The organism is Ruegeria sp. YTSC230 (assembly GCF_059609665.1).
In genome coordinates this window covers 56622-111915 of sequence record NZ_JBXWMC010000007.1, presented here as the reverse complement: position 1 = coordinate 111915, position 55294 = coordinate 56622, and the positions used below count along the sequence as shown (strand labels likewise).

Annotated in this window: 56 protein-coding genes, 1 tRNA gene and 1 pseudogene (1 of these 58 running past the window's edge); 38 read left to right on the top strand and 20 right to left on the bottom strand. The window is 56.4% G+C overall.

Translation table 11 applies throughout. The features are described 5' to 3' along the window. On the bottom strand, positions 1-835 hold the 5' portion of the coding sequence (locus AC2FD9_RS15065; protein WP_496698840.1) for an MORN repeat-containing protein. It extends 623 nt beyond the left edge of the window; the window shows 835 of its 1458 coding nt (coding positions 1-835); its start codon is at positions 833-835; its stop codon lies beyond the left edge, outside the window. A 147-nt stretch (positions 836-982) separates the two neighbouring features. Between AC2FD9_RS15065 and AC2FD9_RS15060 the strand changes: the two genes are divergently transcribed. The 3 genes from AC2FD9_RS15060 (at position 983) to AC2FD9_RS15050 (ending at position 4691) form a co-directional block, all read left to right on the top strand. Beyond that, on the top strand, positions 983-2641 hold the full coding sequence (locus AC2FD9_RS15060) for an NAD+ synthase (protein ID WP_282152424.1): 1659 nt from the start codon (positions 983-985) through the stop codon (positions 2639-2641). A 282-nt stretch (positions 2642-2923) separates the two neighbouring features. Further along, the gene (locus tag AC2FD9_RS15055) at positions 2924-3208 is read left to right on the top strand and encodes a hypothetical protein (protein ID WP_496756351.1); all 285 of its coding nucleotides are present in this window, start codon (positions 2924-2926) and stop codon (positions 3206-3208) included. Between the two features lie 154 nt (positions 3209-3362). Continuing rightward, complete coding sequence (locus tag AC2FD9_RS15050; protein WP_496837617.1) at positions 3363-4691, top strand: NAD(P)/FAD-dependent oxidoreductase; 1329 nt, start codon at positions 3363-3365, stop codon at positions 4689-4691. Positions 4692-4695: 4 nt separating this feature from the next. On the opposite strand, the gene AC2FD9_RS15045 is transcribed toward AC2FD9_RS15050, so the two are convergent. Continuing rightward, positions 4696-5628, bottom strand: a complete 933-nt coding sequence (locus tag AC2FD9_RS15045; protein WP_496837615.1) for an MBL fold metallo-hydrolase — start codon at positions 5626-5628, stop codon at positions 4696-4698. 117 nt (positions 5629-5745) lie between these two features. Here AC2FD9_RS15045 and AC2FD9_RS15040 point away from each other — a divergent pair, with 117 nt between their 5' ends. Continuing rightward, on the top strand, positions 5746-6180 hold the full coding sequence (locus AC2FD9_RS15040) for a DUF1801 domain-containing protein (protein WP_496837613.1): 435 nt from the start codon (positions 5746-5748) through the stop codon (positions 6178-6180). A 60-nt stretch (positions 6181-6240) separates the two neighbouring features. Next, complete coding sequence (gene gltX / locus AC2FD9_RS15035; RefSeq protein ID WP_496698850.1) at positions 6241-7566, top strand: glutamate--tRNA ligase; 1326 nt, start codon at positions 6241-6243, stop codon at positions 7564-7566. A 52-nt stretch (positions 7567-7618) separates the two neighbouring features. On the opposite strand, the gene AC2FD9_RS15030 is transcribed toward gltX, so the two are convergent. Continuing rightward, positions 7619-8188, bottom strand: coding sequence for a gamma-glutamylcyclotransferase family protein (locus tag AC2FD9_RS15030; protein WP_109312847.1), 570 nt, complete (start codon positions 8186-8188; stop codon positions 7619-7621). A gap of 95 nt (positions 8189-8283) precedes the next feature. Between AC2FD9_RS15030 and AC2FD9_RS15025 the strand changes: the two genes are divergently transcribed. Beyond that, positions 8284-8736 (top strand): RrF2 family transcriptional regulator, encoded by a 453-nt coding sequence (locus AC2FD9_RS15025; RefSeq protein WP_109312998.1) that lies wholly within the window; start codon positions 8284-8286, stop codon positions 8734-8736. Here AC2FD9_RS15025 and AC2FD9_RS15020 read toward each other — a convergent pair. Both AC2FD9_RS15020 and AC2FD9_RS15015 read right to left on the bottom strand, forming a co-directional pair. Further along, positions 8733-11261 (bottom strand): ABC transporter permease, encoded by a 2529-nt coding sequence (locus tag AC2FD9_RS15020; protein WP_496837610.1) that lies wholly within the window; start codon positions 11259-11261, stop codon positions 8733-8735. The two genes, AC2FD9_RS15025 and AC2FD9_RS15020, sit on opposite strands and share 4 nt — an antisense overlap. Further along, complete coding sequence (locus AC2FD9_RS15015; RefSeq protein WP_496837608.1) at positions 11258-11953, bottom strand: ABC transporter ATP-binding protein; 696 nt, start codon at positions 11951-11953, stop codon at positions 11258-11260. Before AC2FD9_RS15015 ends, AC2FD9_RS15020 begins: the two co-directional genes overlap by 4 nt. 51 nt (positions 11954-12004) lie before the next feature. On the opposite strand from AC2FD9_RS15015, the gene AC2FD9_RS15010 reads away from it, so the two are divergent. Together AC2FD9_RS15010 and AC2FD9_RS15005 are read left to right on the top strand one after the other, a co-directional pair. Then, on the top strand, positions 12005-12646 hold the full coding sequence (locus AC2FD9_RS15010) for an arylesterase (protein ID WP_496837606.1): 642 nt from the start codon (positions 12005-12007) through the stop codon (positions 12644-12646). 4 nt (positions 12647-12650) lie between these two features. Further along, entirely contained in the window at positions 12651-13265 is a 615-nt protein-coding gene (locus AC2FD9_RS15005; RefSeq protein ID WP_282169759.1) for an SOS response-associated peptidase, read from the top strand. A gap of 5 nt (positions 13266-13270) precedes the next feature. Here AC2FD9_RS15005 and AC2FD9_RS15000 read toward each other — a convergent pair whose 3' ends face one another. Continuing rightward, positions 13271-13831: a L,D-transpeptidase gene (locus tag AC2FD9_RS15000; protein ID WP_058278724.1), complete on the bottom strand. Its 561-nt coding sequence runs from the start codon at positions 13829-13831 to the stop codon at positions 13271-13273. 178 nt (positions 13832-14009) lie between these two features. After that, positions 14010-14216 carry a cold-shock protein gene (locus AC2FD9_RS14995; RefSeq protein WP_058273677.1) on the bottom strand — a complete coding sequence of 69 codons (207 nt, stop codon included), beginning with the start codon at positions 14214-14216 and terminating at the stop codon, positions 14010-14012. Positions 14217-15508: 1292 nt separating this feature from the next. Between AC2FD9_RS14995 and AC2FD9_RS14990 the strand changes: the two genes are divergently transcribed. Beyond that, positions 15509-15715, top strand: coding sequence for a hypothetical protein (locus AC2FD9_RS14990; protein WP_496698860.1), 207 nt, complete (start codon positions 15509-15511; stop codon positions 15713-15715). A 240-nt stretch (positions 15716-15955) separates the two neighbouring features. On the opposite strand, the gene ettA is transcribed toward AC2FD9_RS14990, so the two are convergent. Continuing rightward, positions 15956-17611, bottom strand: coding sequence for an energy-dependent translational throttle protein EttA (gene ettA, locus AC2FD9_RS14985; protein WP_496837602.1), 1656 nt, complete (start codon positions 17609-17611; stop codon positions 15956-15958). 217 nt (positions 17612-17828) lie between these two features. On the opposite strand from ettA, the gene AC2FD9_RS14980 reads away from it, so the two are divergent. The 4 genes from AC2FD9_RS14980 to dacB all read left to right on the top strand — a co-directional run bounded on the left by AC2FD9_RS14980 (position 17829) and on the right by dacB (position 21085). Further along, positions 17829-18374 (top strand): hypothetical protein, encoded by a 546-nt coding sequence (locus tag AC2FD9_RS14980; protein ID WP_496837600.1) that lies wholly within the window; start codon positions 17829-17831, stop codon positions 18372-18374. Between the two features lie 46 nt (positions 18375-18420). Further along, complete coding sequence (locus AC2FD9_RS14975) at positions 18421-18888, top strand: MOSC domain-containing protein (RefSeq protein ID WP_496837598.1); 468 nt, start codon at positions 18421-18423, stop codon at positions 18886-18888. Positions 18889-18920: 32 nt separating this feature from the next. Continuing rightward, the gene (locus tag AC2FD9_RS14970; protein WP_282120172.1) at positions 18921-19541 is read left to right on the top strand and encodes a nicotinate-nucleotide adenylyltransferase; all 621 of its coding nucleotides are present in this window, start codon (positions 18921-18923) and stop codon (positions 19539-19541) included. 65 nt (positions 19542-19606) lie between these two features. Further along, positions 19607-21085, top strand: a complete 1479-nt coding sequence (dacB, locus tag AC2FD9_RS14965; RefSeq protein WP_496756319.1) for a D-alanyl-D-alanine carboxypeptidase/D-alanyl-D-alanine endopeptidase — start codon at positions 19607-19609, stop codon at positions 21083-21085. A 2-nt stretch (positions 21086-21087) separates the two neighbouring features. Here dacB and AC2FD9_RS14960 read toward each other — a convergent pair whose 3' ends face one another. Both AC2FD9_RS14960 and AC2FD9_RS14955 read right to left on the bottom strand, forming a co-directional pair. Then, complete coding sequence (locus tag AC2FD9_RS14960) at positions 21088-21510, bottom strand: tellurite resistance TerB family protein (RefSeq protein WP_058273455.1); 423 nt, start codon at positions 21508-21510, stop codon at positions 21088-21090. 81 nt (positions 21511-21591) lie between these two features. Then, complete coding sequence (locus AC2FD9_RS14955) at positions 21592-22059, bottom strand: Lrp/AsnC family transcriptional regulator (protein WP_282120174.1); 468 nt, start codon at positions 22057-22059, stop codon at positions 21592-21594. A gap of 109 nt (positions 22060-22168) precedes the next feature. Between AC2FD9_RS14955 and AC2FD9_RS14950 the strand changes: the two genes are divergently transcribed. The 5 genes from AC2FD9_RS14950 to AC2FD9_RS14930 all read left to right on the top strand — a co-directional run bounded on the left by AC2FD9_RS14950 (position 22169) and on the right by AC2FD9_RS14930 (position 27900). After that, positions 22169-22969, top strand: a complete 801-nt coding sequence (locus AC2FD9_RS14950) for a phenylalanine 4-monooxygenase (RefSeq protein ID WP_496756315.1) — start codon at positions 22169-22171, stop codon at positions 22967-22969. A gap of 7 nt (positions 22970-22976) precedes the next feature. Next, a complete protein-coding gene (locus AC2FD9_RS14945) occupies positions 22977-23330 on the top strand; it encodes a 4a-hydroxytetrahydrobiopterin dehydratase (protein WP_496837595.1) in 354 nt (117 codons plus the stop codon). A gap of 121 nt (positions 23331-23451) precedes the next feature. Continuing rightward, positions 23452-25026 carry a lysine--tRNA ligase gene (locus AC2FD9_RS14940; protein ID WP_496698875.1) on the top strand — a complete coding sequence of 525 codons (1575 nt, stop codon included), beginning with the start codon at positions 23452-23454 and terminating at the stop codon, positions 25024-25026. A 48-nt stretch (positions 25027-25074) separates the two neighbouring features. Next, positions 25075-25476: a DUF4864 domain-containing protein gene (locus AC2FD9_RS14935; protein ID WP_058273450.1), complete on the top strand. Its 402-nt coding sequence runs from the start codon at positions 25075-25077 to the stop codon at positions 25474-25476. 135 nt (positions 25477-25611) lie between these two features. Further along, positions 25612-27900, top strand: a complete 2289-nt coding sequence (locus AC2FD9_RS14930; RefSeq protein ID WP_496837593.1) for a glycosyl hydrolase family 28-related protein — start codon at positions 25612-25614, stop codon at positions 27898-27900. Between the two features lie 21 nt (positions 27901-27921). Here the strand turns inward: AC2FD9_RS14930 and AC2FD9_RS14925 are convergent, their stop codons facing one another. Further along, positions 27922-28605 carry a hypothetical protein gene (locus AC2FD9_RS14925; protein ID WP_496837592.1) on the bottom strand — a complete coding sequence of 228 codons (684 nt, stop codon included), beginning with the start codon at positions 28603-28605 and terminating at the stop codon, positions 27922-27924. A 122-nt stretch (positions 28606-28727) separates the two neighbouring features. Here AC2FD9_RS14925 and AC2FD9_RS14920 point away from each other — a divergent pair, with 122 nt between their 5' ends. Both AC2FD9_RS14920 and AC2FD9_RS14915 read left to right on the top strand, forming a co-directional pair. After that, complete coding sequence (locus AC2FD9_RS14920; RefSeq protein ID WP_058273448.1) at positions 28728-29054, top strand: antibiotic biosynthesis monooxygenase family protein; 327 nt, start codon at positions 28728-28730, stop codon at positions 29052-29054. A gap of 65 nt (positions 29055-29119) precedes the next feature. Beyond that, a complete protein-coding gene (locus tag AC2FD9_RS14915) occupies positions 29120-29527 on the top strand; it encodes a universal stress protein (RefSeq protein WP_108860159.1) in 408 nt (135 codons plus the stop codon). Here the strand turns inward: AC2FD9_RS14915 and AC2FD9_RS14910 are convergent. Beyond that, the gene (locus AC2FD9_RS14910) at positions 29512-30015 is read right to left on the bottom strand and encodes a HugZ family pyridoxamine 5'-phosphate oxidase (protein WP_472722900.1); all 504 of its coding nucleotides are present in this window, start codon (positions 30013-30015) and stop codon (positions 29512-29514) included. The two genes, AC2FD9_RS14915 and AC2FD9_RS14910, sit on opposite strands and share 16 nt — an antisense overlap. Positions 30016-30245: 230 nt before the next feature. Between AC2FD9_RS14910 and AC2FD9_RS14905 the strand changes: the two genes are divergently transcribed. From AC2FD9_RS14905 to AC2FD9_RS14895, 3 genes are all read left to right on the top strand, one after another. Continuing rightward, complete coding sequence (locus AC2FD9_RS14905; RefSeq protein WP_496837589.1) at positions 30246-30560, top strand: excalibur calcium-binding domain-containing protein; 315 nt, start codon at positions 30246-30248, stop codon at positions 30558-30560. 97 nt (positions 30561-30657) lie between these two features. Beyond that, positions 30658-30948, top strand: coding sequence for a hypothetical protein (locus AC2FD9_RS14900; protein ID WP_058273445.1), 291 nt, complete (start codon positions 30658-30660; stop codon positions 30946-30948). Positions 30949-30998: 50 nt separating this feature from the next. Next, positions 30999-31352 carry an MmcQ/YjbR family DNA-binding protein gene (locus AC2FD9_RS14895; RefSeq protein ID WP_058278708.1) on the top strand — a complete coding sequence of 118 codons (354 nt, stop codon included), beginning with the start codon at positions 30999-31001 and terminating at the stop codon, positions 31350-31352. Here AC2FD9_RS14895 and AC2FD9_RS14890 read toward each other — a convergent pair. The 4 genes from AC2FD9_RS14890 to AC2FD9_RS14875 all read right to left on the bottom strand — a co-directional run bounded on the left by AC2FD9_RS14890 (position 31349) and on the right by AC2FD9_RS14875 (position 35835). Then, complete coding sequence (locus tag AC2FD9_RS14890) at positions 31349-32056, bottom strand: ORF6N domain-containing protein (protein WP_496837586.1); 708 nt, start codon at positions 32054-32056, stop codon at positions 31349-31351. The two genes, AC2FD9_RS14895 and AC2FD9_RS14890, sit on opposite strands and share 4 nt — an antisense overlap. Before the next feature lie 110 nt (positions 32057-32166). Next, the gene (locus tag AC2FD9_RS14885; protein ID WP_496837584.1) at positions 32167-32958 is read right to left on the bottom strand and encodes a formate/nitrite transporter family protein; all 792 of its coding nucleotides are present in this window, start codon (positions 32956-32958) and stop codon (positions 32167-32169) included. A 130-nt stretch (positions 32959-33088) separates the two neighbouring features. Continuing rightward, positions 33089-35275: an excinuclease ABC subunit UvrB gene (gene uvrB, locus AC2FD9_RS14880; protein ID WP_496837582.1), complete on the bottom strand. Its 2187-nt coding sequence runs from the start codon at positions 35273-35275 to the stop codon at positions 33089-33091. A gap of 80 nt (positions 35276-35355) precedes the next feature. Further along, positions 35356-35835, bottom strand: coding sequence for an SRPBCC family protein (locus tag AC2FD9_RS14875; protein ID WP_496837580.1), 480 nt, complete (start codon positions 35833-35835; stop codon positions 35356-35358). A gap of 154 nt (positions 35836-35989) precedes the next feature. On the opposite strand from AC2FD9_RS14875, the gene AC2FD9_RS14870 reads away from it, so the two are divergent. From AC2FD9_RS14870 to AC2FD9_RS14855, 4 genes are all read left to right on the top strand, one after another. After that, positions 35990-36301: an ETC complex I subunit gene (locus AC2FD9_RS14870; RefSeq protein WP_109312827.1), complete on the top strand. Its 312-nt coding sequence runs from the start codon at positions 35990-35992 to the stop codon at positions 36299-36301. Beyond that, positions 36302-36778, top strand: coding sequence for a GNAT family N-acetyltransferase (locus AC2FD9_RS14865; protein WP_282120187.1), 477 nt, complete (start codon positions 36302-36304; stop codon positions 36776-36778). Between the two features lie 21 nt (positions 36779-36799). Then, positions 36800-36876 (top strand) — tRNA-Arg (locus AC2FD9_RS14860). Positions 36877-37090: 214 nt separating this feature from the next. After that, a complete protein-coding gene (locus AC2FD9_RS14855) occupies positions 37091-38554 on the top strand; it encodes a CAP domain-containing protein (protein ID WP_496837577.1) in 1464 nt (487 codons plus the stop codon). A gap of 277 nt (positions 38555-38831) precedes the next feature. Here the strand turns inward: AC2FD9_RS14855 and xylB are convergent, their stop codons facing one another. Next, the gene (gene xylB, locus AC2FD9_RS14850) at positions 38832-40268 is read right to left on the bottom strand and encodes a xylulokinase (protein ID WP_496837575.1); all 1437 of its coding nucleotides are present in this window, start codon (positions 40266-40268) and stop codon (positions 38832-38834) included. Between the two features lie 120 nt (positions 40269-40388). Between xylB and AC2FD9_RS14845 the strand changes: the two genes are divergently transcribed. The 7 genes from AC2FD9_RS14845 (at position 40389) to AC2FD9_RS14815 (ending at position 47924) form a co-directional block, all read left to right on the top strand. Beyond that, on the top strand, positions 40389-41414 hold the full coding sequence (locus AC2FD9_RS14845) for a LacI family DNA-binding transcriptional regulator (protein ID WP_496837573.1): 1026 nt from the start codon (positions 40389-40391) through the stop codon (positions 41412-41414). Positions 41415-41508: 94 nt separating this feature from the next. Continuing rightward, positions 41509-42810 carry an ABC transporter substrate-binding protein gene (locus AC2FD9_RS14840; RefSeq protein ID WP_282154165.1) on the top strand — a complete coding sequence of 434 codons (1302 nt, stop codon included), beginning with the start codon at positions 41509-41511 and terminating at the stop codon, positions 42808-42810. A gap of 106 nt (positions 42811-42916) precedes the next feature. Then, complete coding sequence (locus tag AC2FD9_RS14835) at positions 42917-43783, top strand: carbohydrate ABC transporter permease (protein ID WP_108859810.1); 867 nt, start codon at positions 42917-42919, stop codon at positions 43781-43783. Positions 43784-43795: 12 nt separating this feature from the next. Beyond that, positions 43796-44626 carry a carbohydrate ABC transporter permease gene (locus tag AC2FD9_RS14830; RefSeq protein WP_113791433.1) on the top strand — a complete coding sequence of 277 codons (831 nt, stop codon included), beginning with the start codon at positions 43796-43798 and terminating at the stop codon, positions 44624-44626. Positions 44627-44638: 12 nt separating this feature from the next. Then, on the top strand, positions 44639-45643 hold the full coding sequence (locus AC2FD9_RS14825) for an ABC transporter ATP-binding protein (RefSeq protein WP_496837570.1): 1005 nt from the start codon (positions 44639-44641) through the stop codon (positions 45641-45643). Next, complete coding sequence (locus AC2FD9_RS14820; protein WP_496837568.1) at positions 45640-46413, top strand: L-iditol 2-dehydrogenase; 774 nt, start codon at positions 45640-45642, stop codon at positions 46411-46413. The genes AC2FD9_RS14825 and AC2FD9_RS14820 overlap by 4 nt, the downstream gene beginning before the upstream one ends. After that, positions 46413-47924 (top strand): mannitol dehydrogenase family protein, encoded by a 1512-nt coding sequence (locus AC2FD9_RS14815; RefSeq protein ID WP_496837566.1) that lies wholly within the window; start codon positions 46413-46415, stop codon positions 47922-47924. Before AC2FD9_RS14820 ends, AC2FD9_RS14815 begins: the two co-directional genes overlap by 1 nt. Before the next feature lie 228 nt (positions 47925-48152). On the opposite strand, the gene AC2FD9_RS14810 is transcribed toward AC2FD9_RS14815, so the two are convergent. After that, positions 48153-49751, bottom strand: coding sequence for a GMC family oxidoreductase (locus AC2FD9_RS14810; RefSeq protein WP_496761107.1), 1599 nt, complete (start codon positions 49749-49751; stop codon positions 48153-48155). Positions 49752-49860: 109 nt separating this feature from the next. Between AC2FD9_RS14810 and AC2FD9_RS14805 the strand changes: the two genes are divergently transcribed. The 4 genes from AC2FD9_RS14805 (at position 49861) to AC2FD9_RS14790 (ending at position 53980) form a co-directional block, all read left to right on the top strand. Further along, positions 49861-51099, top strand: coding sequence for a TRAP transporter substrate-binding protein (locus AC2FD9_RS14805; RefSeq protein ID WP_058273422.1), 1239 nt, complete (start codon positions 49861-49863; stop codon positions 51097-51099). Between the two features lie 66 nt (positions 51100-51165). Continuing rightward, entirely contained in the window at positions 51166-51831 is a 666-nt protein-coding gene (locus tag AC2FD9_RS14800) for a TRAP transporter small permease (RefSeq protein ID WP_058276699.1), read from the top strand. Beyond that, positions 51831-53189: a TRAP transporter large permease gene (locus tag AC2FD9_RS14795; protein WP_058276698.1), complete on the top strand. Its 1359-nt coding sequence runs from the start codon at positions 51831-51833 to the stop codon at positions 53187-53189. The genes AC2FD9_RS14800 and AC2FD9_RS14795 overlap by 1 nt, the downstream gene beginning before the upstream one ends. Before the next feature lie 11 nt (positions 53190-53200). Next, a complete protein-coding gene (locus tag AC2FD9_RS14790) occupies positions 53201-53980 on the top strand; it encodes an IclR family transcriptional regulator (RefSeq protein WP_496756278.1) in 780 nt (259 codons plus the stop codon). Positions 53981-54103: 123 nt separating this feature from the next. Here the strand turns inward: AC2FD9_RS14790 and AC2FD9_RS14785 are convergent. After that, positions 54104-54259: pseudogene (locus tag AC2FD9_RS14785) on the bottom strand (IS5/IS1182 family transposase); the annotation flags it as partial. A 140-nt stretch (positions 54260-54399) separates the two neighbouring features. Further along, complete coding sequence (locus AC2FD9_RS14780) at positions 54400-55275, bottom strand: LysR family transcriptional regulator (RefSeq protein WP_496705996.1); 876 nt, start codon at positions 55273-55275, stop codon at positions 54400-54402. Positions 55276-55294: the final 19 nt, after the last annotated feature.

Genomic DNA, 55294 nt, shown 5'->3' with positions numbered 1-55294 from the left:
CTTCGATCTGGCCGTCCACCCATTCGCCGGTGTAATCAAACCCGTCGGTCCCAAGAAAGCGTCCTTTTCCGTGGCGGCGGTCATCGGCATATTCGCCCTCATAAGTCGCACCGTTGGCATAGGTGGCCTTGCCATTGCCCTGACGGCGGCCATCAACCAGATCGCCCTCGTAAAGGTCGCCATTGGCCTGCAACAAGCGGCCCTTGCCGGTCATGCTGTCCTGAGACCAATCACCGGTATATGTCATGCCATCCGGAACTGTCAGAGTACCCTGGCCATCGCGCAAGCCGTTGTTGATTTGCCCTTCGTAGATACTGCCTTGCGTCGAGGTGATTTTGCCCTCGCCGTGCTTGACGCCATCCTTCCAGTCGCCATCGTAGACGTAACCGCTGGGGTCGGTCAGGACGCCTTTGCCGTGATAGCGGGCGTCTTTGAAGCTGCCCTCGTAACGGACGCCGTTGGTGTATTTTGCAATTCCGGTTCCGTTGATTGACCCTTCGGCCCAGTCCCCCTCATAGCTGCCGCCGTCGGGGTAGATGATCTTGCCCTGCCCCTCGGGTTGCCCCTTCGCGAACATCCCCTCATAGACCGAGCCGTTGACATAGCGCGCTATGCCATTGCCCTGAATTTCGCCTTCGACCCATTCGCCGACATATTCGAACCCGTTCGGCAGGCGGTAAGTGCCCTCGCCGTGTCGCAGGCCGTTCAGGAAAGTGCCCTCGTACACGCCGCCAACATCATCATCCGCAACGATAACCTGTCCGTCCTGCGCAAAGGCGGATGTGGCCAGTAAAGCCATCGCCGTGGCGGCCAAAGAAATGCGGATAGCGTTCATGGTTTTTCCTGCCTTGCCCGGTTGTCACGTTTTAAAGCAAAACTAAGATACCCGTGCGGACAGAGCAACGTGTTTTGCCGCATTTGACTTTCACTCGCGGTGCGATCTGCTAAATGGCATTAGGACTGACGAGGGCAAGAGGGCAGCATGGCCAACCGTTTCCGCATTACTCTGGCACAACTCAATCCCGTTGTTGGGGACATCCAAGGCAATTTGGACAAGGCGCTTGCGGCGTGGGAGCAGGGACGCGAAGCTGGTGCCGACCTTGTGGCTTTCCCCGAAATGTTCATTACCGGTTACAACACCCAGGACCTGGTGATGAAGCCGGTGTTCCATCAAGCGGCCATGGCGGCGGTTCAGTCGCTGGCTGCGCAATGTGCCGATGGACCCGCCATAGCAATTGGCGGTCCGTGGACGGAAGACGGTAAGCTTTTTAATGCCTACCTGATCCTCAAGGGCGGTCGCATCGGCAGCAAGGTGCTGAAACATCACTTGCCGAATGAAACCGTGTTCGACGAGGTGCGCCTGTACGACGCGGGCCCTTTGGGGGGGCCGTACTCGGTTGGCAACTCGCGGATCGGTAGCCCGATTTGCGAAGACAGCTGGCACCCGGATGTTTCGGAAACACTGGAAGAGACCGGGGCAGAGTTTCTGCTGATCCCCAATGGTTCACCTTACTTCCGCAACAAATATGATGTGCGCCTGAACCATATGGTCGCCCGTGTGGTCGAGACCGGCCTGCCGCTGATCTATCTGAACATGGTGGGCGGTCAGGACGATCAGGTTTTTGATGGCGCGACTTTCGGCCTGAATCCGGGCGGAGAACTGGCTTTTCGAATGCCGGTCTTTGATGAGGCCGTAACACATGTCGATTTGGAGCGCGGTGATGAGGGTTGGCGTATTATGCCTGCTGAAGTTGTGCCGCAGCCGGATGAATGGGAGCAGGACTATCGTGCCATGGTCCTGTCCCTGCGCGATTACATGGGCAAGACCGGGTTCAAAAAGGCGTTGTTGGGGCTATCGGGTGGAGTGGACTCGGCGTTGGTCGCGGCAATTGCTGTTGATGCAATCGGTGCGGAAAACGTCCGTTGCGTGATGCTGCCGTCGGAATACACCAGCCAGGCCTCGCTGGATGACGCTGAAGCTGTCGCCAAGGCGCTGGGCGTGCATTACGACTATGTTCCGATCTCGGACAGTCGGGCGGCGGTGACAGACACTCTGGCCTCGTTGTTTGCGGGCCGCGAGGCGGATTTGACCGAGGAAAACGTCCAATCCCGCCTGCGCGGTTTGCTGCTGATGGCGATCTCGAACAAGTTTGGCGAAATGCTGCTGACCACGGGCAACAAGTCCGAGGTGGCTGTTGGTTACGCGACCATCTATGGCGACATGAATGGCGGTTATAACCCGATCAAGGATCTGTATAAAACGCGCGTGTTCGAAACATGCCGCTGGCGCAATGCCAATCACCGTGACTGGATGATGGGCCCCGAAGGTGAGGTGATCCGACCGTCGGTCATTGATAAACCCCCCAGTGCTGAGCTGCGCGAAGACCAGAAAGACAGTGACAGCCTGCCGGACTACCCGGAACTGGACGCGATCCTGGAAATCCTGGTCGACCGCGATGGCTCGATCGCTGATTGCGAAGCAGCAGGATTCGAAGCAGATGTCGCCCGTCGCGTAGAGCATCTGATCTATATCAGCGAATATAAGCGGTTTCAGTCCGCACCAGGTACGCGCTTGACCAAGCGAGCCTTCTGGCTGGACCGCAGATACCCGATTGTGAATCGTTGGCGTGATCGGTCTTGAGCTGAAACCACGCGTTTTTTTGAGTCTCTGATCGTTTCCAAAAGGGGTGCTTGAGGACGCGCTTTTATTCATTGTCCCTATGACGGGGACAGTGCATATCTAGATTCGGCTTAGGCCGTTTAACACGCTTGAAATCAGGACATTTTTCTGACACATTTTAGCTTAATTGCCGCCTCATGTGGGGCAGATGCGGCGCATTCTTAAGTGGCTCGATGTTCATGATCGAGTTTTGTTTGTTACGCATCGTGAATTGCGTGTCTGTGTTAACGATTTGGTGTGAAAATGCGTGAGCAATACGATAGACCACTCCACTCGCCACCTCCGTGGCGTTCGATGGAAACCAAGGGTCATGAACTAGACGAAGATCAGGTTGATTCTGCCATTGCCGACCTTTTGGGGGCTGAGATGTCGTCAGAGCAAAAATCGGAACCAGCGGAATCTGTGGCCTCTTCGGTTCTGCCTGAACTGCCTTCACAAGAAAGCATGGGCGAAGATTTGGCCAGCAACGATGCCGGATTGACAGCCACATTGCGTCAGAAGTGGGCTGAACTCTGCGGCGCGGCTTAACGGCTTGGACCTGTTGAATCCAACAGTGCCAGAGATCATTCTGGCACTATAACCACAGCTTGTAAAAATTGTGATCCATGCATCAGGCGGTATGTTGCCTATTGCCTGATACCGCGCATTCATTGCAGTCCGAGCAATGAAGTAAGAGCGGCGGATGCCCGGTCCAAAACCAACTCCTGTAGAACCTGATCTGCATCTGCCCAAGTCTGTTGACGTTGTGGTCATAGGCGGCGGAATCATCGGCGCATCAACAGCTTTAGAGCTGTCAGAGCGGGGCGCGTCAGTCTTGCTGTGCGAAAAAGGCCATATTGCGGGCGAACAAAGTTCGCGAAACTGGGGATGGGTGCGTTTGGGGCTGCGGGACCCTCGGGAAATCCCGCTCATGCTAGAAGCGCAGCAGATCTGGCAGGATCTGGATCAACGCACAGGGCGCCAAACCGGATTTGCGCGTTCCGGCATCCTTCTTGGCGCCTCGGGGAAGCGGGATCATGCAAATCTTGAACGCTGGATGCGCCATGTTGAAGGTCTGCACACTGGCGCTCAGATGATTTCGGGTGCTGAACTGGATGGCTTGCTGCCCGACAATCAATCGGGGTTGAAAGTTGCCTTGCACATGCCACGAGATGGACGGGCTGAACCGCAATGGGCCGCCCCTGCGATCGCTGAAGCCGCACGAGACAAAGGGGCGTGCCTGATGACCAACTGCGCAGTGCGCAGCGTTGATGTCGAGAACGGTTATGTCTCAGGTGTGTTTACCGAACGTGGTCGGGTGGCTTGTGCACGGGTGGTTCTTGCCGGAGGCGCGTGGTCGCGGCTGTTTGCGGGCAATGCGGGGATTGACCTGCCACAGCTTAAGGTTCTCAACACGGTCCTACGCACTTCACTGGTGAATGGGCCGGAAACAGCAATATGGTCAGATGACTTCGCGATGCGAAAAAGGGCCGATGGCGGTTATACAATTGCATCCGGGCACGAGAATACGGTTGATATTGTCCCGGATAGTTTTCGGCTTGCGCTGCAGTTTGTTCCGGCGTTCCGACAGGAATGGCGATCCTTGCGTTTCAGGCTGTCCAAACGCTGGGCGGCAGAGGCCGGTGAGGACCGAACATGGTTGCACACCGACGTCACGCCATTCGAACATTGCCGTGTGCTGGATCCTGAGCCCTCGGCCAAGGTCTTGAGGCGGACATGGGCGCGCGCGCGCAAAGGGTTCCCGGTGCTGGAGCAGGCAGAGATCGTTCAAAGCTGGGCAGGTTTGATCGACGTCACCCCGGACGCCATTCCGGTAATATCTTCAGTCGATACCATGCCAGGGATGTTCATCGCCGCGGGGTTTTCAGGTCATGGATTTGGGATCGGCCCCGGAGCGGGGCGTTTAATGGCCGATCTGGTTTGTGAAACCACGCCATGCGTTGATCCGGCCGCCTTTCGCCTGTCCCGATTTACGGATGGTTCAAAGGTGCGGCCGGATCCGGGATACTAGGGTACTATCCCATCATCTGGTAGCTGACCGGCACAAAGCGGAACCCGTCGCCACGGGGTTCAACGAAGCCAGCTGCCGGGAATGGCATGTGATAGCCGATCATCGGAACCTTGTCGGCGGCCAGCATGCCCAGCACGTCGCGGCGCGATGCCGTGGCGGCTGCTTTGTCCATGTCAAAACGGACTTCCCATTCCGGATGGGCAAAGGACCAGACATAGTGGTTTGCCAGATCGGCGGTCAGAACCAGACGCTGCCCGTTGCTTTCTAGATGATACACCGTGTGGCCAGGTGTATGGCCATAAGCTGCAACAGCGGTGATACCCGACGAGACTTCGCCGCCATTTTCAACAAAGGTCATCTTCTCGGCCAAAGGTGTGACCTTGGCCGCGACCAGATCTCCGACACGATTGCCCGCGTCCTGCGCCGCCCAGAAGTCATATTCCGGAGAGGAGGTGACATAGCGCGCGTTCGGGAAGGTCGGCGCGTCATTGGTCGTCATGCCGCCGATATGGTCGGGATGCATATGGGTGATGACGACGACATTGATTTGATCCGGTGTCACACCTGCATCGGCCAATGCCGTCTGAATACCACCTTGCCCCAGCCCCGTGTCGAACAGGACCAGCTCAGACCCGGTGTTGACCAGAGTCGGGGTAAAGAAGAACTGCGCGACATCCGGCGAGATGAAATTGTCTGCTGAGACTTTCGCGAAGTCTTCATCTGACGCTCCGCCGCCAAAGATTTCTTGGGCGCCATCGCGCGGCAGGCTGCCGTCCAGCAATGTCGTTACGGTAAAATCGCCCAACGCAAAGGATTTGGCGACGGTTGAATTTGCCTTTGTCTCAGCTCCGGCTGCCAGAACCGGCGCTGCAGCTGCGGCAAAGGGCAAAGCTGCCGCGGTACCCAGTGCCGCGCGGCGTGTCAATTTGATGGTCATTTTGGTTCTCCCTGTCAGAACAGCATTCAGTGAGTTTAGGTCGGCGCGAGTCTCTTGCCAGTGTATACCCTTTTCAAATGGGCTGCGTGGATGAACATTACGTGTTAATTTTTGTTTATGGCGCGATCAAAAAACAAAACCGTTCCCACAGGGCAAAGTGTCGAGGGCTTTTTGGCGGCTGTTCAACCGGTGAAGAAGGCAGATGATGCGCGGGAGTTGGATGCCCTCTTTCGGCACGTGACCGGGTTTGAACCTGTTTTGTGGGGTGCGTCGATTGTGGGCTATGGTCGTTACCATTTTCGCTACAAGTCCGGGCGCGAAGGAGAGTTTCTGGCAACCGGGTTTTCCCCGCGCAAAGCGGCTCTGTCGATCTACATCATGCCCGGCTATGCAGATTTCGGGGATATTCTGTCACGACTGGGTAAACACAAGCTGGGCAAGTCCTGTCTCTATGTGAACAAGCTGGCGGATATTGACACGAATGTTCTGTCTGAACTGATCTGCGCCGGGTTAAAGGACATGGATCGGCACTGGCCGGTCCAGCCGTCCTGAACGCCTTTGCTGGACAATTGGCCAATCCTGTGACAAGAGCCGCGCCAACAGGAGACACCTATGACAACCACCCGTTTTGCCCCGTCGCCCACCGGTTACATCCACGTGGGCAACCTGCGCACCGCCTTGATGAACTATCTGATCGCCCGCAAAGCAGGCGGCACGTTCATCTTGCGGATTGACGACACCGATCCTGAGCGGTCGAAAGAAGAATATGTCGACGCCATCAAACAGGACATGGAGTGGCTGGGCCTGCACTGGGACCGGGTTGAACGTCAGTCGGATCGTCTGGACCGTTATGCCGAAGCCGCAGACAAGCTGCGCGAGATGGGCCGGTTCTATGAGGCGTTTGAGACGCCCACCGAGCTGGACCTCAAGCGTAAGAAACAACTGAACATGGGCAAGCCGCCGGTCTATGACCGCGCGGCGCTGAACCTCAGCGATGCTGAGAAAGAAGCGCTGCGGGCCGAGCGTGGCAACGGCGTCTGGCGCTTCAAGCTGGATCACGAGCGGATTGAGTGGAATGATGGCATTCTGGGCGACATCTCGATCGATGCGGCATCCGTGTCCGATCCGGTTCTGATCCGGGGCGACGGACAGGTTCTCTATACGATAGCGTCGGTGGTGGATGACACCGAAATGGGCGTCACCAATGTGGTGCGCGGCTCGGACCATGTGACCAACACCGCGACCCAGATTCAGATCATCGAGGCGCTGGGCGGCACCTGCCCGCGCTTTGCGCATCACTCGTTGTTGACCGGTCCTCAAGGAGAGGCCCTGTCAAAACGGTTGGGCACGCTTGCCCTGCGTGATCTGCGTGAACAGGGCGTGCAGCCGATGGCGTTGCTGAGCCTGATGGCGCGTCTGGGCTCCTCCGACCCGGTTGAGCTGCGCTCGGAAATGGCGGAACTGATTGAAGGCTTCGATGTGAACCGTTTCGGGGCCGCGCCGACCAAGTTCGATGTGCAGGACCTGTTCCCGCTGACGGCAAAGCATTTGCAGTCCCTGCCTTTGGCCGACGTGGCCGAGGCCGTGGCTGATGCTGGTGTTCCTGCCGATCTGGCCGAACCCTTCTGGGCGATGGCACGCGAGAACATCACAACTTTGGCTGATCTCAAGGGCTGGTGGGAACTGTGTCGCGATGGGGCTGAGCCGCTGATCGCGGATGAGGACCGTGAGTTTATCGCCGAGGCTATGGCGCTGCTGCCTGAAGGTTCGTTCGATGGCGAAACCTGGGGCAAATGGACCAGCACGGTTAAAGAAGCGACCGGCCGCAAGGGCAAAGGGCTATTCATGCCGCTGCGCAAGGCGCTGACCGGCATGGAGCGGGGGCCTGAGATGGCCATTCTGTTGCCACTGCTGCAGGTGATCCGCGCAAAAGCCTGAGTGTACGGCAATAGAATGAGGAAGGGCGGGGTCATTCGATCCCGCCTTTTTTCTATGCGTTCTGCACAATCCGGGTTGAGAGAAGGCTGAGACGATCATCCACGAATTCGGTCTCAACCGATTTCAACTGTTGATGGCGCGGGTATCGGGGCTCGGCCCGGTCGTTCAGGATCGGCGCATCCCATCCATCTGTGGTGGCAAAGAAACGATCTGCGCCGTCTTCACCAAATGCGCGCAGGTATCCCTGCACGACCACATCAATGTAACTCAGTAGCAATGGGTGGTGATTGCTTGGAGCATTGTGCCGGTCAAGAGGCACAGCGTAGACGGCAATCTCGACCTCGTGCTTTACCGGGTGCGTGACGGATTGTGTGGCGGGAATTCGTTTATAGGCCCATTCCCGTTCGTCTAGGGCGATCCAATCATTTTTCGGCACATGCGCAATCATGCCTTCGATCTCGGACGCGGGGTCCGAAACTGCCGTCAGAAAGGCGACCGGTCGCAGGTCAGTGTGTCGCCACGCGCGCCGCCAGCCTTTTAGCCGGGCAGGATGCGGATCGGGAAAGTCGTGCGTCGAAAGGTTCACAAGGCTGCCGTAGCCAAAGAAATAGGGATCTGCCATGGGCCTGTGCGTCCTTTCCTGACGATTGATGTATGTCAAACCGCTTTTTTGCCGGACATGCAATAAGTCTGCATCTTGAAACTTGGGAGGTCACGATGCGGATAACCAAACGGACGAACATTGCGGTACGGCTGCTGATGTATTGTGCAGCTCATCAGGATAGGCTGGTTACCAAGTCCGAGATTGCCGAAGTCTGCAATATTTCCGAGAACCATCTGGCGCAGGTCATCAATCAGCTTAGCCAGTTGGACTATCTTAGCACCCAACGCGGTCGTAACGGTGGTATGGTTCTGGCGCGTTCGGCCGAACAGATCCGGATCGGATCGGTGTTTCGTGATGTCGAAGGCAACCTGCCGCTGGCCGAGTGTTTTGCGGATGCCGACAACACCTGCCCATTGACGGATGCATGTCGATTGCGGATGGCGCTTCAGGACGCGGCTGAGGTCTTCTATGCCTCACTGGACGAGATCACGCTCGACGCCCTGATCTGCGACAACGATCCTTTACTGCAGATACTGCAACCGGTTACCTGCGCGCGCGCCGGTTAATCGCTGGCACGCAGGATGCGGGCTGGGCGGACGGCCAGGGGTCGCAGAGCAAAGATCAGCCCCGCGCCAAGCGTCACGATGATGCCCGCCAGAACAATTCCGATTGCGGACGGCCAGATCACCGAGAATTTCGTGTCGAAAATATAGGTGGCAACGGCCCACCCACCCAGGATGCCGGTCAGCAGCGCAACGCCACCTGCGGCCGTACCCAACAGCGCGGCGCGCAGGGCAAAGCTGAACAGGATGCGCTGCCGGTCCGCGCCTAGTGTTTTGAGGATCGCGGCCTCATATCGGCGCGCGGGTTCCCCGGCCGCGGCAGCACCGATGAGGACCAAGAAGCCGGTCAGCAGAGAAATACCCGCGCCATAAGACGTGGCCGCTGCGATGCCCGCCAGCAGGCCCGAGACGCGGTCAATCGCATCGCGCACCCGGATCGCCGTTATGTTAGGGAACTTCCCGGCCAAATCGCGCAGAATTGCAGTTTCGGCCTGTTCTTCGGCATAGACCGTCGCGATGAAACTGTGCGGGGCACCTGCAAGGGCCGATGGATTCATCGACATGATAAAGCCCATACCGGCGTTCGAGAAATCAACCTCGCGCGTTGATGTGAGTTCTGCGGTAATGTCCCGGCCCAAAATGTTCACGGTCAGTTGGTCGCCGAGCTTCAGGCCCATTTCTTCCGCTTCCTCGGCTGCGAAACTCACCTGTGGGGTACCGGTATAGTCATCGGCCCACCATTCGCCCGAGGTGATGCGTGCGTTTTCGGGCGGACGGACGGAATAGGTGACGCCCCGGTCGCCATCCAGAACCCAATGATCGCCTGCCATTTCGCGGGCGGGTTTGCCGTTGATCTGTGTGATGATCCCGCGCAGCATCGGTGCGCTTTCGATCCGGCTGACGCCGGGGTCGGTGGTCAACCTGTCATTAAATCCCGGCATCTGGTCCTTCTGGATGTCGACGAAGAAGTAAGACGGGGCAACGTCCGGCAAGTTGCCGGAAATTGCATTGCGCAAGGTGCCGTCGATCTGTCCAACGGCCGCCAGAACCGAAAGTCCAAGACCAAGAGACAGTACAACGGATGCAGCGCCCTCGCGTGGGTCGGAAATGGCCGACAAGGCCCACCGAAGGGCCGGACGCCCGAGCGCTGATGGGGCGCTAAGCCGAGCCAGCCGGCGCACCGCGTAGGCCGCAGCGGACAGCAGCAGCAACGCGCCCACCAATCCTCCGGCGGTCCAGAACGTCAGACGCGCCGAGCCGCTGAACCAGGCGGCTGATGCTATCAGCAGCGCGAGGCCGGAACCAGTTGCGATGAGGTATACCCCTCGTGGAACTGCACGCGCCGAGGTCAGAGCATCCCGAAACAGCGTCGCTGCGCGGACGTCTTCGGTGCGGGCAAGGGGCCAGAGCGTGAACAGAAAGGCCGTCAGTAAGCCGTACAAAGCTGCTTCGGCAAGCGGCGCCAGATAAAACGAGAAAACCGCGGGTACAGGCAGCCGGGCTTCAATCAAGGGTGCCAGCAGCAGCGGCAGCAACCCGCCCAAGGTAAGGCCCAGCAAGATGCCGATTCCGGACAGGACACCGATTTGGATCATATAAGTTTGGAATATTGTCGCCTTGTCAGCGCCCAGTGTGCGCAATGTCGCGATGGTCTCTGTCTTTTGGGACAGATAGGCGCGCACGGCCGCGGAAACTCCGATGCCGCCGACTGCAAGGCCTGATAACCCGACCAGAACCAGAAATGCGCTGAGCCGCCCGACAAACTCGGCAATGCCGGGCGCACCGTTGCGAGCATCAGTCCATCGCATACCGGTGCCCTCAAAATTCTGACGCGCTTCTACCGCTAGATCTTGCAGATCGGTTCCTGATGGCAGGGCCAGGCGGTATTTGGTGGAAAACAGAGTTCCCGGGGCCAACAGGCCGGACGCTTGCAAGTCTTCGGTCCGCACCAGCGTGCGAGGGCCCAGACCAAAGCCATCTGCCGCCCCGTCCGGTTCATGGATCAATGCAGCGGTCAGGATGAATTCTTGCGTCCCCAGTGCAAAGCGATCTCCGACGGAAAGATCCATCCGGTCAATCAGCGACGGATCCATTACCGCGCCGGGAAGACCTTGATTTGTCCCTAAGGCCGCCGACAGCGGCATTGCAGGCTTCAAAACCGGAGATCCCAACAACGGGTAGGTGTCGTCGACTGATTTAACCTGTGTCAGCGCGCGTTGCGTTTCAGCGTCCTGATCGGCAACGGCCATTGAGCGAAAATCGACCACTTCAGAGACAGCTGTTCCGGTCTGGTCCATCCAGGCACGTTCGTCATTTGTAGCAAACCGGTAGGTGAATTCCAGTTGCGCATCCCCGCCCAACAGGGCCGCGCCTTCCTCGGCCAATCCTGCCTGGATCGCATGGCGTACCGACCCGACTGCTGCGATTGCTGCGACACCCAGCGCAAGACACGCGAGGAAAACGCGAAACCCACGCAGCCCGCCCCGAAGTTCACGGCGTGCCAGCCGCCCGGCCAGCCGAAGGCTCATTCCGCGACCTTTTGCTGGCTGTCTTCCGAAATCCGCCCGTCGCGCAAGCGCACAACCCGATCGCACCTGCGCGCCAGACTATGACTATGGGTTACAAGCACCAGAGTGGCACCGTGTTTGTCGCGCAGGCCGAACAATAGATCGACGATCGCCGCGCCGTTCGTTTCGTCCAGATTTCCTGTTGGCTCATCCGCCAGCAAAATCTGCGGACGCGGTGCGGCGGCGCGGGCCAGTGCGACGCGTTGTTGTTCGCCGCCTGACAATTGCGCCGGATAATGATCGCGGCGATGCGACAGGCCAACCGCGTCAAGTTCTGCCGCGGCGCGTTGAAACGCATCCTTGTGTCCCGCCAATTCCAGTGGCGTGGCCACATTTTCCAGGGCAGTCATGGTTGGGATCAGATGGAAGTTCTGAAAGACGACCCCCATCGCATTGCGTCTGAAACGGGCCAGAGAATCCTCATCCATGCCAGTCAGATCCTGGCCAAGGGCTGTGATCTTGCCTGCGCTTGCCTGTTCCAACCCGCCCATCAGCATCAGCAGCGAGGATTTACCGGACCCGGACGGCCCGACAAGCCCGAGCGTTTCGCCTTTTGCGACGGTCAGGGTAACATCGTGCAGGATATTGACCCGGCCGGCATTGCCATCCAGCGACAAAGCGGCATTTTGAAGCGAAAGAACAGGTGTCGTCATTGGAACTTCCAAAAGGAGGCGGTCATTTTGGGATATGGAGTGGTTCAAAAAATGCGCAAGGCTCTGATGGCGTTACTGTTTGCGTGTTGCGGCTTTGCCGCCACAGCGGAACCGTTGGTCATCGCGGCCCTCGGGGACTCGCTGACACAAGGATACGGGCTGCCGGAACAGGACGGGTTCGTACCACAGTTGGATCAATGGTTGAAGGATCAGGGCGCAGACGTGCAATTGATAAATGCCGGAGTATCCGGGGATACAACTGCGGGCGGCGCGGCCCGCGTGGATTGGACGCTGACACCTGACGTGGACGCGCTAATTGTAGCGCTGGGCGGCAATGACCTGCTGCGTGGGATTGACCCAACTGTATCGCGGGCGAACCTTGAGACAATCGTAACCTCCGCCCGGGCAGCCGAGGTTGAGGTGTTGTTGATTGGAATGCAGGCACCGGCGAACTACGGGGTCGAATACAAGCAGGCCTTTGACGCGATGTACCCTGATCTGGCCAAGGAATATCAGCTTGTGTTTGCAGAAAGTTTTTTTGAAGGGTTGCAGCCAAACAGCGACCCGAACGCAGTCCGGCAGTTCATGCAACCGGATGGAATTCACCCCAACAAAGAAGGCGTGACGCGGATCGTAGCAGCGCTTGGGCCTTATGTGTTGGAGTTGGTCGAAACCTCGGCCAAGCAGGATTGAGAAGATGCCCGGGCGATTTTTTCTGACACGGCCAATGTCTGAGGTCGCGCAGGCACTGAACGTCCGATGTGATGTGGACCTGCAGCCGCCGCGAAAAAACATTCAACCGGGTCAGGAATTGATCGTCCTGACTGCCCACGGCCTGACACCCATGCGATGGGGCATGATCCCGGTTGGGCGCGTCAATGCGCGCGGTCGGCCTGTGATGGAAACTATAATCAACGCCCGGTCCGAAACCGTCTTTGACAAAACCGCCTTCGACGGCGTTGGCCGGGCCGTGGTTCCGGTGGACGGGTGGTACGAGTGGACGGGTGAAAAACGTCGAAAAACCGCATGGCGCATCACCTCAGCGAACGGTTCACCTCTGTTCTTTGCTGCGATCACCGACAGTTGGCAGGCTCCGGGCGGTCTGCGGGTTGACCAGTTTGCAGCTGTGACCTGCCCACCTAATGCTGATCTGGAGCCGATACACCATCGAATGGGCGTCCTGCTGGACCCTGCCGACATTCAGACGTGGGTTACAGGAACCGAGGACGACGCCAAGGCGCTGGCGCAGCCTTGGCCTGACGGGTTGTTGCAGATCGAAGAGGCGACGGACGTCGACTGGTCCGGGCCGTGACTGCCTCAGACCACCGTGACCACAGTTCCGACCGGTACACGCTCATACAAGTCGATGACATGGGCGTTCAGCATCCGAATGCATCCGTTTGAGGCCGCGCGCCCGATGGTTTGCGGCTGCGTCGTGCCGTGGATACGGAAATAGGTGTCGACCCCATTCTGAAACAGGTAGAGCGCGCGTGCCCCCAGAGGGTTACCATCACCGCCCGGTTGAACATAATCATTGTCCTTGAATTTAGCGTAAGTCAGCGGTTCACGTTCGATCATCTCGTTCGTGGGGCGCCAAGTCGGCCACTCTTTCTTGACGTCGATCGTGGCTGTGCCGGTGAATTCCAGACCTGCCTTGCCAACGCCGCACCCATAGCGGATCGCCTTGCGCGGTTCTGTGATGAGATACAGGTAGAAGGACCGTGGCGCGACCAGAAGCTGCCCCGGCAGAAATTGTTTCTTGACCCGAACGAACTGGGGCGTGGGGTCGTATTCAACGGCTTTCTTCTTGGCCGAAGCAATACCGGGTGTCAGGCCAGCGGCAGCAGATGCTGCAAGGAAAGTGCGACGTGTGAACATATCGGTTCTCTTAAGGACAACAGGAAAATCGTAAACCAGTGTCGGAATGATAACCGATCTGGTCAATCATCTGCCAAGAGTAACCGTATTGTGATGTAATCGCAGGGACACACTTGTGTTGCAGTTTTGTCCCGCGTGATGTGAAAAGGGCAGAGGTGACCTCTGCCCTTTCATGGCCTTAGGCCAGTGCGATATCGTCGGCGCTTTCGCGGCCGTCACGACCAGCGCGCAGCTCGTACGTGACTTTCTGGTTGTCGGCCAGACCGGTCAGGCCCGAACGCTCGACAGCCGAGATGTGAACGAAGATATCTTTGCCGCCATCTTCAGGTGCGATAAAGCCAAAACCTTTGGTGGTGTTGAACCATTTTACGGTGCCTGTGGGCATATCCGTTGTCTCCTGTTTAGTGCTGCCCACGGAGTTGCGGCAGCCCGGCGTCGTTGTCTGTATCGATAGACTGAGCGCCGGAAACGGTGACAGTGGGTCGAAATAGAAAAACGTAAGCCCCATTGATATGGCATCGGGGTGGGCGTGTGACAAGGGATTTTGTGCGTTTCGTACAAGGGTTTGAGGGCCAGTTTCCCGATTTGCACAAGAATCCGCCGACGGGTTTGGTTATTGGCTCAGCGGCCTTTCATAAAGAAAAGCTATGCGATCAGGGCGCTGGATGGGCATTTAGAAACCTTTGACCAAGCCTGTGATCAGGTTGCGGCATGACGAGTTACTGCCGCATCCGAATGCCCGGAGCCAGGTACTTTCCCACCGTGTCTCTGGCTGATCGGTCATCGGAGCAGTTAGTGCGCGAGGTGGCACATTTGCGGGCGGCCTTTGAGATGACGCAGAGAGAGCGGCCATTCTGGTGTGATGCGTTTATTGTGTTGCCCGATCATCTGCACGCGGTTTGGACCTTGCCACCGGGGATGCGGATAATTCCACACGGTGGTGGTTAATAAAAAGTCGCTTTGTGTGGGGCGTCGGCGCGTTTGGCCCGCGGAGTGGGTCGAAAGTTGTCAAACAGGAACGTGGGTATTGGCAACGCAGGTTTTGGTAGCACTGGATCCGTGATGGACGAGATTATCGCAATCACATGGCATATTGCTGGGTTAATCCCATCAAACACGGGTTCGTAAACCATCCAACCCATTGGCCATGTTCGCCGATGTACCGCGATATTCGTGCGGGTCGGGTTGATCTGGAATGAAGAGGCTGCGTCACCAAAAGGAAGCTTGGGGGACCGTAGGGTCGGTGAATTCACCCATCCATTTTTAGTTGGGTTCTTCAAAACTGAGGAATGAAGGTTGCGAGCACCCATCCCGCGCTGCCGAAAAACCTCAGTTTAGAATCCAGACAATCCGCAAAAGAAGCACCCAAGACTATCAGCAATAAATAGTGTCGTAACGTCACAATTGGGGCAGTGGCATGAGCTTTAGCTCGCAAAGCCGGATCACAAAATGACTTTTTGACGGGCTATTCAAAAATGACGCGCAGCGCGGTTTTCTTCCCCGTTGGCGCTTGATCTTTCTTTCATATGTACGCTGCACCGCTGCGGGTGGCCACTCACGGAAACACGGTCCTTGAGCCGACGTCCACCGCACGCTCGGATCGGCCCGCAGCGGAACATTGCAACGAATATTCAGTTTCAAACAATTTCCAGAAACCCAACACGCACGGGGAAAGATATGTTTTTCAAGTCGATCCTAGACCATATTTTCAAGTCAGCGGAGCAGGCAAATTCGATGTCCAAAGAGCTTGCCGGGAAAGCGCAAATTGCAAATTCTGGAGCGGTTAACAAAAAAGAACTGACTGTGCTTTTTGGAGATGTTCTGAACAAGAAACAGGTTGGGATTGGTGAAAACCAACAGCCAGTCGGCCAGTCGCAAAAGTAACTGATTTCTGCCGGCTGTTGTAAGGCACAGATCGAGAATGCGCGGACAACCTGATTTATGTTGTGAGAGGCTGAACTCTGACCGGCTGCTTGAGGCTCACAAGTGGTCTGGAGAAGCTGAGAAAGATAGCAGCACGCACCGGTCAAACCGTATTACCGATATCTACGCTGCTACTCACTCCAAACAGGCTATTTGAGGCCCGGAATCACATCCGTTGGTTCCGGGCTTCAAACAAAGTTCTTAACGCGCAAACTTCTTATGCTTCAACCGCTTGGGCTCCAGCGCGTCCGGGCCCAGGCGGCGCTTTTTGTCCTCTTCGTAGTCCTCGAAGTTGCCCTCGAACCATTCCACATGGGCATCGCCCTCAAACGCCAAAATATGCGTGCAAATCCGGTCGAGGAAAAAGCGGTCGTGGGAAATGACCACGGCGCAGCCGGCGAAATCGACCAGGGCGTCTTCCAGCGCGCGCAGGGTTTCGACGTCCAGATCGTTGGTGGGTTCGTCGAGCAGCAGGACGTTGCCGCCCTCTTTCAGCAGGCGGGCCATGTGGACGCGGTTGCGCTCACCACCGGATAGCAGTGAGACCTTTTTCTGCTGATCGCCGCCCTTGAAGTTGAAGGACGAGCAGTAGGCGCGGGAATTGACCTGTGCGTCGCCCAGCTGGATGATCTCGGCGCCGCCGGTGATCGCCTCCCACACAGTGTCGTTGTCCTTGAGGTCGTCGCGGGACTGGTCGACATAGGACAGCTCGACCGTGTCGCCCAGGGTGATGGTGCCGCTGTCGGGCTGTTCCTGCCCGGTGAGCATCTTGAACAGGGTCGATTTACCGGCGCCGTTGGGGCCGATGACACCGACGATGCCGCCGGGGGGCAAGGCGAAGTCCAGACCTTCGATCAGTTGCTTGTCGCCCATGTGTTTTGATAGGCCCTCGACCTCGATCACCTTGCCGCCAAGGCGCTGGCCGTTGGGGATGACGATTTGGGCGCGGGTCAGCTTTTCGCGTTCGGACTGGTCTGCCAGTTCGTTATAGGCGTTGATCCGGGCCTTGGATTTGGCCTGGCGGGCCTTCTGGCCCTGACGCATCCATTCCAGTTCGCGCTGTAGGGTCTTCTGCTTGGACTTGTCCTCGCGCGCCTCCTGCTCCAGCCGTTTGGCCTTTTGTTCAAGCCATGCGGAGTAGTTGCCCTCGTACGGCAGACCCCGACTACGGTCGAGTTCAAGGATCCAGCCGGTGATGCTGTCCAGGAAATAGCGGTCGTGGGTGACGATTAGGATGGTGCCCTTGTAGTCGATCAGGTGTTGTTGCAGCCAGGCGATGGTTTCGGCGTCCAGGTGGTTGGTCGGTTCATCGAGCAGCAGCATGTCGGGGGCCTGCAGCAGCAGTTTGCAGAGCGCGACGCGGCGTTTCTCACCGCCCGAAAGGTTGGCGATGTTGGCGTCGTCGGCCGGGCAGCGCAGCGCCTCCATCGAGACGTCGATCTGGCTGTCGAGGTCCCACAGGTTCCGGCTGTCGATCTCGTCCTGCAGTTTGGCCATCTCATCAGCGGTTTCGTCGCTGTAGTTCATCGCCAGTTCGTTATAGCGATCAAGGATCGCCTTCTTTTCGGCCACGCCCAGCATGACGTTTTCACGAACGCTGAGGGTTTCATCCAGTTTCGGTTCCTGCGGCAGATAGCCGACCTTGGCACCCTCTGCGGCCCAGGCCTCGCCGGTGAAGTCCTTGTCGAGGCCCGCCATGATCTTCATCAGCGTCGATTTACCGGCGCCGTTGACGCCGACAACACCGATTTTCACACCGGGCAGAAAGCTCAGGTGGATGTTTTCAAAGCACTTTTTGCCACCGGGATAGGTCTTGGAGACACCCTGCATGTGGTAGACATATTGATAGGCGGCCATGTCGCGTCCTCTGGGTCGGGGAAATCAAGTTGGGCGGTGTGATAGCGGATGGTTGGGATGGGGGCAATCATGAACAATCAGGCCGGATGAAGCCGTCTGCACAGTTTGCAGGGACGTAGTGCCCAGTGGTTAAAACCAGCGGGTTCCGGGTGCTGGGGATTTCCTCTGTAAGGATTGCTGTATACACACAACCCAAACGGGAGATTGGTAAAAGAAGATGAGCAGTTATGTGATAATTTCGATGGCTTTTTTTGCTTTCGGCGCGATCAGTTCAATGGCGGCTCGTGCTGAAAATTTGCCGGACTGTAAGGCGTACAAAGACGCAACTTATTGCTCAACATACAATGTGGCGCAGATGTCGACGTCTCAAATCGAAGGGGGTGATTTTGCTTCTGCAGGTATTTTGACTATGCTTAGTGTTTCGAATGCGTCAGATCACGATATCAGGTACTATGTTACCTTTAATTTCATTCAATCACTTGCAAATATCGAGGAAAAGTTCGCACTGACCGAAGACTACCGACAGCTCAAAAAGTCACTTTTGCACCAGATGCTTAAATATGTAGCCTTGACTGGTGATGAGATCAGAGCTCAAGTCTATTTGGCATACTTGGAATTTTTCATCGAACCGAAGTTGGAATTGCCAAAGAGCGTTAATTATCCTCAGATTGAATGGAAGCAGCAGTCAGCGGATTCCAAGCTTCATATTAAGTGTATTGTCGAAAGCGATGTTCCATTTTTTGCCGCTGAAAGAGATTGCTGAATCCGCCGAATTCAAAACATGTATGAACGGATAAACCGGAGGTTATTTGTCCCTGAGTGTATTGATATCCAACTGGTGCAAACCTGGCCGTATTGACTGGTTCGGTCTGCGACCTGAGCGTCGTGCGGAGATGGTCGCGGTTAAGGAAGGCATGATCTCCACCAATGGGCTTGAAGGCGACCGGGGCCGCGCAGGCAAGCGGGCGGTGACGCTGATCCAGCAGGAGCATCTGGCGGCGATTGGGTCATATCTTGGGCAGGGGCCGGTTACTCCGGACATCCTGCGTCGCAATCTGTTGGTGTCAGGGATCAATCTGGCGGCGCTCAAGGGGCGTGAGGTGCAGGTAGGCGAGGCCGTTCTGCGTTTTACCGTTATCTGCGCGCCGTGCAGCCGGATGGAGGAGGCGCTGGGCAAAGGCGGCTATTCCGCCGTGCGGGGGCATGGTGGGTGGTGCGCCGAGGTGGTGCGGCCGGGGCGAGTCACGTTGGGCGATGAGGTTCAACCGGTTGATTGACAACGTTGTCCAGTTCTGAACATCAGCAAGGCATGGATCGTTTTAGCATTCCATACGCGCGGCCCGGGCAGGTCATCGGGCTGTTCGGTGGGTCGTTTGACCCGCCGCACCAGGGGCATGTGCATGTCACGCTCGAGGCGATGAAGGCGTTTGGGCTGGATCGGGTGTGGTGGCTGGTGTCTCCGGGCAACCCATTGAAGGAACGAGGTCCTGCGCCTCTTGAGCAGCGAATGGCGGCGGCGCGGACTCTGATGCAGCACCCCGGGGTCGAAGTGACGGACATTGAGGCGTTAACGGGGACAAGGGCAACGGCGGATACGTTGGCCGAACTGCGTCGTCTTTATCCCAAAGTGCGGTTTGTCTGGATCATGGGTGCGGATAATCTGGCGCAGTTCCATAAGTGGAAAGATTGGCGGTTGATCATGGACAGCGTGCCTGTGGGTGTGATTGCGCGCCCCGGCGACCGGATTTCTGCGCGGATGTCCCCGGCTGCGCGGCTTTATGCCAAGTACCGCATAGATGGGCAGGCGCGGCGTCTGTTGGGGCGCGCCGATGCGCCCGCTTGGTGTTTCGTGAACGTACCGATGGTCGATGTAAGTTCCAGCCAAATCCGGGAGCGCGGTGGTTGGGGCGCTGAGGTGTTGCCGGAATAGCCCCATGCGCGCATAATCCATATCTGTGGTTGTGCGTATTTAATCTGTGAGATTTTATTCGACTTATGACTGATCGATTTTCTCGACGTGGATTTTTAGCAGGGCTGGGGGCGACTTTGATCCCCTCTGCTGTGCTGGCCGAGGCGCCTTTGGTCTCGTTGCGCCCTCAATTGCGCGGCGACGTACCGACCGGGGTCGAGCGGCTTGTCCAAGCGGCCGGGTTGCGTGGTGAGGTGGTGTTCGCGGTGGCGGATGCAACAACGGGAACGCAGCTGGAAGAGTACAGTGGCAATCAGGGGCTGCCGCCGGCAAGCGTTGCCAAGGCGTTGACAGCTCTTTATGCGCTGGATGTCTTAGGATCAGACTACCGGTTCGAGACCGCCCTGATGGCGGATGGACCGATCGAAAATGGTATCCTGAAAGGTGACTTGATCCTTATGGGAGGTGGCGACCCGCTGCTGGACACCGATGCGTTGGCCAATATGGCGGCGAATTTGCGTGAGGCTGGGATTTCCGAGGTTCAGGGTGCGTTCAAGGTTTATGAGGGGGCGCTACCTTATGTGTTCAGTATCGATCCGGGGCAGCCGGATCATTTGGGCTATAGCCCTTCCATCAGCGGCATATCGTTGAATTTCAACCGGGTGCACTTTGAGTGGAAACGTGATGGTACCCGTTATGACGTGTCCATGGATGCGCGCAGCGCGCGGTACAAACCGTCGGTCGATGTGGCCTCTATGCAGATTGAGAAACGAAAAGCGCCTATCTACACCTATGAATCCAGCGCGCGGCAGGACCGCTGGACCGTGGCGCAAGGGGCGCTTGGGACTGGTGGGGCGCGGTGGTTGCCGGTGCGCAAGCCTGCGCTTTATGCGGGGGATGTGTTCAGGACGCTGGCGCGCGCGAATGGGATCCAGTTGGGTCGCGTACAGGTCATGCGCGAAGCGCCGAAGGGAACCTTGCTTGTGGTGCATCACAGTGATCCGCTGGACAGTATCTTGCGCGGCATGTTGAAGTACTCGACCAACCTGACGGCTGAGATGGTTGGTATGGCGGCCTCGCAAGCGCGCGGTGCAAATCTGCAAACCTTGGCGGATTCTGCGGCCGAAATGAACCGTTGGGCGACCGAGACATATGGCGTAACGGGGATCGCGATGGTGGACCACTCGGGTCTAAGCGATGCGTCCCGAATGGCACCGGGCGCTTTGGTGACAGCACTGGTCGCGGCGAAACAAGCGGACGCATTGAAACCATTGCTGAAAAAATTCACCCTTGCGGACAGTCAGGGGCGGCCGGTCAAAGATCACCCGATCAAGGTCGATGCCAAGACCGGTACGCTGAATTTTGTTTCTGGTCTTGGCGGCTTCATCACAACGCCGGACGGCTCCGAATTGGCTTTTGCCATTTTCACCGCCGATGTCGACCATCGGGCCACGATCCCGCGCGCGCAGCGCGAACGACCGCAAGGCGCGCGAAGCTGGAACAATCGCTCGCGCAAACTCCAACGCGCTCTGATCGAGCGCTGGGGGTCTATGGCCGGAAGCTAAGATCAGGTGGTGTGACGTGCCCGCGCGCCGCGTTCGATCGCGGCGGCATGCAGGCGATCAATGCTTAGCTCGTAACGAATTTCTTCAAGCAGGCGCAGCTCGGATTCCGCCAGCGATCCGTCGGCGGCGGCCACATCACAGGCCAGTGCATAGGCGGTTTCGTTCAGCCGTTCGGGCAGATTGTCGCGGATCAGGCCGAACAGCGCATCCAGCCCGTCTTCTTGTTCAAACAGGTCAAACACAGTTTGCGAAACGCGGCGGGTTCGGTCGATGTCATACTCGGCAAAAACCGGCAGCATATTGACCGCGCCTTCGATCTTGACCAGCTCAGCGGTGCGGATGGTCTCATCAGACGCAGAGATCGCAACCATGATCGCAACAAGGCAATCCTGTGGGGACATTGGATGGGGTACTTGTTCGGTCATGGTGTGGTCCTGATTAGGCTTTCTGCGTCAGCACGATAGGTGGGCAAGCGGGCAGGTTCAACGGGTTTCGCTTCGGCGAGGCTAGAGAATGGGCAAAGGACCGCGCGTTTTGGTTTGTCGCAGTACAAAATTGCTGCGTGTGTCGCGCACAAGACCGGATTTCAAAAGTCGCTGCATAATGAAGTGCTCAAGCTCTTCCGGCGTCTTGGCATAGACTTTCAGTATAAAATCGTGATCCCCTGTGATTGAGGCACACTCGACGATCTGAGGTTCGGTTTCAATTAGGCGCAGGAACGCGTTGATGCTGTCCTCCTGATGCTCGCGCAAAGCTACGTGAACGTAGGCTATGGCGTTCAACCCAACAGACTTGGCGCGTATCTGCGCGGTATAGCCGGAAATGATACCAGCGGCCTCAAGGTCACGCACACGCCGCCAGCACTGCGAAGCGGATAACCCCGTGCGATCCGCAAGGTCCTGCATGGATTGACGGCCATCCTTCTGAAGCTCTTGCAATATGGCGATATCGGCGGATTGAAGTGTTTGTCTCATAAATCATGACTCAATGATATGTATTTGCCAAATTACTGGAGCTTTACCGTTAATCCAAACCAAATTTTTCAATCAGAGGGCGTATTCTTTTCATAAGGGAGGAAAAGTGATGCCCAAGTCGACCAAATACGCCGCAAAGGTTGCCGATGCGCGCGGCCATATCGCGTATACGCCGGAAGAGGATGCTGTTTGGGCCGACCTCTACGCGGCGCAAGAGGAAAACGTTCAGCGCTATATGGCGCGGGACTACCTGGACGGGCTGCAGCGGCTGGACCTGCCAAAAACCACCGTACCGTCCTGTGCCGATATCTCTGAACGGCTTCTGGATATGACCGGCTGGCGGGTCCAACCGGTGCCTGCGCTGATCGGATTTAAGACTTTTTTTGGCATGTTGGCGGACCGGGTGTTTCCCGCGGCATCCTTTATCCGGTCGCGCGAAGATTTCGACTATATCGAAGAACCGGACATTTTTCATGAGATTTTCGGCCATACACCTCTGCTGAGCGATCCCCGCTTTGCAGCCTTTAGCCACGCGATCGGAAAAGCCGGGGTTCAGGCCGGTGAGAAAGACTACTCATGGCTCATCCGACTATATTGGTTCTCGATCGAGTTCGGGTTGCGCCTTCAGGATGGTAACATCAAGGCGCTTGGATCCGGACTCGCGTCTTCGCCGACCGAGCTTGTCTATGCTGTCGAGAGTGACATCCCCGACCGGGACCGGTTCGATGTCATGACGATTCTGCGTACCCCCTATCGGATCGACATGCACCAGATGGGCTATTTCGTGCTAGACTCGCCCGAGGAGTTGTTCGCAGCCGCCGATCGTGACCTGTTGGCGGATGTACGCAGGGCACAAACCCTTGGGTTGCTGCCGAACAAGTTTCCGGAAAAAGTAACCGCAGCGGAGTGAACGGATCATGTCTTTAACAGGAGAAACCTGCAGCCTATCGAGCCGTACCTGTGTTCCTTGTTCCGGCGGCGTCCCGGCTTTAACACGCGATGAGGCTAACACCCACATGGTCGAGCTTTCCGATGATTGGCATTTGGATGCAGGTGCAAAGATGCTGAGCAGGCATTTCAAGTTCAAGGGTTTTGCCAAAGCAACGTATCTAGCAAATCTTTGTGCGTGGTTGGCTGATCAGCAAGGGCATCATCCTGATGTAAGTTTCGGGTGGGGTTACGTGGAAGTCAAACTAACGACCCACGAAATTGATGGTCTGAGTGAGAACGATTTTATCTGGGCTGCGAAACTGGATCAGTTGACCGCTTAAATCGGCCTTTCCATCAGGAATAACAGCGCGCTTTATTGACTCATGCTGCACCGGCACAATAGGAGGGGTCGGTCGGTTGCATGGGGCGACTGGCACTGTTTTTCCCGATGGAGCAAATCTGATGTCTGAACTGCGTGAAACCGCAATGTCGTCCAAGGCCTGGCCTTTCGAAGAGGCGCGCCGGTTGCTCAAACGCTATCAGAAAGGGGCTCCGGAAAAGGGATACGTTCTGTTTGAAACAGGTTATGGCCCTTCGGGTCTGCCGCATATCGGCACGTTTGGCGAAGTTGCGCGGACCACGATGGTTAAACGTGCATTCGAGGCGCTGTCGGACATCCCGACCAAACTGATCTGTTTCTCGGATGATTTGGACGGCATGCGCAAGGTGCCAACCAATGTGCCAAACCCAGAGATTCTAGAACAGCATTTGCAGCGTCCATTGACCTCGGTGCCGGATCCGTTTGGCACGCATGACAGCTTTGGCGAACATAACAACGCGATGCTGCGAAGGTTCCTTGATACCTTTGGGTTCGAGTATGAGTTCTACTCGGCCAAGGAATTCTACGAATCCGGACGGTTTGACGAGATCCTGAAGCGTGCGGTTGAGCGTTATGACGAGATCATGGCGATCATGCTCAAAAGCCTGCGTGACGAACGTAAGCAGACCTATTCGATCTTCCTGCCACTGCACCCCGAAAGCGGGCGGGTCATGTATGTGCCGATGAAAAAGGTCTGTGCAGAGACCTACACCGTGACCTTTGACGATGAAACGGGCAAGGAATGGACCGTTCCGGTCACAGGCGGCCACGTCAAGCTGCAGTGGAAACCGGATTTCGGCGCGCGCTGGGCTGCTTTGGGTGTCGATTTTGAGATGTACGGCAAGGAACACGCCACGAACGAAAAGATATACGACGCGATCTGTCGTGCGCTGGGTGGCCGCGCGCCCGAGCATTTCTCGTATGAGCTGTTCCTGGACGAAAACGGTCAGAAGATTTCCAAATCTTCGGGCAATGGTGTGTCGATCGACGAATGGCTGACCTATGCGCCGACCGAAAGCCTGACTTACTTCATGTATCAAAAGCCCAAGACGGCCAAGCGTATGCATTTTGATGTGATCCCGAAGGCATATGATGAATATCATCAGCAATTGCGAGCGTATCCTGGGCAGGATCTGAAGGCACAGCTGAACAATCCCGTCTGGCACATTCACGGCGGGAACGTTCCGGAATCCACCCTGATCGTGCCATTCGCGATGCTGCTGAACCTTGCGTCTGTGTCCGGGGCCGAGGACAAAGAGGCGCTGTGGGGCTTTATCCGTCGCTATGCGCCCGAAGCCACGCCCGACACCCATCCTGATCTGGATCAGGCTGCGGGCTTTGCCGTGCGTTACTTCAACGATTTTGTCAAACCCACCCGCCAGCACCGCGCGCCGACCGATCAGGAACGCGAAGCGCTGGAGGCTTTGAAAGCCGCGCTTGAGGCCTATGATGGCCCGGTCGAGGACGAGGCGCTGCAGTCGGTGGTTTATTCCGTCGGGCGGGAACGGTTCGACCCGATGCGCGGTTGGTTCACTGCGCTTTATGAGGTGCTGCTGGGTGCCTCGCAGGGTCCACGCTTTGGCGGGTTTATCGCCCTTTACGGCGTGCCCGAAACCATCGCACTGATCGACAAGGCTTTGGTCGGGGATCTGGCCTGATTTGACCTGAAACCGCATGGGGCTACTCTTTCAACAGGAGGTGGCCCCATGCGTCGTTTACTACTTGCTGTATCACTCAGTGCCGGACTGGCCTCGGGCGCGTTTGCCCAAAATGCCGAGATTGAGGCAAATATTGCGGCGCAAATACAGGCGTTTAAGGCAGATGACTTTGTCACGGCCTTTACCTTTGCAAGTCCCAACATCCAGAACTTTTTTGGGACGCCCGAGAACTTCGGAGCCATGGTCCGCAATGGCTATCCCATGGTTTGGAGACCTGCTGATGTTCGCTTTCTGGAGCTGCGAGAGGTTGCTGGTGCATTGTGGCAGAAGGTCATGATCACGGATAGCAACGGGCAAGTGCACGTTTTGGACTATCAGATGGTCCAGCAAGAAAACGGCTGGAAGATCAATGGTGTGCAGCTTCTGGGAAATTCAGATCCGGCTGCATGACGCAACACCACCGTTACGGTGACATGAGCGGCGGTTAATCCCTATTCGGTACTCAGGCTTTTGCGTTCGGGCAGCCCCGGACACTGGGTTTGTGCGCGTGGTGACCTACTGCGCGCGATTGGGAAAGGGATCTCTATGAACAAGGCAATCACCGACGGCATCGTCTTCATGCCGCCTGCTTTCGCGAATGGTCTGAGCGTCTGGTCCAGAGGCGACGGGACACCAGGTTCGCCAACCTATGACGGCGCACCGAACGGGGCATTTGTTCCGGCGGATCCGGATTTTGGCGGTTGTCTGGAAATCCTGAAGGTGCAGGCCACGCAACAGCTTCGCTATATGGGACAGACGCCCCTGATCCCGGGATGCTATTTGCAAATCAAGGCGCGGGTCAAAGCTATCAGCGGTCCCTTGCCGCAGGTTCGTATTGCGGCTTGGGCGGGCGGGACCGGGGACCAGCAGGTAACCGGTGTGGTCGATCAGGGGCCGGTCACGCAGCTTTCGGGTTACGGCACCGTGCATGAAATCACGGCCATCGTTGGCAATGGCAAACGCTCCGGTGTTGATATGCCTTGGGGCGTCGCGGCACTTTATGGGCATTTTGGTTTGAACATTGACGGAGCAAACGGTTCGGTCATTCGGGTTGATGATATCGAGATCACCGATGTCACCAGCATTTTTCTGCGCGAGATGATCAGCACTGTCGACGTGCGTGACTATGGTGCAATCGGCGATGGCGTCGTCGACGATTCCGTAGCGTTCGAAGCAGCGGACCAGGCCGCTGGCGGTCGCAGGATTTATGTCCCGAAAGGCACTTATTTGCTGGCGCAGAACACGTCGATGTCGTCCGAGATGGATTTCGAGGGCACAATCATCATGCCCGACGACAAGATGTTGTTGCTGACAAAGAATTTCGACCTTCCGGCTTACATCGCAGCATTCGGGGACGAGGAGCTGGCGTTCAAAAAAGCGTTTCAGGCGTTGTTGAACAATTCGGATCATGAATCGCTCGACATGGGCGGGCGCAAAATCTCGGTCACAGCGCCAATTGACATGGCCGCTGCCGTTCCGAACCGGCAGGGCGGTTTTTCGACCCGGCGCATCATCCGTAACGGGCAGTTCGATGTCAAAAGCAGCTCGGCCTGGGATACCGAAACCTTCACCTCGGTCGCAACCTACAACCCGGCGGATTCGACCAAGCTGACTAATGTGGAGAACATCGCCAACATTCCGGTTGGCGCGCTGGTGCAGGGCAATGGTGTTGGGCGCGAAATCTATGTGCGCTCCAAGGATGTCGGTGCCGGAGAGATCAGGCTGAATGACCCGCTCTATGATGCGGCGGGGACGCAAACCTTCACGTTTCAGTCGTTCAAATACCTGTTGGATTTCAGCGGTTTCAGTACGTTGCGCAAATTTGGCATGGAAGAGATCGAATTTCAGTGCAACGGTCGCAGCAGCGCAATCCGGCTTGCGCCGTCCGGCAGTACTTTTGCGGTGACGAATTGCTTTATCAGCCGGCCCAAAGATCGCGGCATCAACTCGCACGGAACCGGATGTCAGGGGATGTTGATCGACAATTGCCAGTTCCTGTCGACCGAAGAATCCTTCAACGTGTCTGACCGCAAATCCATCGCGTTGAATGCCAATGCAAACGATATCAAACTGCGACACAATCGCGCCGTGCGGTTCCTGCATTTTGCTGTGTTGGCCGGATCCAACAACCTGATCTTAGGCAACCACTTTTTCCAGGGTGACAGCATCCCGCAGGGTATCCGCAGCGCCGGGTTGATCATGACCGGGACCTATAACAGCTCGACCATTTCCGAGAATTATGTCGATAACTGCTTTGTCGAATGGACCAATGAACGGGATGCAAACCCGGTCTACACGAGCGGGTATTCCTTCAGTTCGATGACCATTTCGGACAACATCTTTTATGCCAGCGAAGTCGCACCGTGGTTCAGTCAGATTGTCATTCGCCCTCATGGGGCCGGGCACTATTTGAACGGAGTGGTCGTGACCGGGAACAAATTCCGTTCAAGCAGTGGTCGCATCGACCGGGCCGACCGGGTAGATACTAGTTTTGCCGATCTGAACCATTCGGCGCATCTGAACGTGATTTTCGAAGACAACACGTTCAATGGCATCAACGCAAAGGTGGAAAACCCGTTGCGGATCCGACGCTCGCAACAATCGGCATCCTCGGTTTGGACCATTCCTTCTGACGGCCGGTTGCCCTTTGGCGGCAAGGCCCGCGGGTGCGATGCGGTTACGGTGTTGGGGCCGCTCAGAAATGCGGGTGGGCAGATCGTTCACGCCACGCCCTATGTCGAGCTAGAGCAGGGCGCAAATCAAGACACTATCCAACTACGTTGGCCTTTGCCTGCCAGCGGATCGGTGTCGGCCGTCATGCGTATGGAATACTAAGCGGCGCGTGCCGCAGGCGATCTAGAACGTATTCCAGATTGCCAGCCTGATGCCCGTATTTTTGCGGGCATCATTGCGCTCCAAGCCTAGAACCCACGTGGTGGGGCTGTCCTTGGTGCGGATCATGATCGAAGGCTTGATCCTCCAGTGCAGGGGTTGGTCGCTTTGGTACGCGGTTTCGATCTGCAGCAGGGGGTTAATAAGCCGCGGGGATGACAGGCCTGCAGTAAGGTCCAACTTGCGATATACCGCATCATGCGTTCGAAACTCCAGCGCAGCATCAATGGCGATCCAGCCATTGCCCCAGCCGGTTTGAAACCCCTTGCCGTACGAAAGCGTGGCTTTGTACAAGGCCCAGGCTCGCATCTGGCGATGATGGGCTCCGATTGCAATCTCGGCAGCAAAGCGCCCTGCCTTTTCGAATTCGGCGACAGGCAAGCGGGCAAACACCAGAGCATGACCATAAATGTCGCGGTGCTCTTCAACGTCCAGGCCAAGCGTTAGCTTCTCTCGCAACCCGTACTCAGCATAAAATGACCCTTTGTAGTCGTATCCGTAATCCGGTTCTTTAAACGCCGTTACGGCAGTCGATACAAAAGCTGCGCCCTTATCTCGCAACCAAGCACCAGACCAGGCTGGCGAGGCTGCTAAGAGCAAAATCAGAATGATCGAAACCCGGCGCATGCGCGCAGCTTCTGTCAGCATGGTTAACGGATCGTTAGGATTTGGCCCAAATCTGCAGGAACTTCATGCCGCTGAATGGCAAAGGAAACACAAGACCTTTTTAAAACCTATGTTAGGTTTGAAACAGATAGAGGAGAATCCAGATGCCGAAGATTGCCAAAGATACCAGCGTCCAGACAGTTATCACGACCTTTGAAATGACGCCCGGCACCTGCCAGGACCTGCTGGAAGCTCTGACGGATGCTTATGCGGAATTCATCTCGAAACAGCCCGGATTTGTCGCCGCGGGACTGCACGTGAATGACGCGCAGACGCGGATCGCCAACTATTCGCAATGGGAACGCCGCGAGGATTTTCTGGCCATGCTGCGCACCACGGAAATGCGCAACCGCAATCGGCAGATTAACGAGCTGTGCAAAAGTTTTGAGCCGGTGATGTATGAGGTGGCCGGGACCTTTGGTGGAGCCTGATCTGAATCAATGCCTAACAGCCTGAGATGGTGCAGGGTTCAGGCGTGAAAACGGAGGTGCGCGTCATGTATCACAATATTCTTGTCCCCATTTCCTTTGATGCCGAAAGGGATATCTCTGGGCCGTTGAAGCTGGCCGAAATACTGGCGACATCGGATGCGCAGGTCACGTTGCTGCACGTGGTCGAGCATATTCCGAGCTACGCCATTTCCTACATGCCACCCGAGTATCTGGCCGAAGCTCGGAAGGCGCTGCAGATGGAACTGGACGCGCTTGCGGAAAAACTGCCCAACGCCAAAGGTGTTCTGGTCGAGGGTCATTCGGGGCGGACAATTCTTGACTGGGCAGTCGAACATAAGCCTGACCTGATCATCATGGCATCTCACCGTCCAGGGATGCAGGATCTGTTGCTGGGTTCTACGACCAACCACGTCGTGCGCCATGCGGCCTGCGCCGTTCATGTGGTGCGCTGATCGGGCCAAATGTCGGTTGGGGCAAGGCGCCATGCCTTGCCAAAGCCGCCGTTCAAAACTGCATCGGAAATGGTGAACGTGACGAACCCGAAATCGGTGAAGTCCGCATAGAGCTTGGCCTTGGGCCTCAGGCTCAGATACCGAGCGCGCAGCGCGGCATGTTTCTCTGTCCCTCTGGCGGCGAACTGCGCGTTGGCATGCAGCGTCAACCTTGGGTGCGTCAACGGATCGCCTTTATCACCGGGTTCACCAATCAACAGGGCGCAGACCGGATTGGTGGTCAGTGCCCGGGTGTGGTCGGCCAGGGTTGAGATCAACGTGACCGGATGCCCCTGACTATCCGTTGCTAGTGCCACGCGCGACACAGAAGGAAACGCACTATCGGGGCGCAGCACGGCCAGAGCGCCGAACGTCGCGTTTTCGATCAGGTTGCGGGCCATTTGGCAGGCTGGGTCATCAACCGGGCGGTACGGATCGGTGTTGGTCATTGGTGTCTCAGCCCTGGGCGTTCATTCGGGTGCAACATTATCCGCATTGCGACCTGTGCGCGAGGGGTCGTACAGGTCTCGATTTTGCCGCAAAGCCGGTTTAAGTCTCCGATATGGTTCTCAATGATTCCGAGCAGGGCTCGAATAAGAAAAACCAAAGAGCCGCAGCGCGGCATCGGCGCGCGGATGCGCTGCGCAGACGAGCGTTGTCGCCTGTACGCATCATTTTCATGATCCTCATGTTGCCCGCCACCACCGCGGCGATAGCGGTGGGTGTCTTTTTGCGAACATCCGAATTCGAAAGTCCCGATGCCCTTTTGCATTTGGTAGCGTTGGCTGGCTGTCAGGCCGCCGAAGCGCTTGTACCCGGGCCGTACTGGGACGGTGAGCCGGGATATCACGCGCGCAACGATACGGATGGAGATGGTGTTGCCTGCGGGGCGACGGCTCCTCAGTTCGCAACCCCCCAACCGGCTGCGGACCCTCAACCAACTGCGGCGGCGCCTCAGCGGCAGGTGGGTACGGCCAAGTTCGTCCGGCCCTGATCACCTCGACCCGAAACATTCAAATCTATGCTATAGTGCACGTGGCGCGCCAATTCGGCCGTCAGTGGGGGATTTCGCCCTGAAAGGGAGAAAAGTCATGTTTGCACGTATTACGCAGTTTAAAATGAAGCCTGGCATGCGGGATGCTGCCGAGGCCAAAATGAATGAATTGAAAGATCAGATTATGGGCATGGAAGGCATGCACAGCTTTACCAATGTCATGAATGAAGACGGCACCGGATTTGTCGTCGCAGTTGTCCAAAGCGAGGAAACATCAAACGCAAACGCATCCAAAGTGGCCAAGCTTTGGGGCCATTTCGCCGAATTTCTGGAAGGCCCACCATCCCCTGCGGGGTTTGATGTGGTGGTTCACTGGGACAAGGGATAAAACCTCGCCCAGCGCTTGCCAAACCACACCCAATCGCCAAAATTGGGCTGATGACCCGCGATGAATTCAACAGCTTTTGTGCCAACCTCAAAGCCACCAGCCATGTGGTGCAATGGGGCAATGCGGATGTATGGAAAGTAGGCGGCAAGGTTTTTGCGCTCTGTGGCTGGAACGACGGCAAGGATGCTTTCACTTTCAAAGCGACCGATCTGGCTTTTGAGGTGCTGGGCAGCGAACCCGGCATCCGCCCAGCGCCCTATCTGGCGTCACGGGGCATGAAATGGCTGCAGGTCTATGACGAACGCGGCATGAGCGATGCGTCGCTGCGCGAGCATATCGTGACGTCCTACGAGTTGGTCGTGGCCAAGCTGACCAAGAAATTGCGGGCGGAATTGGGTGTTTAGCCCTTCATCGCCTGCAGCAATTCCAGCAGTTGTTTTCGGTCGCCGTCATCCGTGTAGTCACCGGTGGCCAGACGCTCGGCAATGCGCAGGCGCAGGCGTTCCTGCTGGGTGCGCACCTCTTCGCCAGCGGTCTCAGCCAGAGTTTTCATGATCATCGCCACCGCCTGTTGCCGCTTGGTAGTGGGGTTGGCGATATAGTCGACAAGGCTCTGTTGCCCGGAATCGAGGATGTTTTCGGCCAGATCACGCAACTGATCGCCATTGGGCAGCAGCGGGGCAGGGACGTCTTCGGGCGGCAGGATTTCCGGTACGCTGCGCGGGGTCTCGGCCAGCGCATTTGCGCCGTCGACAAAGGCCTCGGTGATCATCCGGGTGATCTTGATGGCGCGCGGGTCCTTGAACAGGGCCGAGGCGATGGCCACACCGTAATCCGTATAGACCCACGGGTTGACCCGCCGCCCACCACGTCCTTTGGGTTTTGAGATCACATTCTGTGATTGCAAATCGGCGACCTCGGCATCGGTCAGCTGAAAGCGGTAACCTTCGAACAGGTCCTTGTTGCGCGATACGGCCTGATTGAACGCGCTGACGGATTTTCCGTAGAACTGTGCCAGATCCTCGGCCAGCACCACACGGGTGCCGCGCACTCGGTGAATGGCGCTTTGGACCTCATGCGTGCTGGGTAGGTTTTTAGGGTTCGTCATGGCAACCGTTCGGAATCACAATCTGTGATTTTAAACGTGGAGGAGAGAAAGCTACGCTGCAACCTTGAAGTGTATGGCTATCGTCAATCGAGACAGGACTTGAGCTAGTGTCAGCCGCTTGCCTTGCCCAAATAGGCAAGCCGATAGGCGAGCGCGACACCGCCCGCGCCTCCGACTACATTACCGACCGTGACCCAGAAAAGGTTGCTAATGGCGGCGCCCCAACCGAGTTTGGCACCTGCTAGTGCACCCTGAGGCAGTAGGTACATATTAGCGATCGAGTGTTCGAGACCCAACAGAACAAACGCCGCAATTGGCCAGAGTATTGCCATGACCTTTCCCACGACCGATCTGGCGGCGAAGCTCAGCCAGACAGCAAGACAGACTAAGGCGTTGCACAGAATGCCACGCATAAAGGCTTGCGTTGGAGAGAGATCAATCTTGCCATTTGCGATCGCTGCAGCAGTAGCCCCCATTGGTCCTTCCAGCAAACCGCTTGCAGCGCAAGCCAGGACTAGTGCGACGGCTCCGACTAAATTCCCGAGATACACGAATCCCCAGTTCCTCAACAGGTCACGCATCGAGATTTTTCGATCCACTGCCGCGATGGTCATCAGCGCGTTTCCAGTGAACAGTTCCGCCCCACCGACGACCACAAGGATCAGGCCCAGAGAAAACACCACCCCACCAAGAAACCGGGCTGGCCCAAATCCGGGATCTACGCCGGTCATAACCATAGTGTAGGCGGCCCCACCGAAGCCAATGAAGACACCTGCGAGTATTGCAAGTGTCAGCGTTTGAACGATAGAAAGATGTGCCTTTGCGACACCAGATGTTTCAACCAGTTCTGCAATCTGTGCAGGTTTGTAAGCGTCTACGCCGGTTGGATTGTGAGCCTTCATCGTCGCACCCTGCCAACATATTCATGTTTCGACATTGATCCGGATCAAGGTCACGCGGCGAAGTACATAGGTTCAGTCCAGGGCTTGTGCCAACTAAACTGCTAACTTGACCACTAAAGTCAATTTTATCCTACCGCTTCCTTCTCTTCACATTACCACCCCGCTGCCCTGGCCTGCCAGCCGTTGACCGTCCGCGCGATTTCACCGCGTCTTCCGAGGCTTTCTCGACCGCCCATTGACGCGCCATGGGGTCGTCGGCGATGGCCAGATCGACCGCTTCCAGGCGCTTGATCTCATCCCGGATATTGGCGGCCTCTTCGAATTCCAGGTTCTCGGCGGCCTTGCGCATCTTGTCGCGCAGGCCGTCCAGATGGGCCTCAAGATTCGTGCCGTGCATTGGTTTGTCGATGGTGGCGGTGACGCGGTTCATATCGACGTCGCCCTGGTAGAGACCGGCCAGAACGTCCTCGACATTCTTTTTCACCGTCGCAGGCGTGATGCCGTGTTCGTCGTTGTAGGCGATCTGCTTGGCGCGGCGGCGATTGGTTTCATCCAGCGCGCGCTCCATGCTGCCGGTGATTTTGTCGGCATACATGATCACCCGGCCATCGGCGTTCCGCGCGGCGCGGCCGATGGTCTGAACCAGTGAGGTCTCGGATCGCAGGAAGCCTTCCTTATCCGCGTCCAGAATGGCGACCAGCCCGCATTCGGGGATGTCGAGGCCTTCGCGCAGCAGGTTGATCCCGATCAGCACGTCAAACGCCCCCAGACGCAGGTCGCGCAGAATCTCGATGCGTTCCAGCGTGTCGATATCCGAGTGCATGTAGCGGACCCTGATGCCCTGTTCGTGCATGTATTCGGTCAGGTCCTCGGCCATGCGTTTGGTCAACGTGGTGACCAGCGTGCGATAGCCATCGGCGGCGACCTTGCGCACTTCGTCCAGCAAATCGTCGACCTGCATGCCGACAGGGCGGATTTCGACTTCGGGATCCAACAGGCCTGTGGGGCGGATCACCTGTTCGGTGAAGACACCGCCGGTCTGTTCGATCTCCCACTTGGCGGGGGTGGCCGAGACGAAGACGGATTGCGGGCGCATGGCGTCCCATTCCTCGAACTTGAGGGGGCGGTTGTCCATGCAGGACGGCAGGCGGAACCCGTGTTCGGCCAGCGTGAATTTGCGTCGATAGTCGCCCCGGTACATGCCGCCGATCTGCGGCACGCTGACATGGGATTCATCGGCAAAAACGATAGCGTTGTCGGGGATGAACTCGAAGAGCGTAGGGGGCGGCTCACCCGGTGCGCGACCGGTCAGATAGCGCGAGTAGTTTTCGATCCCGTTGCAGACGCCGGTGGCCTCTAACATCTCAAGGTCGAAGTTGGTGCGCTGCTCCAGCCGTTGGGCCTCCAGCAGCTTGCCCTCACCGACGAGCTGGTCCAGCCGAATGCGCAGTTCTTTTTTGATGCCGATGATCGCTTGGTTCATCGTTGGTTTCGGTGTCACGTAGTGGGAGTTGGCGTAAACCCGCACTTGTTCCATCGTCGCGGCGCGTTCGCCGGTCAGGGGGTCGAATTCGGTGATGGTTTCCAGTTCCTCGCCGAAGAACGAGAACTTCCAGGCGCGATCCTCAAGGTGGGCAGGCCAGATTTCCAATGAATCACCGCGCACGCGGAACGAGCCGCGCTGAAACGCCTGATCGTTACGGCGGTATTGCTGAGCCACCAAATCGGCCATGATCTGGCGCTGGTCGTATTCGTTGCCGACCTTCAGGTCCTGCGTCATCGCCCCGTAAGTTTCGACCGATCCGATACCGTAGATACACGAGACCGAGGCCACGATGATCACATCATCGCGTTCCAGCAACGCTCGGGTGGCCGAGTGGCGCATCCGGTCGATCTGTTCGTTGATCTGGGATTCTTTCTCGATATAGGTGTCCGACCGCGCGACATAGGCCTCGGGCTGGTAATAGTCGTAGTAGGAGACGAAGTATTCGACCGAGTTTTCCGGGAAGAAGCCTTTGAATTCGCCATAAAGCTGGGCCGCCAGCGTCTTGTTGGGCGCAAGGATGATCGCAGGGCGTTGGGTTTCTTCGATCACTTTGGCCATAGTGAACGTCTTGCCGGTTCCCGTCGCGCCCAGCAGAACCTGTTCTCTTTCGCCGTCAAAGATACCGTTGGTCAGTTCCTTGATCGCAGTTGGCTGATCACCAGCAGGCGCGAATTCGGTATGCATGACGAACTGCTTGCCGCCTTCGAGTTTCAGGCGCGCGCGAACGTCATCAGCGGTCAGCTGTGTCTTGTCGGAATGGGCATAGGGCATAGGCAGGCTCCGGGTCAGGCCCTTACATTTGTTCTTATTTTGTCCAACTGCAAGGCCTGATCCGGTTCAGAAACTCAGTTTCAGTAATAGGCATACTGTGCGTCGGGGATTTGAACCGATTGCACCTTGTTGGCCAGCGCTTTCAGATTGCTCTCCAGAACCCGGCCCATCATCGCCTTCATCAGTGTTTGACCCATCAGCCAGCCCAGCGGGCCATATTTCATCTGGTAATCCATGCTCCAGACGACCCGTGAATGGCCATTTGCAAGGGGTTCGATGGCGATGGCCGCATGTGCTTGGGTCAAAGGCATCGCTGGCATCTCGGACAGGCGTACGCGATAGCCTTTGTTGACTTGCCAATCCGTCACTTCCTCGACCAGCGAGGTGCCGTTTTCAAAGTGGCAACGCCGTTTCGACCCGACGCCGTCTTGCCCAGTCGTCAGCGCATCCACCGAGGCGACTTGTGGCGCGAATTCGTCGATATGCATGAAACGGCTTAGAATGGCCCAAAGGGATTCGGGCCGGGCGTCGATTTCCAGGCTTTTTCTGTGGTGGATCATGTTGGTGTCCTCTTGATGGCGTTGCACGAAATATAAAAGGCCTTGATGACAGTTTCTGACATCAGGGCGTGGCCAGCCGCGACAATTCCCATCTTGTCCCAGCCTGTACTCTGACGCATAAACAATCTCAGCCAAGTGAGGACGGAGGGGCGACATGCGCGCACGGATTTACAAGCCTGCCAGGAACGCAATGACTTCGGGGATGGCCAAGACCCGCAAATGGGTTCTGGAATACGCGCCCGCGTCGTCGCGTGAGGTTGATCCGCTGATGGGCTGGACGTCTTCCGACGATACGCAAACTCAAGTGCGCCTGAAGTTCGACACTAAGGAAGAGGCGCTGGACTATGCCAAAGACAATGGCATCGAAGTCCAGGTTAGCGAACCGCACAAACGCAAACCCAACCTGCGTTCGCGCGGCTATGGTGAGAATTTCGCCACCGATCGGCGCGCGCCCTGGACCCACTAAATGATCGAAATCCATGAGGCGGATCCGACCTCGGACGCGCTGCGCCCATTGATCGAGGCGCATTTCGCCCATGGCGAAGCTGCAGGACCTGCGGAAAGCAACCATACCATGGATGCCCAGGCTCTGGCTGCCGAGGGCATCAGGTTCTGGGCCATGTTTGAGGACGGACAGCCCGTCGGATGTGGAGCGTTAAAGGCGTTGCCGGACGGAACGGCCGAGGTGAAGTCTGTTCACATCATCTCGAAGGTGCGTGGACGCGGTCTGGCGCGTCAGATGATGAACCACCTGACAGATGAGGCTGGCATCCAAGGGGTGGCGGCTTTGGTTCTGGAAACAGGTGCGGAACATCTGCCGGAATATGCGGCCGCCCGTAAGCTATATGAACGGCTTGGGTATTCCTATTGCGGTCCGATTTTTGGATATGAAGACGACCCGAACAGCGCCTTTATGCGCTTGGCTCTTGAACCCCGGAAGTAAAAACAGCAAGAAGGGCCCAGCGGTCCCGTAGCTCAACTGGATAGAGCAGCTGACTTCTAATCAGCAGGTTGAGGGTTCGAGTCCTTCCGGGATCGCCAACTACTCCAAACCACAATGCGTAGATTACCTATTTTAGCCGCCTATGGTGGGCCGCGGTTTATGCAAATTTGGGTAGATGTTGCTTCTAGGGATGAGTCGTACGCAAAATATTGCCGCCCCTACTACTTTGTCGAGCGAATCTCTGCCGTTTAAAGCCTTCACGCGATTTTGGACTGCAGTTTGCACTGATCTGAACAAGTTTGACTGCAACACATGCGAACAATCGGAGGATGGACGATGTCGCAGGCCAGCACGCTTGAGCGTGAAATGCTTAATTTGATCAATGCAGAACGTACGTCGCGTGGCCTTGATCCTGTTCAACTTGAACTCCGCCTGAACGCTTCGGCTGAAGAGCATAGCCAGTGGATGCTGGGATCCGGTAATTTCTCTCATACTGGTGAGGGTGGAAGCTCGGCTACCCAGCGCATGCGCGACGCGGGTTTTGTATTGTCCGGATCATGGGCGACGGCCGAGAACATAGCCTGGCAAAGCCAGGGCGGTGAGCCGGGATATTCGGACGATGTCGTCGATTTGCACAATGCACTTATGAACAGCCCTGACCACCGCGCCAACATTCTAAATCCAAACTTGGCTTACATCGGTATCGGAATTGAGATTGGTACATTTGGTGGCATTCCTGCCGTCATTGTGACCCAGAATTTTGCCCGCACCACGGCGAGTGTACAGTTGGACACTGGCGCCGGTTCGGATGCCGGTGGTTCTGATACGCCAGCCGATCCGGTACCGGTCGTTCCCGATCCGGGCGAACCGGCAGATCCGGTTTCGACATCCTCGCAAGAGAATCTGTCTTTTGGCGACGCGGACACCCTCAGAGTGACGCCGGAAGAATTGGATCAAAGTGTTATCAGCGGGTTTGGAGTGGGCAAGTCCCTCGTCATCGAAGGTGTCGAGCTTAGTCGGTCCAACATTCGCTTGACTGAAAATTCGAACGTTGAATTCGATGTTGATGGTGACGGTAGGACGGATCTGACGATTTCGCTGGACGGCGGGCAGTCGGGCGGCGACTTTTTTGCCGTCACCAAGGATGGAAATACCGTGGTCAGCTATGCTAAATTTCTGCCTGACCTTGCGCCCGGGGTCCGCGTTGATAGCAGCGTGATCAACGGCATTGTGAACAAATCCTTTCTCGAAGGCGATGGCACGACGGATTTTCGGATACAGATGGTCAACCTCGGAACCGCTGACTTTAACAATGTCCTTGGCGTTTATGATATTCTAAGTAACGGCGAAATTGCGAATGTGCGCCTGCTTTTTGAAAACACCAATGAAGCGAATGGCGCGGTGGAGCTAAGTAATTTGGCGGACGGAAACCGCCTTGGGTTCTTTATTGTTCAGGATGGTGCTGATTGGGCCCAGACCCTTTCAGACAGCGACGACCTAGGTTTTGTTGCCAGCAATGGTGGCATGGCAGACGTGGACGACGAATTTGATTTTGTTTTAACGGTGAATGGAAACTCTGCTGGCGTCACCACGTTTCACGCTGAAAAGGCGGCCTTGAACAGTGACGATCAGCAACACGCGCTGTCCGGTATCGTGTCGGGCGGCCAGGCCATGACCATCGGTTTCGAGGATTTGACGGGTGGGGGCGATTCCGACTTTGAGGATGTCGTGTTCAACGTAACCAGGCTTGAGGACGACGCGTTTTTGATGGTCTAAGCCTGTTTGCCGTGTGCTGCTGACAAACGTATTGAAAGTCTGTGCGCCCTACTTTCGATAACAAAGGCAAGTGTCAGACGTCGATGATATTGCCCTTTCTGCGTTCTCCTTGAATGCGCCGTAGGATTGATGCCTGCGCGCTACGAGCGCAACAACTGCCGTTGGACATTCACGGTTTGCAAGCAAGAGCTTTCCATGACCCGCGGAAAAGAATGACCGGTAACCCTAGTTAACGTTCTGCTTGGCATCATGGCCACGGAAAACGACTGCATATAGGTCAGCCTACTACCTTCACTGCGGTGTAGAGTCGGCGAAATAGCCTCAGTCTGTCGTGCAGCGCACCGGGATTAGCGGGTTCAAACCTGTCTTTTGTCTGGGGCTGAACCGCCAGATCGGCAATACTAATGGTACCAACTCCACAGGCGGCCAAAAGGGCTGCGCCATAGGCTGGGCCAGAATCCGATCCTTCTGAGCGTATCACCGGCTTTTCTGTCACCGATGCAATCAGGCCCAACAAGAGGTCCGATTGACTACCGCCGCCGATGGCCGCTAATTCTGGTAGATTTTCTACAGTGTCTCCGAAGCTTTGCGCGGCATCAGCAAAACAAAAAGCAATTGCCTCGACCACGGAACGACAGAGATCCGCGCGCGTTGTCGAATCCTCAAGACCAAAGAAACAGGCACGAATATGCGGATCCCCGAGGGGGCTGCGTTCACCCGTCAAATACGGCAGGAAAATCGGCCCGCGATCACCGCTGACCGTTTCAGCAAGCGCAACAACTTCGGCAGCGGACAGCCCCAGTTGGCCGCCAATCCACGAAATTGGCCTTGCGCCGTTCAGCATAGCGGCCATTTGATACCAACGGTCGGGCAATGTGTGCGCAAACGCATGCACATAGCGTTCAGGATTAGGCTTGTACCGACGGTCCGCCACGAACAACTGGCCGGACGTCCCCAGTGAAATGAACCCACGTCCCGGTTCGGTGGCGCCCAGAGATACCGCCCCGGTTGCTGCGTCTCCGCCTCCGGCAACGACGGGCACGCCGGGTTTCAGCCCGGTTTCAGCTGCGGCTTGCGCCGTCACGGTTCCGACGACGACGTGACCGTCGAAAACCTGCGGCAGCCAATCGGGCGCTACATCTGTGGCTTCGGCAACTCCGACATGCCATTTTCGCGATGCCTGATCGAGCCACATTGTACCGGCTGCATCGGACGTGTCGGTTGCCAACTCTCCATGCAGGCACAACCCGATGTAATCCTTGGGCAGCAGGATGTGAGCAAGTCGGGCATAGTGTGCCGGCTCATGTTGTTTCAACCAGGCGATTTTGGGTGCCGTGAAACCCGGCAAAGGGAGGACGCCAGCGATATGACCAATCTGCGGCTGGGCTGCGCGCAGTTCATCGCATTCACGTACCGCTCTGCTGTCATTCCACAGGATCGCCGGGCGGATCGGGTGCAGATCGCGATCCAGCAAAACTGCCCCATGCATCTGACCGGACAAGCCGATGGCCTGCACCTCAGACAGCGTGACTTGTTTTGCAAGTTGGCTCAATGCATCGCGTGTCGCCTGCCACCAAATATCCGGGTGCTGCTCTGACCAACCAGGCTGCGGCGAGGAAGTCTTTATGTCTATTGAAGACGTTGCAAGAATTCGATCGGTATCCGCACAGACAAGTTTGACCGCTGACGTTCCGATATCAATCCCGAGAAACATTCAATCCCCTTGCCCGCAGAAACGCCCGGACCTTGCATGGCTATTGATTTTTTAGCGCGCGCAAAGAATATGTAAAAATAGGATAAGATCAAGGCGGCTCAGATCCGCAGGCAGACTAACATGACCAAAATAAAGAATATGGAAGAGTTCGCAGCCCTCAGTGGTATCTCGCGGCCTACGGTATCCAAGTACTTTCACGATCCCGACAGCGTTCGCCCGACAACACGGGCCCGTATCGAAGAGGCGCTGGAGCGGTTCGACTATCGCCCCAATATTTATGCGGTGAACCAGAACCGGAAACTGACCAAGAATATCGGCATCGTCGTGCCCTATCTGGCTGATCCGTTCTTTGCCGAAATCGCGCGTTATTTGGAGCAAAGCTGTATCGCAGCTGGGTATCGTCCATCCCTCTTTAGCTCTCATGGTGAACAAAAACTGGAAAACGACATTCTGGACGGGCTGCAATCCATGAAGCCTGCCGGGGTTTTGTTAGCGCCATTGGGACGGACCTCAGACCAATCAGTGATCGAAAGGTTCTGCGCGAATGTGCCGACTGTATTGTTCGACAGTAACCTAGATGGTCTGGGTGCCGCGTTTATCGGGTCGGACAATTTCAGCTTTGTGTCGCAAACCGTGGAATACATGATCCGGACGGGCGAGCCCCCGTCATTCTTCGAAATGCGAACGCCTGCAAACCCGAACGCCAATAAACGCCGAAAAGCCTATGTTGAAGTCATGGAGCGTCTCGGGTTCGAGCCGCATATCATCAGAGTTGACGGTAAGGGCTGGGCGTTTGAAGAGATCGGTCACAAGGGTGCGCTGAAAGTTCTGGCGGAAAATGAGCTGCGAACTAATTCGGTCCTGTGCAGCAATGACCGGCTGGCAATCGGCTTTCTGGCGGCCTGCTACGAACAAGGGATTCGGGTCGGGCGACGGGACGATTGCGCGCTGCGTCTGGCTTCAAATGACGATCATCCCTTCGCAAAATTTACGTGCCCCTCTCTGACCACGGCTGCGCATGACTATGACAATGTGGCCGGGCGCAGCGTCGAAACTCTGTTCGAACTCATTGAAAGTGGAGGGAAATTTGAAACACGGTCGGAAACGTTGTTCCCTGCAAGGCTGGTTTTGAGGGATTCCGCGTAATCCTAAAATTTAACGCGCGTAAAGTTTTCATTGACGCCGCGACAATTTTTGCATTACGTTCTCTGTACGACATCCAAGCTCAGGGAGGACAGGGATGTATTTGAGAAACGCACTTCGTGCGGCGACTGCAATGACACTCGTCGCGACGGCAGCAGCTCATGCGGATACCTTAACAATAGCGACCGTGAACAACGGCGATATGATCCGGATGCAAGGCTATACCGATAAATTCACCGAGGCGACCGGCATTGACGTCGAATGGGTGACGTTGGAAGAAAACGTGCTGCGTCAGCGCGTAACGACCGACATCACGACCAAGGGCGGTACGTTCGACATCATGACAATCGGCATGTATGAAACGCCGATCTGGGGCGCAAATGGCTGGCTGGTGCCGCTGGATGGCCTGTCCGAAGAATACGACGTTGGTGACATTCTGCCCGCGATGGCAGGTGGGTTGAGCCATGACGGAACGCTTTTCGCGGCACCGTTCTATGGTGAAAGCTCGATGATCATGTACCGCACTGACCTTATGGAAAAGGCGGGCATGGAAATGCCTGAGGCGCCGTCCTGGCAGTTCATCAAAGAGGCCGCCGCCGCGATGACCGACCGCGACGCCGAGATCAACGGCATCTGCCTTCGTGGCAAAGCCGGTTGGGGTGAAGGCGGAGCCTTTATCACTGCGATGTCCAATTCATTCGGCGCCCGCTGGTTCGACGAAGAATGGAAGCCCCAGTTCGATCAGCCCGAGTGGGCAGATACGCTGAATTTCTACGTTGAAATGATGAACGAATCCGGTCCTGCCGGCTATGCCACCAATGGGTTTAACGAAAACCTGTCGCTGTTCCAGCAGGGCAAATGCGGCATGTGGATCGACGCGACAGTTGCGGCTTCGTTCGTAACCAACCCGGACGACTCCACGGTCGCGGATCAAGTAGGGTTTGCGCTGGCACCTGACACCGGATTGGGCAAACGGTCCAACTGGCTTTGGGCGTGGGCACTGGCTATTCCTGCCGGTACACAGCAAGAAGACGCTGCCAAGCAATTCATCGAATGGGCGACCTCAAAGGACTACATTGAGCTAGTGGCCGAAAGCGAAGGATGGGCAAACGTTCCCCCGGGTGCACGTACGTCTCTGTACGAGAATCCGGAATACCAAAAGGTTCCGTTCGCCAAGATGACGCTGGATTCGATCCTGTCAGCTGATCCGAACAGCCCGACGGTAAAACCCGTCCCGTATGTTGGCATCCAGTTTGCCGCGATCCCGGAATTCGCAGGCATCGCCACACAGGTGAGCCAGGAGTTCTCGGCAGTATATGCCGGACAGCAAACGGTTGAGGAAGCACTTGCCAAAGCGCAGGCTTTCACAGCTGAAGAAATGGAAGCCGCCGGTTACTGAGGCATCCTCCCGACGGGTGGGCAGAGGCCTGCCCCCCGTTCAACCCTTCCACAATTCGCGTTTTTCTCGCAGGCTGAGTTACGCCTGAACAGAGAGGGTTTGCCTAATGGCTACTCAACATTCCCGATCAGTTGCCCGCCTGATGATGGCACCAGCAGTGGTCCTGCTGCTTGGCTGGATGCTCGTGCCTCTGACGATGACGCTGTATTTTTCTTTCAAGAAATACCTGCCGCTGCGTGGAGGTGATCTGGGTTGGGTCGGGTTCGACAACTACGTTCGTTTCGTATCCTCCAGTTCCTTCTGGCCCGCGGTCCAAGCAACATTAGTGATCGTTGGCGGCGTGCTGGTGATTACGGTCATTTTGGGCATTCTGCTGGCTATGCTGCTGGATCAGCCCATGTGGGGGCAGGGCGTTGTCCGCATCCTTGTGATCGCGCCATTCTTTGTCATGCCAACCGTATCAGCGCTGGTTTGGAAGAACATGTTCATGGACCCGGTGAACGGTTTGCTTGCCCATCTGTGGCGCTTTTTCGGGGCCGAGCCGATTTCGTGGCTGTCCGAAGCTTCGATGACTTCGATTGTTATGATCGTATCCTGGCAGTGGCTTCCCTTTGCGACGCTGATCCTGCTGACCGCTATCCAGTCCTTGGACAGTGAACAGCTGGAAGCGGCCGAGATGGACGGTGCGCCGGTGCTTAAACGCTTTTATCACATCATCCTGCCGCATCTTGGTCGCGCCATCACGATTGTGATCCTGATTCAGACGATCTTTTTACTGTCGATCTTCGCCGAGATTTTCGTGACCACCGGCGGCGCCTTCGGCACCCGTACACTGACCTACATGATCTTCCAGCGCGTGTTGGAAAGCCAGAACGTTGGCCTCGGATCAGCCGGTGGTGTCTATGCAATCATCCTTGCCAATATCGTTGCCATCTTCCTGATGCGCATCGTCGGCAAAAACCTGGACGCGTGAGGAGACAAAACCATGGCCCGCACCGTCACGACACAACGCAAAACACTAAACACTGCCCTTGCCTGGGCCGTAGGTCTGCTGATCTTTTTCCCAATCCTCTGGACGATCCTGACCAGCTTCAAGACCGAGGCACAGGCGATTGCAAGCCCACCGATCTTCCTCAACTTCGACTGGACGCTCGAAAATTACGCCATCGTGCAGGAACGCTCTGACTATATGCGGTTCCTGTGGAATTCGGTCATCATCGCAGGCGGATCGACCGTTCTAGGTGTGATTGTCGCGATACCCGCAGCCTGGGCGATGGCGTTTGTTCCGTCCAAACGCACCAAGGACATTCTGTTGTGGATGCTGTCCACAAAGATGTTGCCCGCAGTTGGTGTTCTGTACCCAATTTACTTGCTGTTCATTCAGTTGGGTTTGCTGGACAGTCGCGGTGGGCTGGTCGTGGTGCTGATGCTGATCAACCTGCCGATCATCGTCTGGATGCTCTACACCTATTTCCGCGAAATTCCGGGGGAAATCCTTGAAGCGGCACGGATGGATGGTGCGACGCTGAAAGAGGAAATCCTTTATATCCTGACGCCTATGGCCATCCCCGGCATCGCCTCGACCGTTCTGTTGAACTTCATCCTGGCCTGGAACGAGGCGTTCTGGACCCTAAACCTGACGGCCGTCGATGCGGCCCCGCTCACCGCATTTATCGCCAGCTATTCCAGCCCCGAAGGCTTGTTCTTTGCCAAGCTCAGTGCGGCTTCGACCATGGCGATTGCACCCATCCTGATCCTTGGCTGGTTCAGCCAGAAACAACTTGTCCGCGGCCTGACTTTCGGCGCTGTGAAATAAGGAAGACTTCGTATGGGACGTATACAACTCAAGTCCGTGACCAAAAGCTTCGGCGACGTAGAGGTCATTCCCCCGCTGGATCTGACCATCGAAGATGGCGAATTCACCGTATTTGTTGGCCCCTCGGGTTGCGGCAAGTCCACTTTGTTGCGCCTGATTGCGGGACTGGAAGACATGACCTCTGGTTCCATCGACATTGACGGCGCCGACGCAACAGACGTGCCGCCCGCCAAACGCGGGCTGGCGATGGTGTTCCAATCCTACGCTTTGTACCCGCACATGACCGTTCGCAAAAACATCGCATTTCCGCTGCGCATGGCGAAACTGGACCAGGCCGAGATCGACAAACGGGTCGAAGGTGCGGCGAGCGTTCTGAACCTGACCGACTACCTGGATCGTCGTCCCGGCCAACTGTCTGGCGGGCAACGTCAAAGGGTGGCCATCGGTCGGGCCATTGTGCGGGAACCGGCTGCATTCTTGTTTGATGAACCGCTGTCGAACCTGGACGCCGCCTTGCGCGTTGGTATGCGGCTGGAAATCAGCGAACTGCACGAACGTCTGGCGACCACGATGATCTACGTCACCCACGATCAGGTCGAGGCCATGACAATGGCCGACAAGATCGTTGTGCTTCAGGCAGGTGTGATCGAACAGGTTGGCAGCCCGTTGGAGCTGTACCGTACGCCGCGCAACCTGTTTGTTGCAGGCTTCATCGGTTCACCCAAGATGAACTTCATCGAAGGCCCCGAGGCAGAAAAGCTCGGTGCCCAGACCATCGGAATTCGCCCTGAACACATTGCGGTGTCTGAATCTGAGGGAGACTGGTCCGGCGTCGTAAGCGTTTCTGAGCACCTCGGCTCGGACACTTTCTTCCACGTCCACGAAACAGGGTTGGCCGAGACCATCACCGTCCGTGCAGATGGCGAGGTCAGCTTTCGCCACGGCGACCGTATCCATCTGACACCACGCTCGGATGTCATTCACCGGTTTGACGCGAAAGGTCTACGGTTCGAATGACGCGTCTGACCGGCAAAACTGCCCTGATCACCGGGGCTGCGCGTGGCATCGGACTGGCGTTTGCCAAGGCTTATGTGGCTGAGGGCGCGCGCGTCGCCATCGCGGACATAGACGGGCAGCGTGCGCAGGACGCAGCAACTGAGATCGGCGCGGCCGCGTTGGCCGTCGAGATGGATGTGACCAGCCAACAAAGCATAGAAGACGCCGTTGCGCAAACGGCTGAACATTTTGGCCCAATCGACATTCTGATCAACAACGCGGCCATCTTCTCCGCCGCTCCAATCGTTGAAATTGAGCGTGCTGACTACAATCGCGTTTTTGATATCAACGTTTCTGGCGCGCTGTTTTCGATGCAGGCCGTTGCGCGCCACATGATTGATCAAGGGACCAAAGGTCGGATCATCAACATGGCATCGCAGGCAGGGCGTAGGGGCGAGCCGTTGGTCGCCGTGTACTGTGCCAGCAAAGCCGCGATCATATCCTTGACCCAATCGGCCGGGCTGAACCTGATCTCTCATGGGATCAACGTAAACGCCATTGCACCTGGTGTCGTCGATGGCGAGCACTGGGATGGTGTTGATGCGTTTTTTGCAAAGCACGAAGGCAAACCACTGGGCCAGAAGAAACGCGAAGTGGCTGCAGCCGTTCCTTATGGCCGAATGGGTCGGGCCGAAGATCTGACCGGGATGGCAGTATTTCTGGCTTCTGAAGACGCAAAGTACATCGTCGGACAAACCTACAATGTCGATGGCGGAAATTGGATGAGCTGATGGACCCTGTGGCGAATGCAAAACCTTCGGTACGGCTACGGCGTGAAAGTCTTTCAGACCTGCCAGAGATTGTCAGGACTCCGACCTATGCCCGCTCTGACCTGACACCGGGCATTGTCCATATCGGACTTGGCAACTTTCATCGCGCGCATCAGGCCTGGTATATTCACCAGTTAATGCAGCTGGGCCAGGCCCATGACTGGGCAATCATCGGGGCAGGTGTCCGAAGCTATGACGCAAACATGCGAGAGCGACTGTTGGCGCAGGACTGCCTGACAACGCTGATCGAACTGGACCCAAAAGGAATATCCGCCGAAGTGATTGGTCCGATGATCGATTACCTGCCGATCGAAGACAACAATGCCGTGCTTGTCCGGACGATGGCGGACCCTGCCATACGAATTGTGTCGCTGACTGTAACTGAAGGTGGGTATTTCCCGGACGCCAACACTGATGCGTTCGATACGGATCACGCAGACATTCGGCACGATGCCGAGAACCCGGACCAGCCGCGTACGGCTTTCGGCGCTATTGTCGCGGCGCTCAGACAACGGCGTGCAAATGGCTTGAAACCCTTTACTGCGCTCAGCTGCGATAATCTTCAGGGCAACGGTGGAATTCTGCGAACCTGCGTTGTTGGTTTGGCGCGTCTTTCCGACCCGGATCTGGCCGATTGGATCGATCAGAATGGAGCGTTTCCGAACTCGATGGTGGACTGCATTGTTCCCGCAACGACCGAGGAGGTCGTAGCGCAATGCCGGGCACTGGGCGTCGACGACCGCGCACCGGTCACGCATGAGAACTTTCGCCAATGGGTGATTGAGGACAATTTCTGCGCTGAACGACCGCCCCTTGAGCAAGTTGGAGTAACACTGACGCAGGACGTCCACAGCTATGAAGCGATGAAACTGCGCATATTGAACGGCGGCCACCAACTGCTCGCAAATGTCGGGGAGATTCTGAATGTGCCCACGATTTCAGACTGCATGCAGGACCCGGACATCGTGGCGTTTTTCAGGAAAGTTCAGACGGAAGAAATTCTGCCTCAGGTCGAAGCCGTTCCCGGAACCACTGCCGCCGAATATCTTGGGTTGGTTGAGAGGCGATTTTCCAACACCACCATCCACGACACAACACGACGCGTGGCGTTCGATGGATCTTCACGACACCCGGGTTTCTTACTGCCGTCGCTGCGCGATGCACTTGCGTCCGGGTCGTCCGTAAATGGGCTTGCGCTGGCCGAAGCATTCTGGTGCCGGATGTGTGCAGGCATTCGCGAAGATGGTTCAGAAATTTCCCCAAACGATCCCCATTGGGAGCATTTGCAAAAAACCGCACTGGCTTCCAAGGTCAATCCGATTTTGTGGATCGAACAAAGCCAGTATTTTGGTGACTTAGGCCGCGACGCGCAGTTCACAGACGCTTTTTCCACCTGGCTGGCTGCGATTTGGCAACGTGGTTGCCGCGAGGCGATAGCTGACTTTACCGCTCTTGAGCCAAAGCCCCACTGATTCTGCGGCAGGCATGCTTCAAGCCAATCTCTGTGGTAGAGGCCAGTTTGCACGAGGTTTAATGATGGCTGAAAAATAGGCACTCTTTGAGCGTTCTATTCTGGCTGTCCAAAGTGCGTAAGCGCCGTAGGCTATTGCCTTCGACATGCCCGTGAAACTTATGGAATCTGACCATCTTGTACAGGTCAGATCCAGGCACGGGTAAGGAAGGTCACAAAAAGTCCAAAATCACTTGTTTGCGCATAGCAACTCACTGGCTTTTTCACCGATCATGATTGCTGGAGCATTAGTGTTGCCGCTGACGATTTCCGGCATGATTGAACAGTCGGCAACGCGCAGATTTTCGATTCCTTTGACCTTCAGGTTTGGATCCACAACAGAGCTTTCCGAGGTACCCATCGCGCAGGTTCCTGTCGGGTGATAGATCGAGACGGAATTCGAGCGCGCCCAATCCAAAGTGCCTTTGTAGTCATCGCGGGACAGATCAGAGGTTGGCCGGAACTCTTCTGAAATCTTAGAAGCCAGTGGATTATGCCGGGCGATGTCCCGCGCGATGTTCACGCCGTCGACGATCGTTCTGCAATCAGTTTCCGTCGACAAATAGTTTGGAATGATCTTGACGTAACTGGCCGGATCGGGGCCATCCAGACGCAGTTCTCCGCGGCTTTCCGGCCTCAGCTGACAGACGGACATTGTGAAGGCAGAAAACGGGTGCACGCCCTCTCCGGGGCTGTCGGCAGACCAGGGTTGAACGTGGAATTGAATGTCAGGAGTCTGAACTTCAGGGCGGGTTTTCAGAAATCCGGTGGCCAGGCTGGCCGCCATTGTCATAGGTCCGGCCCGGAATAGCGCGTATTTCAGCGCGATCCGTGCCTGATTGAACAGGCTGCGCACTTCATCATTCAGCGTTGGCTCGTTGCATTTGAAGACCAGGCGTGCCTGCAAGTGATCCTGCAGCCCTTTGCCGACGCCGGGCAGCGAATGAACGGGTTCAATGCCGTTGGCCTTCAAGTGATCCGGGTCTCCGATGCCTGACAACATCAAAATCTGAGGTGAGTTGATGGCACCACCGGACAAGATGATTTCGCGGCGCACTTTGATCGACTTCACTTCACCCGATCGGTCGCGATAAAGAAGTCCAGTTGCTTTTTTTTTGCCGTCCAGTTCGACCTTGGTTACCAATGCACGGGTGATGATGTTCAGGTTCGGCCTGTTCCTGATCGGTTTGAGGTATGCAACGGCCGCACTGCAGCGACGCCCGTTCCGAGTGGTCAATTGGAAATAGCCAACGCCTTCCTGATCGGCCCCATTGTAGTCAGGATTAAACGGGTAACCCGCCTCTTGGGCGGCGGCGACCCAGGCGTCACAGATCGGTCTTTGAATGCGCATGTTGGATACCGACAGCGGGCCGCCTGTACCGTGAAATGCGTCTTCGCCGCGCTCTTGATCCTCGCTGCGTTTGAACAGAGGCAAGACGTCATCCCAACCCCAGCCGACGTTACCCATCTGACGCCAGCGGTCGTAGTCCTCTTTCTGACCGCGAACATACAAAAGCCCGTTCAACGAGGAAGATCCGCCAAGGACCTTTCCGCGCGGCCAATCAATCGAGCGTCCATTCAAACCTGGATCTGGTTCAGTGCGGTAACACCAATCCAATGAGGGGTTATGCATGGTTTTGAAGTATCCAACCGGTATGTGAATCCACGGGTTGGTGTCAGGTCCACCAGCTTCCAACAATGCCACTGTTGTGCTGGGGTCAGCGCTTAGCCGATTGGCAATGACGCAGCCCGAAGAGCCTGCTCCGACGACTGCATAATCCACCTCCATGACGGTCTCCTCCCAAGGTAACTGAAAAAAACACTATGCAAATTGCCGGAACTATACTAGCATTTTTTGATACAAAACGTCTCAATAATTGCGATCAGGGAGGTAAGCAATGGAGATCGGTAAGAAACTAAGCGGTGTCTCACGGCGGGATTTTTTTCGTGTGGCCGGGCGTTATGGCATGAGCTCAACGCTGCTGGCAGCGGGTGGCTTTGGTGGCGCGATGAGTTTGGCCAATTTGGCGCAAGCCGCAGAATCAACTTATGAAAAACGGTTTTCGAAAGAACCTAAACACACGCTGAAATTCGGTGCTTCGGGCTTCAACACGCGCAACCTGCTGATCGAACGGGCAGGGGCCATCGAATTCGCCCGAGATCTGGAAGAACGCACTGACGGTGAGATTCGGATCGAGTTCATTGGCGACAACCAGATCTGCGGACAACTGAGCTGTGTTGAGAAGACTCAGCAGGGAATCGTCGACATCTATGCGGCGTCGACCCAGAACTCTGCGGGCGGTGCGCCATATCTGAACGTGCTGGACTATGCCTATATGTTCCCCAGCAGGGCGGCGCAGTATCATTTCTTCTACAGCCCCGACAGCCAGCGCATTCTGCGAGACCCCCTCGAAAAGCGCCACGGGCTGAAATTCCTGTTCACACACTGCGAACTACGCGGCCTGCAGATGGGCTCGACCTTCTCTGACAAGCCGACAGTCACCAAGCTGGAAGAGCTGTTTGGGACGAAGAACCGTGTAACGGGGACGCAGCTTGGCCGGATCGCCATGCAGCTGCTGAACCTGAATCCCGTGCCGGTGGCATGGGAAGAAACATTGGACGCACTGAAGACGGGCCTGATCGACGGAGCGGAAACTTGGGCATCAGCCGTTGCCTACGCAAACATGGCTCCGGTCGTCTCGCAATCCGTCAATCTAAAATTCTTCTGCGGCACTGAACATACGTCAATGTCGGCCAAAGTGTTTGACGGTCTTGGCGGTGAACTTCAGGACGCGGTTATGGAATCGTCCTATTTCACGCAGGCCCTTATTCAGGGTGCAAACGAAGCTGCACTGCTGAACACGGTTGGTTTCTCGGAACCACAGCTGCCTAACACCATCTTTGCGGAAAACGGTGTACGTGCAGCATTCCTGCCGGACGATCAGATCAAACTGGCCGAGGAAATGTGTGCGCCGAACTTTAATCCTGAACCCTGGGCGCAGTGGCGCGAGCGGCTGAACAAATGGGCCGGTGGCATCGACACCTATCAGGAAATCTACGACATCGCGCGGCAGATCCCAGCAGACACACTGCCCGAAAACGTTGAGCCCCGCCGTTGGTGGAAAGGCGCGGCCTGATCTAACATTTCGAACCGGCCCCTCGCGGGCCGGTTTCTCTAAACACCGACTGGGAGGACGGGGTTCATGTCACTATGGGCAGATATCGGGGCCATTTTCAGCGCCTTGCTCACTCGCGATTCATTCGAAATCCAATCCGCATTGGAATCCGACGCCGCCTGGGTTGTCGGCACTGTTGCCGCCGCGCTCGGCGGTTTTCTTGTAATGCTGATCTATCGCAAAGTGCCCTTTGTTGAACGCCACTTCGAACGGTCGATCATGGTCTATTCCTACCTTGCGATTGCGCTGATCATCTTCTGGGGTGTGATTGACCGCTTTGTCTTTAACGATCAGGAACCCTGGTCTACCACCATTCCTCCGCTTCTGTTCATGATAATGGCCTGGTTTGGTGCGTCCTATAATGTCCGCCTGCGCACGCATCTTAGCTTCAGCGAGTTTCGCACCGCGATGCCACGCGGCGGTCAACTGGCGTGTTTGTTTTTGGATGCCATTCTGTGGTTCATCTTTGCAGTAATCGTCATCGTGACCACAACACGCCTCGTTGCGCTGTCAGCCTCGAACTTTCAGATCGTACTTGGGACAGACAACATCATGCAGTGGTGGTTTCTGTTGGCGGCGCCCGTGTCCTTCTTTTTGATGGTTGGCCGCGTGTTTCAAAACCTTGCTGACGACTTGCACAACTGGAAAACCGGAGAGCCGCTGATCAAGCAGGCCGTGATAGGGGCAGACTGATGACAGACGGAACTTTAGTTACACTTATTTCGCTGGGCGTGACGTTTCTGTTCATGTTGGGCGTGCCGGTGCTGCTGGTCATCGGATACTGGGTGATCGGATGCTCATTCGTTCTGGGGCTGACACTCGACAATATGGGTGCAGAGCTACTGAACGTGTTCAACAAAGGCTTCGCCCTGTTGGCGATGCCGCTGTTCATCCTGACCGGGGACCTAATCAACAAGTCGGGGATCGCGCGGCGTCTGAGTGATTTTGCCTATTCCTGTTTAGGCTGGATACGCGGCGGGTTGGCAATGGCATCGCTTGGGGCGTGTGGATTGTTTGCCGCGATTTCTGGGTCGAACTCCGCAACGACCGCAACTATCGGCTCAATGCTGCACCCTGAGATGGTCAAAGGCGGCTATGACGAACGCTTTAGCGCGGCCACGGCGGCGGCGGGCGGTACGGTTGGGATCATCATTCCTCCATCCATCATCTTCATCGTCTACGGGTTCTTGATGAACCTGCCCATTTCTGAGCTGTTCGTCGCCGGTATCATACCTGGTGCGCTTATGGTTTTTGGTATGCAATTCGCGTGCTGGATCATCTGTCGGATCAATGGATGGGGGCACCTGATTCCGCTGCAACTGAACCGGATTCTCAAAACGGCATTTGGTGCATGGCTCGGCTTTTTCGCCATCGGCCTTGTGCTATGGGGCATCTATACAGGCAAGTTCTCACCGACCGAGGCGGCGGGTGTAACCGTTGGTTTCTGTGTCATCGCGGGCTTGGTCAGCTATCCGATCAACCGGATCATGGGCGCGCGGGATAATATCTCGCCCACAGACAAAAGCTTTGCCGAAATGCTAGTTGTCGAAGGATTCACGATCCCTGAGATCCCCTCGATCGTGATCCGATCGGCTCAGATCACGGGTATCCTTGCGCCGCTGATTGCTATCTCGGTGGTCATGCAGCAAATTCTGTCGCTGCTTGGAGCACAACAAACGATCGGAGATTTCGTGACCTCAATGGGTGGGTATTACGCGGTTCTGTTCACATCAATGGTCATCGTCTTCTTTTCGGGCATGGTGCTGGAAAGTTTGCCGGTGACGATTATCCTTGCGCCGATCCTCGCGCCAATTGCTGCGTCGGTAGGGGTCGATCCGATCCATTTCTCGGTGATCTTTCTGGTGGGTGCATCGATCGGGTTCATAACGCCGCCTTATGGCCTGAACCTCTATGTTGCGTCCGGTGTGACAGGCGTGCCTTACTTCCGGCTGCTGCGCTATACGGTGCCTTACCTTGTGGCGTTGCTGTCTGTGTGGATTTTGGTCTCTCTGGTGCCTGATCTGGCCTTGATCTTGTTGCCAAACAACTAGAGTTTAGCGGGATGGCAAACGCAGACACGCGAGAGAAAGAATCCCAAATCCCGACGAACCTGCGTTTGCTGTTGATCCTTGAAGAGGTTGCAAAGCGTGGGGTCGCAGTCAAACCGTCAGACCTGATTGAATCATTGGGTTTGGCGAAACCGACAGTCCATCGCCTGCTTCTAACGGCTGAGGCCGAAGGGTTCCTTCAACGTGATCTGGATGGCCGATCCTATGGTCCCGGGCCACGTTTGCGGCAACTGTCGGTGAACACGGTCTCGTCGGAGCACCTTCGAACGGCCCGCCTTGCGATCCTTCGGGGTGTCGCCGATGAAATTGGCGAGACCTGCAACCTCGCCATCCCGGATCGGGAAGGAATGATATATCTGGACCGGGTGGAAACGGAATGGCCCCTGAGGATTCAATTGCCGATTGGCACTCAGGTTCCGTTTCATTGCACGGCCAGCGGCAAGATGTACTTGTCGACGCTTCGTGAGAACACGTTGGACGGGTTTCTTTCCGCTCGTAAGCTGAACGCGAACACTAAGAAAACAATAACTGATCCAGAAGCTCTGCGCGCCGAAATCATGAACATCGCGCAAAGAGGGTATTCAACGGACGACGAAGAATTCATGCCCGGGATGACCGCCGTAGCTGTCCCTGTTCTGGATGGGCACGAAAGGCTTGTGGCTACGTTGTCTGTTCACGCGCCAACCCAGCGTCACGAATTGGACAGTTTGATGCAGTTCCTTTCGCTTTTGCAGTTTGGAGCGACCAAAATATCGGGATTGCTGACGTCATAGATAAGCGTCGGGACTTAGTCTTTCTGTGGGTCCCAATCTATACTGATTGTTGTTCTGTTCATCCCACCTTTGGCTCGACCAATCAGACGTCCACGCCCTCCCCTTTGGTCACTATTCCCCGGTTGGGTCAGAGTAGTTTCTTGGAAGCTGCTTTAGCGCATGACCCTTGGGGCAGATGCATTGAACGTTCTCAGCATCTCATTCGACGTCGGCTCGGGTTCATGTTCCGTCGTTGTACCCGGAATTGTAGAAGACTGGTATGTGCGGAGTGATCTGGCGCTTATTCCCAATATTCGCCGCGCTGAGGTCCGAATGCCGTCTAACGCGGAGGCTTTGCCGTTGAAGCTTCCACCTGTATTCCAAAAATATCAGAGCTGAACACGCACGAACACAACCCGTTTGGACGAAGAAGTTTTGGTTCACTTAAAGATGCCTTCCAGCCAAGCTTCAAAACGCTGTTTGGCCACTGCATCCGCTTTTGAGTTTTGCCCCGCAATCAAATAGTGGCTCTGTTCTATTGGAACGGCTTCACCAACTATGGCGACCTTTCTTCCGGTCTCAATGGCGGTTTTGGCAAACCTCTCGATAACGATCGCATTGCCGCCACCTGCAGCCACGATGTCCACCGCCGCAATGGTCGTGTCGACCACAAAGGTCGATGCGTACTGGATTTGTTGAACCCCGGTTGCGAAAAAATACCGTTCCCACATCTGTTGGAATCCCAGAATGTGAATGAGCGGCTGTTGTTGCAGATCTTCGGTGGAAGGGGCTTTCCCCCCAGAAATCGTGGGGGCAATTCGTACGATACGCTCAGTGGATATTTTCCGAGCGGGGATATCAGTCCACTCGCCGCTTCCAACACGCAACTCGACATCGACATTTTCACGGCCTGCGGATTCAGCCCAAATGTTCGAGACCAGCTTTATGGAAATATCGGGGTGGATCCGCAAAAACTCGGGCAACCTGTGAGCGAGAAACAAGGTCGCCGTGGATATTGGTGCACGCACGACTAGCTCGTGCTTCTGGTTTGATCCGAACAGACTGATCGTTGACAGATCGATGTCTCTTAGGGCTTGCCGCACAGAAAACGCGTATGCCTGGCCAACTTCGGTCAGGCTTAGGTTGCGTGCGGCGCGATAGAACAAGGGGCAGCCAAGTTGCGCTTCCAGCGAGCGGACATGCAGGCTAAGTGCCGATTGCGTGATACCCAGCTCTGCCGCGGCGGCAGTAAAGCTCAGATGCCGCGCGGCGCATTCAAAAGACCGAAGCCAGATAGGGTTAGGAGATTGCGGCATTCGTAGCACCAAAAATTTT

Bases quoted from the DNA above. Each gene is read 5' to 3' on its own strand.
- AC2FD9_RS14815 (WP_496837566.1), top strand. From the start codon at position 46,413: ATGGACCCTGTGGCGAATGCAAAACCTTCGGTACGGCTACGGCGTGAA.
- AC2FD9_RS14780 (WP_496705996.1), bottom strand. From the start codon at position 55,275: ATGCCGCAATCTCCTAACCCTATCTGGCTTCGGTCTTTTGAATGCGCC.
- AC2FD9_RS14790 (WP_496756278.1), top strand. From the start codon at position 53,201: ATGGCAAACGCAGACACGCGAGAGAAAGAATCCCAAATCCCGACGAAC.
- AC2FD9_RS14890 (WP_496837586.1), bottom strand. From the start codon at position 32,056: ATGACGAACCCTAAAAACCTACCCAGCACGCATGAGGTCCAAAGCGCC.
- AC2FD9_RS14870 (WP_109312827.1), top strand. From the start codon at position 35,990: ATGCGCGCACGGATTTACAAGCCTGCCAGGAACGCAATGACTTCGGGG.
- AC2FD9_RS14825 (WP_496837570.1), top strand. From the start codon at position 44,639: ATGGGACGTATACAACTCAAGTCCGTGACCAAAAGCTTCGGCGACGTA.
- uvrB (WP_496837582.1), bottom strand. From the start codon at position 35,275: ATGCCCTATGCCCATTCCGACAAGACACAGCTGACCGCTGATGACGTT.
- AC2FD9_RS14845 (WP_496837573.1), top strand. From the start codon at position 40,389: ATGACCAAAATAAAGAATATGGAAGAGTTCGCAGCCCTCAGTGGTATC.
- AC2FD9_RS14900 (WP_058273445.1), top strand. From the start codon at position 30,658: ATGTTTGCACGTATTACGCAGTTTAAAATGAAGCCTGGCATGCGGGAT.
- AC2FD9_RS14885 (WP_496837584.1), bottom strand. From the start codon at position 32,958: ATGAAGGCTCACAATCCAACCGGCGTAGACGCTTACAAACCTGCACAG.
- AC2FD9_RS14935 (WP_058273450.1), top strand. From the start codon at position 25,075: ATGCGTCGTTTACTACTTGCTGTATCACTCAGTGCCGGACTGGCCTCG.
- AC2FD9_RS14855 (WP_496837577.1), top strand. From the start codon at position 37,091: ATGCGAACAATCGGAGGATGGACGATGTCGCAGGCCAGCACGCTTGAG.
- AC2FD9_RS15050 (WP_496837617.1), top strand. From the start codon at position 3,363: ATGCCCGGTCCAAAACCAACTCCTGTAGAACCTGATCTGCATCTGCCC.
- AC2FD9_RS14875 (WP_496837580.1), bottom strand. From the start codon at position 35,835: ATGATCCACCACAGAAAAAGCCTGGAAATCGACGCCCGGCCCGAATCC.
- AC2FD9_RS14800 (WP_058276699.1), top strand. From the start codon at position 51,166: ATGTCACTATGGGCAGATATCGGGGCCATTTTCAGCGCCTTGCTCACT.
- AC2FD9_RS15010 (WP_496837606.1), top strand. From the start codon at position 12,005: ATGCGCAAGGCTCTGATGGCGTTACTGTTTGCGTGTTGCGGCTTTGCC.
- AC2FD9_RS15055 (WP_496756351.1), top strand. From the start codon at position 2,924: ATGCGTGAGCAATACGATAGACCACTCCACTCGCCACCTCCGTGGCGT.
- AC2FD9_RS14990 (WP_496698860.1), top strand. From the start codon at position 15,509: ATGTTTTTCAAGTCGATCCTAGACCATATTTTCAAGTCAGCGGAGCAG.
- ettA (WP_496837602.1), bottom strand. From the start codon at position 17,611: ATGGCCGCCTATCAATATGTCTACCACATGCAGGGTGTCTCCAAGACC.
- AC2FD9_RS14795 (WP_058276698.1), top strand. From the start codon at position 51,831: ATGACAGACGGAACTTTAGTTACACTTATTTCGCTGGGCGTGACGTTT.
- AC2FD9_RS14950 (WP_496756315.1), top strand. From the start codon at position 22,169: ATGCCCAAGTCGACCAAATACGCCGCAAAGGTTGCCGATGCGCGCGGC.
- AC2FD9_RS14835 (WP_108859810.1), top strand. From the start codon at position 42,917: ATGGCTACTCAACATTCCCGATCAGTTGCCCGCCTGATGATGGCACCA.
- AC2FD9_RS14805 (WP_058273422.1), top strand. From the start codon at position 49,861: ATGGAGATCGGTAAGAAACTAAGCGGTGTCTCACGGCGGGATTTTTTT.
- AC2FD9_RS14830 (WP_113791433.1), top strand. From the start codon at position 43,796: ATGGCCCGCACCGTCACGACACAACGCAAAACACTAAACACTGCCCTT.
- AC2FD9_RS14940 (WP_496698875.1), top strand. From the start codon at position 23,452: ATGTCTGAACTGCGTGAAACCGCAATGTCGTCCAAGGCCTGGCCTTTC.
- AC2FD9_RS14915 (WP_108860159.1), top strand. From the start codon at position 29,120: ATGTATCACAATATTCTTGTCCCCATTTCCTTTGATGCCGAAAGGGAT.
- AC2FD9_RS14810 (WP_496761107.1), bottom strand. From the start codon at position 49,751: ATGGAGGTGGATTATGCAGTCGTCGGAGCAGGCTCTTCGGGCTGCGTC.
- AC2FD9_RS15030 (WP_109312847.1), bottom strand. From the start codon at position 8,188: ATGGCAGATCCCTATTTCTTTGGCTACGGCAGCCTTGTGAACCTTTCG.
- AC2FD9_RS14820 (WP_496837568.1), top strand. From the start codon at position 45,640: ATGACGCGTCTGACCGGCAAAACTGCCCTGATCACCGGGGCTGCGCGT.
- AC2FD9_RS14905 (WP_496837589.1), top strand. From the start codon at position 30,246: ATGATCCTCATGTTGCCCGCCACCACCGCGGCGATAGCGGTGGGTGTC.
- AC2FD9_RS14840 (WP_282154165.1), top strand. From the start codon at position 41,509: ATGTATTTGAGAAACGCACTTCGTGCGGCGACTGCAATGACACTCGTC.
- AC2FD9_RS14865 (WP_282120187.1), top strand. From the start codon at position 36,302: ATGATCGAAATCCATGAGGCGGATCCGACCTCGGACGCGCTGCGCCCA.
- dacB (WP_496756319.1), top strand. From the start codon at position 19,607: ATGACTGATCGATTTTCTCGACGTGGATTTTTAGCAGGGCTGGGGGCG.
- AC2FD9_RS15015 (WP_496837608.1), bottom strand. From the start codon at position 11,953: ATGACGACACCTGTTCTTTCGCTTCAAAATGCCGCTTTGTCGCTGGAT.
- AC2FD9_RS15020 (WP_496837610.1), bottom strand. From the start codon at position 11,261: ATGAGCCTTCGGCTGGCCGGGCGGCTGGCACGCCGTGAACTTCGGGGC.
- gltX (WP_496698850.1), top strand. From the start codon at position 6,241: ATGACAACCACCCGTTTTGCCCCGTCGCCCACCGGTTACATCCACGTG.
- AC2FD9_RS14910 (WP_472722900.1), bottom strand. From the start codon at position 30,015: ATGACCAACACCGATCCGTACCGCCCGGTTGATGACCCAGCCTGCCAA.
- AC2FD9_RS14930 (WP_496837593.1), top strand. From the start codon at position 25,612: ATGAACAAGGCAATCACCGACGGCATCGTCTTCATGCCGCCTGCTTTC.
- AC2FD9_RS14925 (WP_496837592.1), bottom strand. From the start codon at position 28,605: ATGCTGACAGAAGCTGCGCGCATGCGCCGGGTTTCGATCATTCTGATT.
- AC2FD9_RS14960 (WP_058273455.1), bottom strand. From the start codon at position 21,510: ATGACCGAACAAGTACCCCATCCAATGTCCCCACAGGATTGCCTTGTT.
- AC2FD9_RS15045 (WP_496837615.1), bottom strand. From the start codon at position 5,628: ATGACCATCAAATTGACACGCCGCGCGGCACTGGGTACCGCGGCAGCT.
- AC2FD9_RS14945 (WP_496837595.1), top strand. From the start codon at position 22,977: ATGTCTTTAACAGGAGAAACCTGCAGCCTATCGAGCCGTACCTGTGTT.
- AC2FD9_RS14955 (WP_282120174.1), bottom strand. From the start codon at position 22,059: ATGAGACAAACACTTCAATCCGCCGATATCGCCATATTGCAAGAGCTT.
- AC2FD9_RS15000 (WP_058278724.1), bottom strand. From the start codon at position 13,831: ATGTTCACACGTCGCACTTTCCTTGCAGCATCTGCTGCCGCTGGCCTG.
- AC2FD9_RS15025 (WP_109312998.1), top strand. From the start codon at position 8,284: ATGCGGATAACCAAACGGACGAACATTGCGGTACGGCTGCTGATGTAT.
- AC2FD9_RS15040 (WP_496837613.1), top strand. From the start codon at position 5,746: ATGGCGCGATCAAAAAACAAAACCGTTCCCACAGGGCAAAGTGTCGAG.
- AC2FD9_RS15005 (WP_282169759.1), top strand. From the start codon at position 12,651: ATGCCCGGGCGATTTTTTCTGACACGGCCAATGTCTGAGGTCGCGCAG.
- AC2FD9_RS14895 (WP_058278708.1), top strand. From the start codon at position 30,999: ATGACCCGCGATGAATTCAACAGCTTTTGTGCCAACCTCAAAGCCACC.
- AC2FD9_RS15060 (WP_282152424.1), top strand. From the start codon at position 983: ATGGCCAACCGTTTCCGCATTACTCTGGCACAACTCAATCCCGTTGTT.
- AC2FD9_RS14970 (WP_282120172.1), top strand. From the start codon at position 18,921: ATGGATCGTTTTAGCATTCCATACGCGCGGCCCGGGCAGGTCATCGGG.
- AC2FD9_RS14980 (WP_496837600.1), top strand. From the start codon at position 17,829: ATGAGCAGTTATGTGATAATTTCGATGGCTTTTTTTGCTTTCGGCGCG.
- xylB (WP_496837575.1), bottom strand. From the start codon at position 40,268: ATGTTTCTCGGGATTGATATCGGAACGTCAGCGGTCAAACTTGTCTGT.
- AC2FD9_RS14995 (WP_058273677.1), bottom strand. From the start codon at position 14,216: ATGCCCACAGGCACCGTAAAATGGTTCAACACCACCAAAGGTTTTGGC.
- AC2FD9_RS14920 (WP_058273448.1), top strand. From the start codon at position 28,728: ATGCCGAAGATTGCCAAAGATACCAGCGTCCAGACAGTTATCACGACC.